This is a genomic window from Mariniflexile aquimaris, from assembly GCF_042676825.1.
Lineage (GTDB): Bacteria > Bacteroidota > Bacteroidia > Flavobacteriales > Flavobacteriaceae > Mariniflexile > Mariniflexile aquimaris.
In genome coordinates, this window is record NZ_JBHTIB010000008.1 from 460,999 (window position 1) to 518,541 (window position 57,543).

At 33.4% G+C, this 57,543-nt stretch carries 59 protein-coding genes (2 of these 59 cut by a window edge); 42 read left to right on the forward strand and 17 right to left on the reverse strand.

The genetic code is table 11. The annotated features are described in order from the left end of the window. The 18 genes from ACFQ0I_RS06985 to ACFQ0I_RS07070 all read left to right on the forward strand — a co-directional run. Window positions 1-51: the 3' portion of a glycosyltransferase family 2 protein gene (locus ACFQ0I_RS06985; protein ID WP_379940703.1), read on the forward strand. It extends 855 nt beyond the left edge of the window; 51 of the gene's 906 nt are visible here — the last part of the coding sequence; its start codon lies beyond the left edge, outside the window; its stop codon occupies window positions 49-51. 27 nt (window positions 52-78) lie between these two features. After that, window positions 79-726, forward strand: a complete 648-nt coding sequence (locus tag ACFQ0I_RS06990; protein ID WP_379940705.1) for a methyltransferase domain-containing protein — start codon at window positions 79-81, stop codon at window positions 724-726. A gap of 27 nt (window positions 727-753) precedes the next feature. Next, complete coding sequence (locus ACFQ0I_RS06995; protein WP_379940707.1) at window positions 754-1,416, forward strand: acylneuraminate cytidylyltransferase family protein; 663 nt, start codon at window positions 754-756, stop codon at window positions 1,414-1,416. A gap of 197 nt (window positions 1,417-1,613) precedes the next feature. Continuing rightward, window positions 1,614-2,657, forward strand: a complete 1,044-nt coding sequence (neuB, locus tag ACFQ0I_RS07000; protein WP_379940709.1) for an N-acetylneuraminate synthase — start codon at window positions 1,614-1,616, stop codon at window positions 2,655-2,657. A gap of 311 nt (window positions 2,658-2,968) precedes the next feature. Then, window positions 2,969-3,364, forward strand: coding sequence for a GIY-YIG nuclease family protein (locus tag ACFQ0I_RS07005; RefSeq protein WP_379940711.1), 396 nt, complete (start codon window positions 2,969-2,971; stop codon window positions 3,362-3,364). A gap of 551 nt (window positions 3,365-3,915) precedes the next feature. Then, complete coding sequence (gene neuC, locus ACFQ0I_RS07010) at window positions 3,916-5,043, forward strand: UDP-N-acetylglucosamine 2-epimerase (RefSeq protein WP_379940712.1); 1,128 nt, start codon at window positions 3,916-3,918, stop codon at window positions 5,041-5,043. Continuing rightward, window positions 5,040-6,425, forward strand: a complete 1,386-nt coding sequence (locus ACFQ0I_RS07015) for a hypothetical protein (RefSeq protein WP_379940714.1) — start codon at window positions 5,040-5,042, stop codon at window positions 6,423-6,425. Before neuC ends, ACFQ0I_RS07015 begins: the two co-directional genes overlap by 4 nt. Then, a complete protein-coding gene (locus ACFQ0I_RS07020; protein ID WP_379940716.1) occupies window positions 6,416-7,507 on the forward strand; it encodes a glycosyltransferase family 4 protein in 1,092 nt (363 codons plus the stop codon). Before ACFQ0I_RS07015 ends, ACFQ0I_RS07020 begins: the two co-directional genes overlap by 10 nt. Further along, entirely contained in the window at window positions 7,507-8,940 is a 1,434-nt protein-coding gene (locus ACFQ0I_RS07025; RefSeq protein ID WP_379940718.1) for an MBOAT family O-acyltransferase, read from the forward strand. The genes ACFQ0I_RS07020 and ACFQ0I_RS07025 overlap by 1 nt, the downstream gene beginning before the upstream one ends. Then, a complete protein-coding gene (locus ACFQ0I_RS07030; RefSeq protein ID WP_379940720.1) occupies window positions 8,941-9,831 on the forward strand; it encodes a hypothetical protein in 891 nt (296 codons plus the stop codon). After that, entirely contained in the window at window positions 9,828-10,970 is a 1,143-nt protein-coding gene (locus ACFQ0I_RS07035; protein ID WP_379940722.1) for a glycosyltransferase family 4 protein, read from the forward strand. The genes ACFQ0I_RS07030 and ACFQ0I_RS07035 overlap by 4 nt, the downstream gene beginning before the upstream one ends. Beyond that, window positions 10,967-12,505, forward strand: coding sequence for a glycosyltransferase family 2 protein (locus ACFQ0I_RS07040; protein ID WP_379940723.1), 1,539 nt, complete (start codon window positions 10,967-10,969; stop codon window positions 12,503-12,505). Before ACFQ0I_RS07035 ends, ACFQ0I_RS07040 begins: the two co-directional genes overlap by 4 nt. Next, window positions 12,505-13,503: a glycosyltransferase family 2 protein gene (locus tag ACFQ0I_RS07045; protein ID WP_379940725.1), complete on the forward strand. Its 999-nt coding sequence runs from the start codon at window positions 12,505-12,507 to the stop codon at window positions 13,501-13,503. The genes ACFQ0I_RS07040 and ACFQ0I_RS07045 overlap by 1 nt, the downstream gene beginning before the upstream one ends. After that, complete coding sequence (locus ACFQ0I_RS07050) at window positions 13,500-14,621, forward strand: glycosyltransferase family 4 protein (RefSeq protein ID WP_379940727.1); 1,122 nt, start codon at window positions 13,500-13,502, stop codon at window positions 14,619-14,621. Before ACFQ0I_RS07045 ends, ACFQ0I_RS07050 begins: the two co-directional genes overlap by 4 nt. Continuing rightward, window positions 14,618-15,694, forward strand: a complete 1,077-nt coding sequence (locus tag ACFQ0I_RS07055) for a glycosyltransferase (protein WP_379940729.1) — start codon at window positions 14,618-14,620, stop codon at window positions 15,692-15,694. The genes ACFQ0I_RS07050 and ACFQ0I_RS07055 overlap by 4 nt, the downstream gene beginning before the upstream one ends. Beyond that, window positions 15,691-17,055: an O-antigen ligase family protein gene (locus ACFQ0I_RS07060; RefSeq protein ID WP_379940731.1), complete on the forward strand. Its 1,365-nt coding sequence runs from the start codon at window positions 15,691-15,693 to the stop codon at window positions 17,053-17,055. Before ACFQ0I_RS07055 ends, ACFQ0I_RS07060 begins: the two co-directional genes overlap by 4 nt. Window positions 17,056-17,090: 35 nt before the next feature. After that, window positions 17,091-18,101 (forward strand): glycosyltransferase family 4 protein, encoded by a 1,011-nt coding sequence (locus tag ACFQ0I_RS07065; protein WP_379940733.1) that lies wholly within the window; start codon window positions 17,091-17,093, stop codon window positions 18,099-18,101. 58 nt (window positions 18,102-18,159) lie between these two features. After that, window positions 18,160-19,551 (forward strand): sugar transferase, encoded by a 1,392-nt coding sequence (locus tag ACFQ0I_RS07070; RefSeq protein ID WP_379940734.1) that lies wholly within the window; start codon window positions 18,160-18,162, stop codon window positions 19,549-19,551. Window positions 19,552-19,590: 39 nt separating this feature from the next. Here the strand turns inward: ACFQ0I_RS07070 and ACFQ0I_RS07075 are convergent, their stop codons facing one another. Together ACFQ0I_RS07075 and ACFQ0I_RS07080 are read right to left on the reverse strand one after the other, a co-directional pair. Next, window positions 19,591-20,757, reverse strand: coding sequence for a lipoprotein N-acyltransferase Lnb domain-containing protein (locus tag ACFQ0I_RS07075; protein WP_379940736.1), 1,167 nt, complete (start codon window positions 20,755-20,757; stop codon window positions 19,591-19,593). A gap of 10 nt (window positions 20,758-20,767) precedes the next feature. Further along, entirely contained in the window at window positions 20,768-21,838 is a 1,071-nt protein-coding gene (locus ACFQ0I_RS07080) for a putative type IX sorting system protein PorV2 (protein ID WP_449288676.1), read from the reverse strand. Window positions 21,839-21,953: 115 nt separating this feature from the next. Here ACFQ0I_RS07080 and ACFQ0I_RS07085 point away from each other — a divergent pair, with 115 nt between their 5' ends. The 3 genes from ACFQ0I_RS07085 to ACFQ0I_RS07095 all read left to right on the forward strand — a co-directional run bounded on the left by ACFQ0I_RS07085 (window position 21,954) and on the right by ACFQ0I_RS07095 (window position 23,993). Then, on the forward strand, window positions 21,954-22,709 hold the full coding sequence (locus ACFQ0I_RS07085) for a CDP-alcohol phosphatidyltransferase family protein (RefSeq protein WP_379940738.1): 756 nt from the start codon (window positions 21,954-21,956) through the stop codon (window positions 22,707-22,709). A gap of 9 nt (window positions 22,710-22,718) precedes the next feature. Continuing rightward, complete coding sequence (locus ACFQ0I_RS07090; protein WP_379940740.1) at window positions 22,719-23,594, forward strand: DUF808 domain-containing protein; 876 nt, start codon at window positions 22,719-22,721, stop codon at window positions 23,592-23,594. 87 nt (window positions 23,595-23,681) lie between these two features. Continuing rightward, entirely contained in the window at window positions 23,682-23,993 is a 312-nt protein-coding gene (locus tag ACFQ0I_RS07095; RefSeq protein ID WP_379940742.1) for a GIY-YIG nuclease family protein, read from the forward strand. A 231-nt stretch (window positions 23,994-24,224) separates the two neighbouring features. On the opposite strand, the gene lptB is transcribed toward ACFQ0I_RS07095, so the two are convergent. The 4 genes from lptB to ACFQ0I_RS07115 all read right to left on the reverse strand — a co-directional run bounded on the left by lptB (window position 24,225) and on the right by ACFQ0I_RS07115 (window position 27,121). Continuing rightward, window positions 24,225-24,965, reverse strand: a complete 741-nt coding sequence (lptB, locus tag ACFQ0I_RS07100; protein ID WP_379940744.1) for an LPS export ABC transporter ATP-binding protein — start codon at window positions 24,963-24,965, stop codon at window positions 24,225-24,227. A gap of 74 nt (window positions 24,966-25,039) precedes the next feature. Beyond that, window positions 25,040-25,387 (reverse strand): carboxymuconolactone decarboxylase family protein, encoded by a 348-nt coding sequence (locus tag ACFQ0I_RS07105; RefSeq protein ID WP_379940745.1) that lies wholly within the window; start codon window positions 25,385-25,387, stop codon window positions 25,040-25,042. Beyond that, entirely contained in the window at window positions 25,380-26,204 is an 825-nt protein-coding gene (gene tatC / locus ACFQ0I_RS07110) for a twin-arginine translocase subunit TatC (RefSeq protein WP_379940747.1), read from the reverse strand. The genes ACFQ0I_RS07105 and tatC overlap by 8 nt, the downstream gene beginning before the upstream one ends. Then, on the reverse strand, window positions 26,204-27,121 hold the full coding sequence (locus tag ACFQ0I_RS07115) for a KpsF/GutQ family sugar-phosphate isomerase (RefSeq protein WP_379941053.1): 918 nt from the start codon (window positions 27,119-27,121) through the stop codon (window positions 26,204-26,206). The genes tatC and ACFQ0I_RS07115 overlap by 1 nt, the downstream gene beginning before the upstream one ends. 250 nt (window positions 27,122-27,371) lie before the next feature. Here ACFQ0I_RS07115 and ACFQ0I_RS07120 point away from each other — a divergent pair, with 250 nt between their 5' ends. From ACFQ0I_RS07120 to ACFQ0I_RS07140, 5 genes are all read left to right on the forward strand, one after another. After that, entirely contained in the window at window positions 27,372-29,576 is a 2,205-nt protein-coding gene (locus tag ACFQ0I_RS07120; RefSeq protein ID WP_379940749.1) for a RecQ family ATP-dependent DNA helicase, read from the forward strand. Between the two features lie 280 nt (window positions 29,577-29,856). After that, window positions 29,857-30,789, forward strand: a complete 933-nt coding sequence (locus ACFQ0I_RS07125) for a peptidylprolyl isomerase (RefSeq protein WP_379940751.1) — start codon at window positions 29,857-29,859, stop codon at window positions 30,787-30,789. A 165-nt stretch (window positions 30,790-30,954) separates the two neighbouring features. Beyond that, on the forward strand, window positions 30,955-31,377 hold the full coding sequence (locus ACFQ0I_RS07130; protein ID WP_379940753.1) for a hypothetical protein: 423 nt from the start codon (window positions 30,955-30,957) through the stop codon (window positions 31,375-31,377). Between the two features lie 21 nt (window positions 31,378-31,398). After that, complete coding sequence (locus tag ACFQ0I_RS07135; RefSeq protein ID WP_379940755.1) at window positions 31,399-31,944, forward strand: YfiT family bacillithiol transferase; 546 nt, start codon at window positions 31,399-31,401, stop codon at window positions 31,942-31,944. Between the two features lie 6 nt (window positions 31,945-31,950). Beyond that, on the forward strand, window positions 31,951-32,433 hold the full coding sequence (locus tag ACFQ0I_RS07140) for a GNAT family N-acetyltransferase (protein ID WP_379940756.1): 483 nt from the start codon (window positions 31,951-31,953) through the stop codon (window positions 32,431-32,433). Here ACFQ0I_RS07140 and ACFQ0I_RS07145 read toward each other — a convergent pair whose 3' ends face one another. After that, a complete protein-coding gene (locus tag ACFQ0I_RS07145; protein WP_379940757.1) occupies window positions 32,434-32,991 on the reverse strand; it encodes a thioredoxin family protein in 558 nt (185 codons plus the stop codon). Window positions 32,992-33,146: 155 nt separating this feature from the next. Here ACFQ0I_RS07145 and ACFQ0I_RS07150 point away from each other — a divergent pair, with 155 nt between their 5' ends. Then, the gene (locus ACFQ0I_RS07150) at window positions 33,147-33,482 is read left to right on the forward strand and encodes a tRNA-binding protein (protein WP_379941055.1); all 336 of its coding nucleotides are present in this window, start codon (window positions 33,147-33,149) and stop codon (window positions 33,480-33,482) included. A 53-nt stretch (window positions 33,483-33,535) separates the two neighbouring features. Here the strand turns inward: ACFQ0I_RS07150 and ACFQ0I_RS07155 are convergent, their stop codons facing one another. Further along, window positions 33,536-33,922 (reverse strand): PUR family DNA/RNA-binding protein, encoded by a 387-nt coding sequence (locus tag ACFQ0I_RS07155; RefSeq protein WP_379940758.1) that lies wholly within the window; start codon window positions 33,920-33,922, stop codon window positions 33,536-33,538. 146 nt (window positions 33,923-34,068) lie between these two features. After that, a complete protein-coding gene (locus ACFQ0I_RS07160; protein ID WP_379940759.1) occupies window positions 34,069-35,841 on the reverse strand; it encodes an ABC transporter ATP-binding protein in 1,773 nt (590 codons plus the stop codon). Window positions 35,842-36,058: 217 nt separating this feature from the next. Here ACFQ0I_RS07160 and nusB point away from each other — a divergent pair, with 217 nt between their 5' ends. The 7 genes from nusB to ACFQ0I_RS07195 all read left to right on the forward strand — a co-directional run bounded on the left by nusB (window position 36,059) and on the right by ACFQ0I_RS07195 (window position 40,853). Then, on the forward strand, window positions 36,059-37,003 hold the full coding sequence (gene nusB, locus ACFQ0I_RS07165) for a transcription antitermination factor NusB (RefSeq protein ID WP_379940761.1): 945 nt from the start codon (window positions 36,059-36,061) through the stop codon (window positions 37,001-37,003). 83 nt (window positions 37,004-37,086) lie between these two features. Next, on the forward strand, window positions 37,087-37,530 hold the full coding sequence (locus ACFQ0I_RS07170) for a DUF1573 domain-containing protein (protein ID WP_379940762.1): 444 nt from the start codon (window positions 37,087-37,089) through the stop codon (window positions 37,528-37,530). 54 nt (window positions 37,531-37,584) lie between these two features. After that, entirely contained in the window at window positions 37,585-37,863 is a 279-nt protein-coding gene (yajC, locus tag ACFQ0I_RS07175; protein WP_379940764.1) for a preprotein translocase subunit YajC, read from the forward strand. A gap of 562 nt (window positions 37,864-38,425) precedes the next feature. Next, complete coding sequence (locus ACFQ0I_RS07180; protein ID WP_379940765.1) at window positions 38,426-38,617, forward strand: hypothetical protein; 192 nt, start codon at window positions 38,426-38,428, stop codon at window positions 38,615-38,617. A gap of 32 nt (window positions 38,618-38,649) precedes the next feature. After that, window positions 38,650-39,456 carry a pyrroline-5-carboxylate reductase gene (gene proC / locus ACFQ0I_RS07185; protein ID WP_379940766.1) on the forward strand — a complete coding sequence of 269 codons (807 nt, stop codon included), beginning with the start codon at window positions 38,650-38,652 and terminating at the stop codon, window positions 39,454-39,456. A gap of 1 nt (window position 39,457) precedes the next feature. Continuing rightward, window positions 39,458-40,228, forward strand: a complete 771-nt coding sequence (gene proB / locus ACFQ0I_RS07190) for a glutamate 5-kinase (protein WP_379940768.1) — start codon at window positions 39,458-39,460, stop codon at window positions 40,226-40,228. A 175-nt stretch (window positions 40,229-40,403) separates the two neighbouring features. Continuing rightward, entirely contained in the window at window positions 40,404-40,853 is a 450-nt protein-coding gene (locus tag ACFQ0I_RS07195) for a hypothetical protein (RefSeq protein ID WP_379940769.1), read from the forward strand. A 47-nt stretch (window positions 40,854-40,900) separates the two neighbouring features. On the opposite strand, the gene ACFQ0I_RS07200 is transcribed toward ACFQ0I_RS07195, so the two are convergent. From ACFQ0I_RS07200 to pepT, 4 genes are all read right to left on the reverse strand, one after another. Then, window positions 40,901-41,497, reverse strand: a complete 597-nt coding sequence (locus ACFQ0I_RS07200; protein WP_379940771.1) for a YdeI/OmpD-associated family protein — start codon at window positions 41,495-41,497, stop codon at window positions 40,901-40,903. Beyond that, complete coding sequence (locus ACFQ0I_RS07205) at window positions 41,494-41,751, reverse strand: hypothetical protein (RefSeq protein WP_379940773.1); 258 nt, start codon at window positions 41,749-41,751, stop codon at window positions 41,494-41,496. Before ACFQ0I_RS07205 ends, ACFQ0I_RS07200 begins: the two co-directional genes overlap by 4 nt. Window positions 41,752-41,956: 205 nt before the next feature. Next, the gene (locus ACFQ0I_RS07210; RefSeq protein WP_379940774.1) at window positions 41,957-42,289 is read right to left on the reverse strand and encodes a cupin domain-containing protein; all 333 of its coding nucleotides are present in this window, start codon (window positions 42,287-42,289) and stop codon (window positions 41,957-41,959) included. 142 nt (window positions 42,290-42,431) lie between these two features. After that, window positions 42,432-43,676 (reverse strand): peptidase T, encoded by a 1,245-nt coding sequence (gene pepT / locus ACFQ0I_RS07215; protein ID WP_379940776.1) that lies wholly within the window; start codon window positions 43,674-43,676, stop codon window positions 42,432-42,434. A gap of 158 nt (window positions 43,677-43,834) precedes the next feature. On the opposite strand from pepT, the gene ACFQ0I_RS07220 reads away from it, so the two are divergent. Then, complete coding sequence (locus ACFQ0I_RS07220; RefSeq protein ID WP_379940778.1) at window positions 43,835-44,866, forward strand: quinone-dependent dihydroorotate dehydrogenase; 1,032 nt, start codon at window positions 43,835-43,837, stop codon at window positions 44,864-44,866. A gap of 4 nt (window positions 44,867-44,870) precedes the next feature. On the opposite strand, the gene ACFQ0I_RS07225 is transcribed toward ACFQ0I_RS07220, so the two are convergent. Both ACFQ0I_RS07225 and ACFQ0I_RS07230 read right to left on the reverse strand, forming a co-directional pair. Next, window positions 44,871-46,796: a T9SS type A sorting domain-containing protein gene (locus ACFQ0I_RS07225; protein WP_379940780.1), complete on the reverse strand. Its 1,926-nt coding sequence runs from the start codon at window positions 46,794-46,796 to the stop codon at window positions 44,871-44,873. Window positions 46,797-46,876: 80 nt separating this feature from the next. Continuing rightward, complete coding sequence (locus ACFQ0I_RS07230) at window positions 46,877-47,806, reverse strand: T9SS type A sorting domain-containing protein (RefSeq protein WP_379940782.1); 930 nt, start codon at window positions 47,804-47,806, stop codon at window positions 46,877-46,879. 136 nt (window positions 47,807-47,942) lie between these two features. Between ACFQ0I_RS07230 and ACFQ0I_RS07235 the strand changes: the two genes are divergently transcribed. The 6 genes from ACFQ0I_RS07235 (at window position 47,943) to guaB (ending at window position 55,866) form a co-directional block, all read left to right on the forward strand. Continuing rightward, a complete protein-coding gene (locus ACFQ0I_RS07235; RefSeq protein ID WP_379940784.1) occupies window positions 47,943-48,806 on the forward strand; it encodes a hydroxymethylglutaryl-CoA lyase in 864 nt (287 codons plus the stop codon). 160 nt (window positions 48,807-48,966) lie between these two features. Beyond that, a complete protein-coding gene (locus ACFQ0I_RS07240; RefSeq protein ID WP_379940786.1) occupies window positions 48,967-50,127 on the forward strand; it encodes a hypothetical protein in 1,161 nt (386 codons plus the stop codon). Window positions 50,128-50,374: 247 nt separating this feature from the next. Next, entirely contained in the window at window positions 50,375-50,902 is a 528-nt protein-coding gene (locus ACFQ0I_RS07245; RefSeq protein ID WP_379940788.1) for an FMN-binding protein, read from the forward strand. After that, complete coding sequence (locus tag ACFQ0I_RS07250; RefSeq protein ID WP_379940790.1) at window positions 50,903-51,394, forward strand: hypothetical protein; 492 nt, start codon at window positions 50,903-50,905, stop codon at window positions 51,392-51,394. It abuts the gene before it with no gap. 108 nt (window positions 51,395-51,502) lie between these two features. Next, window positions 51,503-54,265: an outer membrane beta-barrel protein gene (locus tag ACFQ0I_RS07255; RefSeq protein WP_379940792.1), complete on the forward strand. Its 2,763-nt coding sequence runs from the start codon at window positions 51,503-51,505 to the stop codon at window positions 54,263-54,265. Window positions 54,266-54,393: 128 nt separating this feature from the next. Then, window positions 54,394-55,866 (forward strand): IMP dehydrogenase, encoded by a 1,473-nt coding sequence (gene guaB / locus ACFQ0I_RS07260; RefSeq protein ID WP_379940794.1) that lies wholly within the window; start codon window positions 54,394-54,396, stop codon window positions 55,864-55,866. A gap of 84 nt (window positions 55,867-55,950) precedes the next feature. Here guaB and ACFQ0I_RS07265 read toward each other — a convergent pair whose 3' ends face one another. Both ACFQ0I_RS07265 and ACFQ0I_RS07270 read right to left on the reverse strand, forming a co-directional pair. Further along, window positions 55,951-56,928 (reverse strand): bile acid:sodium symporter family protein, encoded by a 978-nt coding sequence (locus tag ACFQ0I_RS07265; protein WP_379940796.1) that lies wholly within the window; start codon window positions 56,926-56,928, stop codon window positions 55,951-55,953. Between the two features lie 160 nt (window positions 56,929-57,088). Beyond that, on the reverse strand, window positions 57,089-57,325 hold the full coding sequence (locus ACFQ0I_RS07270; RefSeq protein ID WP_379940798.1) for a hypothetical protein: 237 nt from the start codon (window positions 57,323-57,325) through the stop codon (window positions 57,089-57,091). Window positions 57,326-57,469: 144 nt separating this feature from the next. Between ACFQ0I_RS07270 and ACFQ0I_RS07275 the strand changes: the two genes are divergently transcribed. After that, window positions 57,470-57,543: the beginning of a peptidylprolyl isomerase gene (locus ACFQ0I_RS07275; RefSeq protein WP_379940799.1), read on the forward strand. 1,882 nt of this gene lie beyond the right edge of the window; the window shows 74 of its 1,956 coding nt (coding positions 1-74); it begins with the start codon at window positions 57,470-57,472; its stop codon lies beyond the right edge, outside the window.

The window sequence follows — 57,543 nt, forward strand, 5'->3', positions numbered from 1 at the left end:
TATTCAAAACTTCCAGAAACTAAATTATATTGGACACCAAGAGATTTATAAATTTATTTAATATTAAAAAATTATTCATTGAGTATATTTACAGAAACATTTAAAAATCGTGGTGAATTTGCAGACACAATGTTGGATAAATATTTTCCAAATTCGCCGAATGGAATTGTTAGTGATATTGGAGCAGGTTTTGGTCATATGAAAGAAAAAATTGAATCAATTAATGGTTTATGGCAGCCATTTGATTCTGTTAAAAAAATAGACGAAACTATCATATGGAATTTAAATAATCAAGCTCCTCGTGGTGTTAATAATGCAGGAATAGTTGTTTTTTTAGAAGTTTTAGAGCATTTAGACAACCCACTTTTAGGAATTCAAAATGTAGCCAATCATATAGAGAAAGAGGGGTTTTTAATTTTAACAACTCCAAACCCACAATCTAGTAAGAATATCTTAAGTTTGTTTTTGAGAGGTTCTCTATATGCGTTTCAAGAAAAGCATATTGCAGAAAATCATGTATTTACACCTTGGAAACATATTGTTTATGAGTTTTTAAAAAGAAGTGGATTTGAAGTAATAGAATATGCTATAGTTGATATGCAGTATAAAGACAGGAAAACAACATCAATTAAAGACTGGATAAAGTATAAAATAGAAACTTTTATTGAATATCGAAATCCATTAGCTAAAGGCATGAGTTACGGAATAGTTGCTAGAAAAGTATAGTAAATACTTGTTAAAATTTAAAGAAAATTGAAAACCATAGCCATCATACCAGCAAGAGGTAACTCAAAACGTTTACCTAATAAAAACATTAAATTATTGGGAGACGTTCCGTTATTGGTACATAGTATCCATTACGCCAAACAGCAGGATTTTATTGATGCTATTTATGTTTCAACCAATGATGAAGATATAAAACATGTTGCGTTAAATTTTGGAGCTAAGGTTATTGATAGACCAAATGAATTATCGGGCGATTTAGAGCCCACCGTTACCGCTTTAAAACATGTATTAGAATCTTTAGATTACGATGTGGAAAACGTGGTGTTGTTACAGCCTACCAATCCGTTACGTCCTAAAAACTTACTAAAAGAAGCATTTCAATTATTTAACGATACAATGAGCGAAAGCCTATTTACGGTGACAAGAAATCACCAAAAATTTGGCACTGTAGAAAACGCTGTTTTTAAGCCGTTTAATTATTGCACCGGACAGCGAAGTCAGGATTTAGAACCTTTATATTTTGAAAATGGTTTATTATATATTACAAAGGTAGAGCATATTTTAAATAATCAAATCATTACAGAAAAGGCATACCCTTTAATTATCAATCATCCTTTTGCCTCCATCGATATTGATACACAAGAAGATTTTGAGTATGCGGAGTTCTTGTTAAAAAAAGATTCAAGATAAGTTTAGAAGGGGACTTCGACAGGTTCATTCTGCAATGCGAATAATATTAGAAAACATTTGTTTTGCTGAACTTTTCGAAGCGTTAATAAAGTAAAGAGATATATAAGGACTTCGACAGGCTCAGTCTGACAAAAAAGGGAGAATAGTATTAGTTGTCTCACTGAGCTTGTCGAAGCGCAAATAAAAAAAGAAAATAAATGAATAATCCATTCATAGACATAGCAGGCCGTAAAATAGGATTAGATTTCCCACCATTAGTTATTGCAGAAATAGGCATCAATCACGAAGGCTCTCTGCAAGTCGCAAAAGAGATGGTAGATGCAGCTTATCGAGCCGGTGCGGAAGTGGTAAAGCACCAAACCCATATCGTAGAAGACGAAATGAGTGCTGTAGCAAAACAAGTCATTCCCGGAAATGCTACAGTGTCTATTTACGACATTATGGAACGTTGTGCACTGAATGAACCTGATGAATTGGAGTTGAAAAATTACGTAGAAAGTAAAGGCATGATTTTTATATCAACTCCTTTTTCTCGTGCCGCGGCCGAACGTTTAAAGCGTTTTGATATTCCAGCTTATAAAATTGGTTCTGGCGAGTGTAACAATTACCCGTTGTTGGAGCATATTGCCCAATTTAGGAAACCTGTTATTTTAAGCACCGGAATGAATACTATTGAAAGCATCCAAAAAGCAGTCGCCATTTTTGATAAATACAAAGTGCCAGTCGCCTTATTACATACAACGAATCTATATCCCACACCAACTCATTTGGTGCGTTTTGGAGCTATGATGCAAATGCATCAGGCATTTCCAGATAAGGTCTTTGGTTTAAGCGATCATACGCTTAATAATAATGCTTGTTTAGGTGCTGTGGCTTTAGGTGCTTCTATTTTAGAGCGACATTTTACCGACCATATGCAACGGCAGGGGCCCGATATTGTTTGTAGTATGGATGAAAAAGCTTGTAAAGAACTCATTGTGAACAGTAAAGAAATTGCGCTTATGCGAGGAGGTATCAAAGAAGCTGCTAAAGAGGAACAAGTAACCATCGACTTCGCCTTTGCTACCGTATGTAGCATTTCCAAAATAAAAAAAGGGACTGTTTTTACTAAAGAAAATTTATGGGTAAAACGCCCTGGAACAGGAAAGATTTTAGCAGAACATTTTGAAAGTATTTTAGGAAAAAAGGCCGGTCGCGATATAGAAAATGACGAACAATTAACTTGGGAGGACATTCAATAAAATCAGTTGTCATACTGAGCTTGTCGAAGCGATGTTAAGATAAGGTGAGTTAGGACTTCGACAAGCTCAGTCTGACATTGAGAATAGTATTAGAATACGTGGGTCACGCTAAGCTTGTTGAAGCGCAAAAGATTAGTATTGTTAGACTTCGACTGGCTCATTCTGGCAATGTTTGGTATAATTAGAGAATTCGGTTGTTTTAGGCTGAAATTTGGAGTTACAATTATAAATTAAATAACGCTGTCACGTTGAGCCTGTCGAAGCGATGTTAAGATAAGGTGAGTTAGGACTTCGACAAGCTCAGTCTGACAATGAGAATAGTCTTAGAATACGTGTGTCACGCTAAGCTTGTCGAAGCGCTTTTAAAAAAAAATAAAATTGTGAAAAACTATTTTGTTTATATCGTAAAATGCCATGACGATTCCTTTTATACTGGCCTTACAAATAATCTCGAAAGAAGATTATTTGAACATAATGAGGGGATTGACGAATATGCTTATACTTTTCAACGACGTCCTGTAACGTTAGTGTGGGTTGAAATATTTTCAGATCCAAACCAAGCTATTGCTATTGAAAAGAAAATAAAAGGATGGAGTAGGAGGAAAAAACAAGCTTTAATTGATGAGGATTGGGATAAGCTAGTAGCATATTCTAAAAATTATACGCAGTTTGGTAAGAATGACGGGACTTCGACAAGCTCAGTCTGACAATGTTTGATAAGTTAACAGAATTCGGTTGTTTTAGGCTGAAATTTGGAGTTATAATTATCAATTAAATGAAGCTGTCACGCTGAGCTTGTCGAAGCGATGTTAAGATAAGGTGTGTTAGGACTTCGACAAGCTCAGTCTGACATTGAGAATAGTATCTGACATTGAGAATAGTATTAGAATACGTGTGTCACGCTGAGCTTGTCGAAGCGCAAAAGATTAGTATTGTTAGACTTCGACGGGCTCAGTCTGGCAATGTTTGGTATAATTAGAGAATTCGGTTGTTTTAGGCTGAAATTGGGAGTTACAATTATAAATTAAATAACGCTGTCACGTTGAGCCTGTCGAAGCGATGTTAAGATAAGGTGAGTTAGGACTTCGACAAGCTCAGTCTGACAATGAGAATAGTATTAGAATACGTGTGTCACGCTAAGCTTGTCGAAGCGAGAAGAAACGGAGTTATAGACTTCGATAAACTCAGTCTAACAAAACAATAACTCATTTCTGCCTAACAATGATTAAAGTTTTATATTTGTCGGAAGCAGAAAAGTATGCATAAAAAAATAGCATTTTTAACAGGTACCCGTGCCGATTTCGGTAAAATGAAACCCCTAATTCAAGTTCTTGAAAATCATCACGAATTTGATCCTCATATATTTGTTACGGGCATGCATCTGCTCGAAACTTATGGTTACACCCTTATTGAAGTAGAGCGTTGTGGATTTAAGAATATATCAACCTTTAGAAATGATACGCACGAAGCAAGTATGGATTTAACACTCGCAAAAACCATCACTGGTTTTTCTGAATTTGTTAAGGACGTACAACCAGATTTAATTGTGATTCATGGCGATCGCGTCGAAGCACTAGCGGGTGCTATTGTCGGTAGCTTAAACAATATTCTAGTCGCTCATGTTGAAGGCGGTGAATTATCTGGAACAATTGACGAATTATTACGACATGCTACCAGCAAGATGAGCCATATTCATTTTGTAGCGAATCAAAAGGCAAAAATATTGTTAGAGCAAATGGGAGAATTGCCAGAAACAATATATAGTATTGGGTCGCCTGATGTCGATATCATGTTTTCGAATGCATTACCAGAACTGGAAACAGCAAAAACTTATTACGATATTGCATTTGAAGCCTATGCCATAGCGATGTTTCATCCGGTTACCACAGAACACTCACAAATGCAGCAGTATGCCGATAATTTTGTAAAAGCCTTAATTGATAGCAACAAAAACTATGTGGTTATTTTTCCTAATAATGACATGGGAAGTCAAACCATTTTAGATGCTTATCTATTGCTTAAAAACCATCGAAATTTTAGGGTTTTTCCATCGCTTAGATTTGAATATTTTCTAACCTTGCTAAAACATTCTGAATTTATTATCGGTAATAGTAGTGCTGGCGTGCGGGAGGCGCCTTATTATGGAATTCCTACGATAAATATAGGAACACGACAGAATAACAGAGTTTACTCTAAGGCTATTATAAATTCCGATTACACAAAATCGGGTATTTTGAATGGCATTAAAAAGATAAAAACCATCAAATTTCAAAAGGACATTCATGATTTTGGGAGTGGAAACAGTGCCGAAGAATTTATAAAAGTTCTACAATCTGACGTATTTTGGAAAACAAATCATCAAAAACAATTTAGAGCGCTTTCATGAAAAAACTTGGATTGGTAATAACCGATGGCGTTGGCTTTAGAAATTTTATTTTAAGCGATTTTTTGCGTTTTGCTGAAAACACTTTTGATGAGGTTGTAATTTTATCGTGCTTACCGAAAGAAATCTATACAGCGCATACTAATTTAAGAGTTATAGAATTGGATGTTTTTGAAGAAACCTTCAAAACTTGGTTTTTTAGAAAAGCCAAAGAAATTGCGCACCTCAAATTACACCAAAAAGGAAATTTGGGTATACAAGACAATTTAAAAACCAACGATTCAAAGTTGAAAACGAGTCGTGGGTATGCAACACGTTTTATCTACAATTTAACAGCATTATTTCATTCGGAATCCACTATTCAACAATTTCAAAAACTACAAAATAAAACCTTTGCTAATCATAAAATAACGATCGAATATGCTTCTTTTTTAGCGGGCGAAGCATTTAGTTTATTGTTTTTCACACATCAACGTCCGCCGTATATAGCCCCTTTGGTGTATGCTGCACAACAACAAAAATTAAAAACAGCTGCCTTTATTTTTAGTTGGGACAATTTAGCTTCCAAAGGACGCATGGCTTCAAATTTTGACTATTATTTAGTTTGGAGTGATTTAATGAGGCAAGATTTACTTCAATTTTATACTTCCATAGACGTAAATCAGATTAAAGTTGTTGGAACACCACAATTTGTACCCTACACGATGCAAGATTATAAGTCTTCAAAAGAAGAATTTTTATCAGAATTTAAGTTAGAGTCCAATTTAAAAACAATTTGTTTTAGCTGTGGTGATAGTTCCACAAGTAAAAATGATGAGTTATACATCGAAACGATTGCTAATGCTATTCAACAAAAGAGTATCGAACCCGTTAACTTTATTGTTAGAACATCGCCTGCCGAAGATCCTATTCGTTTTAAATTATTGGTTGAAAAGTACCCATTCATTAAGTGGAATTTTCCAAAATGGAAACAAGTCCGGGCTAACCATCAAGAGTCCTGGTCGCAACGTATTCCAACGCTTGAAGATGTGAAACAATTAAGAGCCTTACTGGAGTATTCAGATTTGAATATAAATATGCTTTCAACTATGAGTTTAGATTTTATGTTGTTTGATAAACCTGTTATTAATCCTATTTTTGGAAATGGACTTAACGGGCTTTACGATGACCAGCGATTTTTAGGCTATGCCCATATTCAACATTTAGTTAATAGTAAATCTTCCAAGGTGGTAAAAAATAAGGAAGAACTCATAAACGCCATTTCAGTTTATTTGATGAGTGATGACGATTCAGGAAACCGTAAAAATTTCATTAAACAGCAGGTAGGAGTATCTTTAAATGAAACAAACAAAGCATTAGTGTTAAGTTTAGCGGCATGGGCATAAAAAAGAAACATATCGCCATTATTTGCAACTACGAACTTTTAGATAGCAGAGTAGGCGGTATGGACTATTTTTTCTGGGCTTTTAATAAACAATGTGAAGCCAATCAAATTAAAGTGGATTGGTTTTTTCCTAATACCGCTTCACACGGAAACTATCATGAGTTCCATATTATACCTTCAGGAAATAAATCTATAGAACAGCATTTTATTGATTATTTGGATACTTCCCACATTCAGTACACACATATTATCACCCATTTTGTTGAGTTGTGTACTTCGTTTTTTGCTGAGGTTAAAAAATGTCAAAACGCCAAAGTAATAACAGTCGACCATAACCCACGCCCATTAAAAGGCTATCCACTAAAAAAACGATTAAAAAAACGATTGAAGGGCTGGTTATATGCTAAGCATATCGATGTATTTGTTGGTGTTTCAGAATATACTAGTCAGGCTATTTTAAATGATTTTGGAGATTTTTTAAAACCCAAAACGCAAACTATTTATAATGGGATTTTAATCGATAACATTACGCCAAAAACTACCGAAAGGCAAAAGTTACGCCCCCGATTTTTAGTGGTGTCACATTTAAGAGCATCAAAAGGTATTCAAGACTTAATTGCTGCCGTTAATTTATTACGCGATGCTTTGAAATCGGTATTAAAAATCGATATTTATGGCGACGGTCCGTATAAAAAGGACTTGCTTCAGTTGGTTACCAAATATAAGCTTGGAAGTAATTTTAATTTTAAAGGCAGTCAGTCGAATTTAAATGCGTTGTACCAACATTATGACTATCTCATTCAACCAACACATATGGAGTGTTTTAGCTTATCAATTTTAGAAAGTTTAGCGGCAAACATTCCGGTAATAACAACTCCAGTTGGTGGTAATTTAGAAGTTATTACACCTAATTGCAATGGCTTTATATTTAAAACCAAAGATGTTAAAGGGTTGTCGGAATTACTTGCTGAAATTATGGAAGGGAAACGATATATTTTAGGAAACACGCGAACGCTTATTGAAAACAAATTTTCCATTGATTTGATGGTTGAAAATCATTTAAAATTAATAAATAACGGTTAATGCTTTTTAATTCATTTACTTTCTTTGTCTTTTTTGTAATTGTTTTCTTTGTTTATTGGTTTCCTTTGAAATTATCAACCAAGGGACAAAATATTTTTCTTTTAATATCGAGTTATGTTTTTTATGCTTGGTGGGATTGGAGATTTCTTGGGTTAATTATCCTTAGCACCTTAGTTGATTATTTTGTTGGAATTTTTCTTAGTAACGAATCAAAAGAAAATAAAAGAAAAGTATTACTTGGATTAAGCATTGTTTTTAATTTAGGATTACTATGCTATTTTAAATATTATAATTTTTTTATTGAAAATTGGATTTATGCGTGGCAAAGTGTTGGAATTAAATCTAATATTACGTCACTAAATATCATCTTACCTGTTGGAATTTCCTTTTACACATTCCAAACAATGAGTTATACTATAGATGTTTACAGGAATAAAATTAAAAATTCAAATTCTTTAATAAATTTTGCGACGTTTGTTGCTTTTTTTCCTCAGTTAGTTGCTGGTCCAATAGAGCGAGCATCTCATTTATTACCTCAGTTTAGTATTAAAAGAGTGTTTGACTATAAAAATACAGTATCTGGTATTTATTTAATAGTATGGGGTTTATTAAAAAAAATTGTGATTGCAGACACATGTGCTACTTATGTAAATGTAATTTTTGACGATTACAATAATATGAATACACTAAGTCTATTACTTGGTGCTGTGTATTTTGCGTTTCAGATTTATGGTGACTTTTCAGGATATTCAGATATAGCTATTGGAGTGTCAAGGCTTTTGGGGTTTGATATTATGCAGAATTTTAATAAACCTTATTTTTCCAGAAACATTGGTGAATTTTGGAGACGTTGGCACATCTCTTTATCTACATGGTTTCGAGATTATTTGTATATACCGTTAGGGGGTAGTAAAGGAAAATTTACACTTAAAGTTCGTAATGTATTTGTCATTTTTTTGGTGAGTGGTTTTTGGCATGGAGCAAATTGGACGTTTATTTTTTGGGGATTTTTAAATGCCTTATATTTTTTACCATTATTAATGTTTAACAAAAACCGAAAGTATTTAGATACGGCATCAATTAGCTTTAATAAAACGGGTATTGTTAATTTTTTAAATATTATTGCAACTTTTTCATTAGTTGTTTTTGCTTGGGTCTTTTTTAGATCCAAAACAATTACTATTGCTTTTTCTTATTTAAATAGATTATTTACAGATTTAAATTTTTCATTCCAATATTTATCAATAGAGCGTTATAGTATTGAAATTGTAATTCTTATAATGTTATTTGTTTTAGTAGAATGGTATTCCAAAAGTCAAGAACATCCATTTATAGGTAAATTCAAATCTATATATTTAACTATAACTATTTTTTTAATAATTATATTAGGAGTTTATTCAGACCATTCAGATTTTATATATTTTCAATTCTAAATGAGAAAATTTTTAATAAATAGCATTGTTTTTTTAGTAGGTATTATTATAGCATTATTCCTTTTAGATATTTTATATACATATGTATACAATAATTCTTTTCCAAGGAATAAAACACAGTATATATTAAGTTTAAAAGAAGGAGAAAAGTTGGATTATATTTTCCTTGGAAGTTCGAGAGTCGAAAATTCTATTATAAGTTCAGAAATAGAAAGATTAACAGGAAAAAGAACTATTAATCTAGGTACTCAGGGAGCGAGATTGGATGATATGAATATTTTTTTGAGACTTTTAATTGAAAAGAAAGTAAAGGTAAAAAGACTTTTTATTCAAGTAGATTATATATATAATTATGAGTCAAGTTCAGATATTGTTCGTTCACAAGCCTTGCCTTATATAAGACGTAATAGTGTTATAAAAGATTATTTGAAACGAGTAGATTCCAATTATATTAAAAATTATTATGTTCCTTTTTATAGATATGCCGTAAATGATTATAGATTGGGTTTTAGAGAGTTTTTTGCAAGTTTAGCTAACAAAAAGTCGAAAATAGATTTTAATTATGGTTTTGTGCCATTAAATGGAGTTATGAATAAAAAAGATATTAGAGAGGTAGAGTTGCCAAAATCAATTTCTAAGTCAAATAAAAGTATTACTGAAATAGATTCTATATGTAAAATAAATAAAATCGATGTAACTTATTTCTTTTCACCATATTGTTCTTCTTTAAAAACTAATGGTTATATTAATAAATTAAGGTCTCAGTTATCAAATTTAGAAGACTTTTCAGCTGCTGTTCAAGAAGATTCTTTATTTGAGAATTGTGCTCACTTAAATAAATTGGGAGCTAAAGTTTTTTCAAATGTAATTGTTAAAAGACTTGATTTATGAAAATAGCATTCCTAACCCCAGAATATCCACATCCTAAAACAGGCACTGCTGGAGGCATTGGAACCAGTATTTTCAATTTGTCAAAAGCCCTAAAAAGATTAGAGCATGAGGTTAGTATTCTTGTGTACCAACAAAATAGCGACGATTATTTTATAGAAGACGGTATTCATTTTTATAAAATAAAGAATATTAAACTAAAAGGTTTGTCCCTTATCCTTACCCAGAAAAAAGTGGAGAAATTAATTAACTCTTTATACGATTCTGGTAAAATAGATATCGTGGAAGCACCGGATTGGACCGGGTTTACGGCGTTTATAAAACCAAAATGCCCTTTGGTTATTCGGGAAAATGGTAGTGATACCTATTTTTGTCATTTGGACAATCGAAGGGTGAAGTTTAAAAACAAATTCTTAGAAAAGCGTGCGCTAAAAAATGCCGATGGAATTATTAGTGTGAGTGCTTTTACAGGTCATTTGACTAATGAATTATTTGGGATTCATCGAAATTTTACGGTCATTCCCAATAGTATCGACACCTCTTTGTTCGAACCGAAACAAAGTGAATCTAATACATTAAGTATATTGTATTTTGGTACGATTATTCGAAAAAAAGGGCTTTTAGAATTACCTAAAATATTCAATTTGGTTCATAATTCTAATAAGGAAGTAGAATTAATTCTTGTAGGCAAAGATAGTGGCGATATAAAAACGGGCTCAAATTCTACATGGCAATTAATGCAACCACTTTTTAATGCAGCTGCTTTAAGAAAAGTGACTTATTTGGGAGCTGTGGATTATTCTAAAATTCAGAATTTAATAAAAGATGCGACAATATGTGTATTTCCTACATTTGCCGAAGCTTTACCGGTTTCGTGGTTAGAGGCTATGGCGATGGGGAAGGCTATGGTGGCTTCTAATGTTGGTTGGGCAAATGAGATGATAGACGATGGGAAAGAAGGGTTTTTGGTGCACCCAACTCACCATGAACGCTATGCAAAACGCATTTTAGAATTGTTGGAACATCCTGACAAGCGAACCGCATTTGGTGCGGCAGCCAGAGAAAAAATTAAAGCTAAATTTAGTCATGATGTTGTTGCGAAACAGTCGGTTGAATTTTATAAATCTATTTTAAAACCTTGATTAATTTAAAAGAACATATCACCGCTACGGGCGAGATTTTGTTATATCATGGCAATCCAGACTTGTCATTACTAGATGCGTTGGCTTTAGGTGAAGGCGATATGTGGCACAGTAGTTTAGAACAAGGATATAAAAACGCTTTTCCTGAAATAGTCTATCAAACCGTAGTTTACTTTTGGTATGCAAACGATTTTGATAATTTGGATAAATCTGTAAGCTGGCGGATCAATCCGAACGCCTTTGTTGTACGAAAACAAGTTTGGGACAGCTTTAATGGGTTCGATTTAGATTATGAAAGTTTACAAATGTCGGCTTTAGATTTTGGATTTAATACGCTTCGTTATCAAGGAGTCGTTATTTTAAATGTAAAAGGGTTGTTTGAAGGCCGTATCGAGGAATTTAAGATATCCGCTAAAGACAGATACACATTCTACATTAAAAATTTTAAAAGATCGCATAGTATCTATATGCTATTAAGAAAAGGATTTTGGAAGCCCAAAGAACTTTCAAGTTTTTGGTTTGCTAAAAACAACTTTCAATTTAAACACAAAAATAGGGTATTAAAACCGCGCGAATTACAACCTATTAAGGGAATGCCGAAAGTTAGTTACATCATTCCTACGATGATGCGTCAGGATTTTACTTTAAACCTTTTAAACGATTTAGAACATCAAACGTATAAACCATTTGAAGTCATTGTAGTTGACGCCACACCTGAAGATGTACGCGACGAGTCACTTTACAGTCCAAGCGCCTATTCATTTAAAGTGATTTTTAAATGGCAAACCACCAAGGGAAGTTGCAGAGCCAGAAATGAAGCTATTGAATTATGTACAGGAGATTACATTGTGTTTGGAGATGATGATATACGTATTCAGCCCCAGTTTATCGAAAACCATATCAGATTATTACAAACGTATAACGCCGAAGCGTGCAATGGCTTGGATATTAGGGCAGACCATCAACAACAGGGTTTAAGCGATTTGGATGATAAGTTAAAAAAGTTTGGCGATACCCGTTGGAAAGTTGGTGCAGCACAATCGTTTAGCAATGCAAATTCATGTGTTTCGAAACGTGTTGTAGACCTTTTAGGAGGAAACGATATTAATTATGATGGTGGATACGGTGAAGATAGCGATTTTGGATTGTCGATTACTAAATTAGGTGTTACGGTTTTGCATAACCCGTTTTCGGTAAATTTGCATTTAAAACCACCTGCAGGAGGCTATCGATTTTGGGGGCAACAAGCGGGCATTAAAGGAAAAAAACGTAAGCAGCAACCGTGGGAATTAGACGTCCCTGTTAAATGGATTGTGCCAAAACCAAGCCCAACCATCATGTATCAATTGTTTAAGCATTTTAATGAAAGACAACGAAAAGAATATAAAATCAAGTATTTTGTGTTTTATTTCACAAAAGCGAAGATGATAGAATTACCATTAAGAGTGTTAAATTTTCCGATGCGGATTTTACAATTCAATAAGTCGGTTTTTTACGCAAAAAAATTAATGGACCTAGGAAAACGGATAAAATAATGAGGAGCTTTACTTTAATAGTTTGTACATATATGCGCCCGCAATCGTTGCTGAAGTTACTGCAATCGGTTAAAAATCAAACGTTGTATCCTAACGAGATATTAATCATTGATGGGTCTTTAAATAACGATACTCAAATTATTCTAAAGGACAACAGCTTTCAAAATTTAAAGTATTTTAAAGTTGATGAAACACATAGAGGTTTAACTAAACAACGTAATTTTGGAATAAAACAGGTTTCAGAAGATTCAGAAATAATCTGTTTTTTAGATGATGACATTGTTTTAGAGACTCATTATTTTGAAAATTTAATAAAAACCTATTCAGACAAACCAGATGCCTTGGCCATTGGCGGCTATATAACTAATGAGGTAAAATGGGCGTTGTCCGATCAAACCAATAAATCCTCGAAGTTTTATTACGATGGATGGATGCGTGATGAACCATCCCGATTTAAAATACGACGGCTATTTGGTTTGTTACCAGATGCCGAACCTGGTTTTATGCCTTCGTTTTCGCATGGGCGTTCCATTAGCTTTTTACCACCCTCAGGAAAAACATATCAAGTAGAACAACTTATGGGAGGTGTTTCCAGTTATAGAAAAGAAGTTTTTAAAAACCTAAAGTTTTCAACTTACTTTGAAGGCTATGGCTTATATGAGGATGCCGATTTTTCATTACGTTTAGCCAAAATAGGTAATCTTTACGTCAATACGAATGCGCAACTATCACATTATCACGATGGTTCTGGTCGTCCAAATCTATATCATTACGGTAAAATGGTAATTAGAAATGGTTGGTATGTTTGGAGGGTTAAATACACAAAGCCCTCTTTAAAAGCAAAATTTAAGTGGCATGCAACAGCTATATTATTAACTAAATTAAGACTGTTAAACGTTATTACGACACACCATAAAAAAGAAGCATTTACCGAAAGTTTAGGGCGCTTTGTTGGGTGGTTTACGCTTTTGTTTAATAAGCCAAAAATAGAACGATGAACTTTTTAATTCTATCTCATGCCTTTCATAAAACTAAAGATACTGATTTGTTTAGTTATGCCCCATTCGTGCGTGAAATGAATATTTGGTTAAAATATGTGGACACTGTAGAAATTGTAGCACCATTCGAGACCCAACCTGTTTCTAAGATAGAGATGGCTTACCAGCATGAAAATCTAAGTTTTTTTAAAATTCCTTCCATTGAATTTACATCGGTCACTAAAATATTAGAATCACTATTAAAACTCCCAATAATTTTTTTTAGGATATTTAAAGCTTGTCAAAGGGCAGATCACATTCATCTACGTTGCCCGGGAAATATTGGTTTGTTGGGATGTATTGTTCAAATATTTTTTCCTAAGAAAATAAAAACCGCTAAATATGCAGGTAATTGGGACCCAAGAGCAAAACAACCTGTTAGTTATAAGATTCAGAAATGGATTTTAAGTCATACGTTTTTAACAAGAAATATGCAGGTTTTGGTGTATGGTAATTGGGAACAGCAATCAAAAAACATTAAACCGTTTTTTACGGCCACATATGGTAATTCTGAAATAGAAAAACCTAATAAAAGAAATTATTTAGGCACTTTAAAATTTGTTTACACAGGGAGTTTGGTTGCAGGGAAACGACCATTATTAGCAATTGAAATCGTGGAAGCCTTACACAAACAAGGAAAACCTGTGCATTTAGATGTTTTTGGTGACGGAGTTTTAAAAGAAAAGTTACAGCGCTATATTGATGAACATAAGCTGGAAACTATAATTAGCTTACATGGAAACCAATCCAAAGATCTGATAAAAGAAACTTTGAAAGTGGCCCATTTTTCAATATTGGCATCCAAATCGGAGGGTTGGCCCAAAGCCATTGCCGAAGCGATGTTTTTTGGAACAGTTCCTATTGCCTCCGCGGTGTCGTGTGTGCCTTTTATGTTGGATTATGGAAAAAGAGGAATTTTAATTGACCCAATTTTGACGGAAGCTATAAAGAGTATTTTAAACGCGTTGAAAGCTATTGATGAATTAGAATTGATGTCTGAAAGGGCTGCTAAATGGTCGCAAAACTATACATTAGATGTTTTTGAAAACGAAATTTCTAAATTGATAAATCCATCATGAAAGTATTACAACTTATAGATTCTTTGCATGCTGGAGGTGCCGAACGTTTGGCGGTAAATTATGCGAACGCTTTATCACCACGGATTGAAAAATCATATTTGTGCGCGACAAGGGAAGAAGGATTGCTTAAGGACAGTATCTCAAAGGATGTTGAATATTTGTTTTTAAACAAAAAATCGACATTCGATTTTAAGGCTATAAATAAGCTTTTTTTATTTATAAAAACTAATAGAATAGATATTATTCACGCCCATTCGTCATCATTTTTCTTAGCAACTATTATTAGAATTTTAAATCCAAAAATTGATTTAATTTGGCATGAACACTATGGAAATAGAGCGCAAACTTCAATTTTCAACAAATTTGTTTTAAAATCATGCTCGTATTTTTTTTCATCTATCATTACGGCAAACAATTCATTAAAATCTAGATCTGAAAAGAAATTGGTTGTGAAAAAAGTGTATGTTTTACCAAATTATCCTGTGATTGATGCATCTTTAAAAACAACAAGACTCCATGGCGTATCTAATAAGCGTATTATTTGTTTGGCTAATTTAAGAACGGATAAAGACCATATCAATTTGCTAAATGCTTTTTTTGAAGTTAGGGCACTTAAGTCTGATTGGACATTACACTTGGTTGGACATTATAATGAAGATGATTATTATAAAACTATAAAAAAATTCATTTTGCAACAGCATTTAGAAAACCATGTTTTTATTTACGGAAGTCGTCCCGATGTGTATCATATTTTAAGTCAAAGCGCTATAGGTGTACTAGCTTCAAAATCGGAAGGCTTACCAGTAGCTTTATTAGAATATGGTTTAGCAAAATTACCCGTTGTTGCAACTAATGTAGGCGATTGTAAAAACGTGATTTCAAATAATGCCGAAGGGATTTTAGTTGACGCTCAAAACTCTAAAGAATTAGCTGAAGCATTGCTCGTTTATATTAATGATTTAGATTTGAGAAATAAAGTTGCCGAAAATTTACATTTAAAAGTTATGTCGACATTTTCAGAGACAAACGTGATGAAATCACTACTTAATATTTACAAAAACCACCAAAAATGAAGTTCTCGCTATATTCAAAGCTTCTTATTTTTCATGTGGTTGTTGCTATCATGATTTTTTTGTTTAAACCATTAGCCGTAGGGTATTTTTTATTCATTACTGTTTTTTTTAGTTATAAAATTTTAATGGTTTCTAAAAAGTACAAAACCTTTTATGTGTTAACGGCCTGTGCTTATATGGTTGGTATTGAGGTGTTTTTAAGAATGAATGGCGGTACTATTTCTTATGAAGCCATAAAATACTTGGTGATTATTTTTATACTCATGGGGTTGATTAGTAATAGTTTTTCTAACCAATCTTTAATTTATGTGCTTTATGTTTTGTTGTTAATTCCAGGGATTTTTGTTGCGGTAACCGAAATGGGATTCGAAACCAATATTAGAAAAGCCATTGCCTTTAATCTAAGTGGCCCAATTTGCTTAGGGATAACGGCCATTTTTTGCTATAAACGTACGGTTAGTTTTAATCAAATTAAAATAATATTACTAGCCTTATTATTGCCATTAATTAGTATGACGATTTATTTGTTCTTGTTTACTCCAAATGTACAGGAAGTAGTTACGGGTACGGAATCTAACTTTATGACTTCTGGCGGATTTGGTCCCAATCAAGTGGCCACAGTATTAGGAATAGGCATATTTGTTTTAGCAACCCGATTTTTTATGTCGAAAGAACAATTTCCTTCCAGATTTTTCGATTTATTTTTATTTGGAATTTTAAGTTACCGAGCTTTAATAACTTTTAGTCGTGGTGGAGTACTAACGGCAATCATTATGATTTTGTGTTTTTTAGGAATCTACTATTTAAAAGTGAATCTTAAAACCAAGTTTCGCATAAAATTTTCTCTAATCATTTTTTTAATCATGGTTGTTTCTATTTGGGGATATAGCTCTTTAAAAACAAGTGGGTTTCTTGAAAAGCGTTATGCTAATCAAGATGCCGCGGGACGCGTAAAAGAAGATGTTACAACGGGTCGAACCGATTTAGTTGCCTTTGAATTTAATGAGTTTATTAATAATCCATTTTTAGGCATTGGTGTTGGGAAAGTAAAAGAAGAACGTTTAAACGAAACAGGCGTGGAAGCTGCTTCACATAACGAAATGAGTCGAATTGTCGCCGAACATGGTTTATTGGGGGTATTCGCATTTTTAATATTATTATTAACGCCATTGGTTTTTCGACTTAAAAATAAAACAAACTTGTTTTTCTACTCGTTTTATTTATTTTGGCTGTTAACGATTAATCACTCCGCCATGCGTATTGCGGCACCGGCGTTTATTTACGGACTTTGTTTGCTGAATATTACTTATGACGTGAAAAATTCTAAGAACACCCATGTAGATAAGGTTATTTCAAATTGATTTACATCTAATCATAAAAAAAATAAAATAGGCAGATGAAAAACATTCTGTACATAGGAAACCAGCTCTCTGAAAGTGGTAAAACAGACACCACCATCAAAACTTTGAGTGAAGCGCTTCGACAAGAAGGTTTTACGGTTTACGCAGTTTCAGATATAAAAAACAAAGTATTCCGTTTAGCACATATGTTGTTGGCTATCATAAAATATGCTAAAAAAGTAGATTGCGTTTTAATTGATACTTATAGCACATCAAATTTTTATTTTGCTTATTTGAGCAGTCAATTATGTCGCTTATTCAATTTAAAATACATACCCATTTTACATGGTGGCAATTTGCCAAAACGATTAAAAAACAGCTCCAAACTATCTAAGTTCATATTTAAGAATGCCTATATCAATGTAGCACCTTCGGCTTTTATTCAGCATGAATTTGAAAAATATGGCTTTTCAAATTTAGTTTATATCCCTAATTCTATTCATCTTAAAAATTATCCTTTTAAACAACGAAATCACAACAATATCAATCTGCTTTGGGTGCGTTCTTTTTCAGAGATATATAATCCACTGTTAGCCATGGATATTTTAAAGCAGCTTTTAGACGAAGGGATTAAAACTACACTTTGTATGGTTGGTCCGGATAATGATGGATCACTGTTAAAAGCTAAAGACTATGCCAAAGCATTACAAGTTGAGGTGATTTTTACCGGCAAACTATCAAAAGACGCATGGATTGAGCTGTCTCAAAATTATAATATGTTTATCAACACAACTAATTTTGATAATATGCCAGTTAGCGTGATTGAAGCCATGGCGTTAGGCTTACCAATTGTTTCAACCAATGTGGGTGGTATGCCTTTTTTGGTAGAACACAATCATGAAGGAATTTTAGTTGAACCGAATAATGCAGACGAATTTGTCGAAGCCATAAAAAAAGTATTTTATAACCAAGAGATTGCACGTAATTTGACTTTAAATGCTAGAAAAAAAGTGGAGCATTACGATTGGGAGCTTGTTAAAAAACAATGGCTTAGTCTCTTACAATAAAATGTAGTAGTTTAAATTAAGTTACTATCTTTATAGTCTCTCAAAGAAACTCCCTAAAATGTCCAATAAAGGAATTCATTTCAATATTTCCGAGCGCAAAGTGCTATTGCGCATTTTCGATATTTTATCAATTCTTGGGGTCTTATATTTAGTGAGTAACACATTCGATTTCGATTATTTTACCTTAACCAAAGAAAATTGGAAATGGGCTTTTGTACTTGTTTTATATGTTTCTGTGTTCGGAACAATTTTCGAAATGTACGATTTACAAAAATCTAGTAAGGTCGAAAAAATTTCTACAAGTATTGTCTTTACGGTTTCTGTAACGGTTTTATTTTATTTTTTAACCCCGTTTTTCACGCCTATATTGCCTGATAATCGTTTACAGATAATCTATTTTTATTTTGCCATCCTAGTAGCCTTGTTTATTTGGCGCATTGCCTATTTAAGCTTTATCGTCTCACCACGGTTTTATAAAAAAGTACTTATAGTTGGAGAAACTTCGAATATAGAAACTATTATTGAAGCCTTTAAAGATTCTGATCCTAATTATAAAATCATTGGATATATTAATTGTGAATCGCGAAAATCTGATAAATTAAAATTTAATCACGTAAGGGAATTCAGTCCGAAACAAATCTATCAGGTAATAAAAGATGAAAAAATATCCGAAATTGTTATTGCTAGTTATAATTCACAATCCATAACACCGGAAATTTATAAGGACTTAATTACCCTGTTGGAAGGCGGTTTTCCTATAAAAGAATATACGCAGGTTTACGAAGATATGGTTCAGCGTGTTCCAGTGCAATTTGTTGGAAAAGATTTTTACAGATATTTCCCTTTTAGCAGAAGTAATCACAACAAACTGTATCTTTTTTTTCAACGACTTTTCGATATTATTTTCGCCGTCTTGGGTATTGTTATCGGGATGCTAGTGATTCCATTTATACTCATTGGAAACTGCTTAGGTAACCGAGGTGCCCTTTTTTACACCCAAGAACGCATTGGTAAAAATGGCAATCTTTTCAAAATTATTAAGTTTAGAACCATGGTTAAAAATGCTGAAAATAACGGTGCGGTTTGGGCTGAAAAGAACGATATTAGAATTACACCGTTTGGAAAATTCTTAAGAAACACCCGTATCGATGAAATCCCTCAGTTTATAAATATATTAAAAGGAGAGATGAGTTTAATTGGTCCGAGACCAGAAAGACCGCATTTTGTGAGGCAATTGTCGCAATTGCTTCCTTTTTACGAAACCAGGCATATTGTGAAACCGGGGTTAACGGGTTGGGCACAAGTAAAAACCAGATACGGATCTTCGGTAGACGATAGCTTATTAAAATTACAATACGATTTGTATTATATTAAGCACCGGAGTTTTTTATTAGACGCGAATATTATTCTTAAAACACTAAGCACAATCATTTTCTATCGTGGCCAGTAGTTATATTGCCTAAAGCTTTAAGCTTAAAGCTTACAGCCTTTAACCATAAAACTTTATCAAATATAGATATCTAATAAGTAGTGCCATTAACAACGGTATTAACCCAATGGCAAAAACCTGTACGCCAATTATCCAGTGGAGGGTTAATAAACAGAGCATTATTACTAAGAATTTTAAGTATTTAATAAACCAGATACTTGCTTTTTTTCTCAATAGTTGCCCAATTACAAAAATATTAAGAACAAAGGCCCAAAGTAAATTGTAGTTTTGGTGGGTTCCTTTATGATCTGTGGCAAACCAAAGCAGTAAAATAACGACACCAATAATTCCTGTAATGCCAAATAAGCTTAAATCGAGCCAAGCGGTACGTTTTTGTTTTTTAAAATCGTTGTAGGTAACATATAAAATGAACAAACCAAGAATACCAAAAATAAACAGTGGACTCGTTAAAAAATTACCCGGTTCTGCGGCGTCTATTTTATTATAAAGTACGTTCGTTTCTTTAACTAAAGGTTGGTTTTTGCTTTTAATGGTGGCAACTTCATAGAATTTAAAAATATTTTCGGGTAAAAACATCTGTTCCTCTGGGCTTGCTTTTCTATCAATTACAGAACCTAAGGCGATATCAATTCCTAAACTACCCCACGAATTTTTATTGAGATTGTTATGTATTAAAGTTCTAAAGGTTTGTGATTTGTAATCTTTAGGCTCGGAAAAAACAATCGAATTATTTAAAGCGATTTGAGTGACATCTTTAATTTTTGTAGCACAATTATCAAAAAAGAATTCATATAAATACGCTCTGTTTTCTGGCTTGTAATTATTGAGTAAATAGTTGAATAAGCTTTGTTTTTCGGAAGCCGATAAATTTAAAACCTGTGCTTTAATGGTTCGATTTTGAGCGACATAGCTTTCAAAAAAGTCTTCGTAATAGTTTAAGCCAATTAAATAATTGAGTTTCCCTTGGGCAAATTTTAAATAGAAATTGGGCGTTTCAAAATCGTAAACACCATAATTAAAAACTAAATCGATGCCTTTTATAGGGTCTTTTATTCTAAATGCACTATGGCCAAAAGCATCGTTTAATGAGGTGCCAGGGCCAACGGTAAGTACACTAATTTCTGTTTGCTCAGACAATTTATTTTGCTGAGCAGTTATCATTCCAACAAACAAAAAAAGAAATAAAAAGAGTAGTTTTTTTTGCATATAATTTAGGTTACCTGAAGATACTGAAGTCTAGTTTTAAAGAAAATACATTCGAATATAAAGCCACACTTTGATCGCCAATATCCGTAAATGCGTAATCAATCTGAATGCCGTTGTATTTAAAACCAACACCAAAACTTGGTTGAAAGCTTAGTTGCGTGGTGTTATCTATTTGTAATTCGTTTTGAAAATTCCCCATTCCTGCACGTAAGTAGACCATGTCTATATATCCGAATTCAAACCCCAACGCAGGATTAATACTCACTGCAGATGATGAAATGATATCGTTATTTTCTTCAAACCGAACGTTTAAGTTAACCGCTGTTAAAAGTTTGTAGTCGTAATTAAAGTCTACCAATTTAGAAACTCCAATTTGAAGCTTCGGAATGGTAATTTCTGTGGTTTCAGGAAGTTCTTGGTTTTGTCCAGCAACAGCATCCTGTACTTTTTTAAATTCTTCTTTATTAATCGCCCATGCATTAAAAGTAGTTGTGATATCGCGTGCCATGACACCAAATTTCCAGTTGTTCTCTGTTTCAAATTGCATTCCAAAATCTAAACCAAATCCCCATGAGGATGCAAAATCGCCAATTATACGGCGTATGACTTTGGCATTGGCTCCAAAATTTAATCCTTGAACAGGAAGCGAACGGGCATACGAAAAGGTAAGGCCATAATCGGCGGTCGAAAATAGGCTGATTCTATCATAATTAATGTTGCCTTGTTCGTCGATAAGTTGCGTTGTATTTAAAATATCGTCTACAGCAAAGCGAATTAATGAAATGCCTACCACACTATTTTTATCTAATGGTTTTGCAAAAGCCACATAATCGTAATTAGCAATATTCGCAAAATAACTGGAATGCATTAAAGCCAGTTGATTGTCTTCCAATTTTAATAAACCAGCAGGATTCCAGTATCCAGAATTCACGTCGGATGTATGTGATGTCACCGCACTACTCATACCCAAAGCAGCAGCATCTACACCTATATTCATGAACTCATTAGAGTATTTTCTAACGGTTTGACCTAATAGGGAGCTGGTTATCACAAAAAATAATGCAGTGATGTAATGTTTCAATCGCAATTTTTTTACAAAGATGCACATAATTTATAAACCTATAAACTTGAATTTATACTAGATATTGCTTTAGACTAAAATTGTTTGCTATTTTTACAGCATTAAACTATTAGCTATGAAGCAATATATTCCGAATGCACTCACTCTATTAAACCTATTTTGCGGAAGTATTGCCGTTATTTTTGCAGTCAATAACCATTTTGTTGCAGCGGCCATATTTGTTTTTCTCGGCATATTTTTCGATTTTTTTGATGGTTTTGCAGCCAGAAAATTAAATGTACAAAGTGAACTTGGTGTGCAATTAGATTCCCTTGCCGATATGGTAACCAGTGGCGTAGTGCCAGGGATTATTATGTATAAATTACTTTACTTGACTATCGACTTACCCGAAATGTCGAATGAGTGGAGTGCGGCGAATACCCATTGGTTTGGTTTTAAATTTGCATTACTTCCTCTTATTGGATTATGTGTTACCCTAGCGTCGGCTTATAGGTTAGCGAAATTTAATTTAGACGAAGATCAGCAAAGCTATTTTAAAGGCTTACCAACACCAGCAAATACATTGCTAATCGTATCATTACCCTTAATTATAGAATTTCAAAACAACGATTTTATAAATGCAATTATAATTAATAAGTGGTTTCTAATCATCCTTACCATTTTAAGTTGCTATCTCTTAAATTCAAAAATTAAGCTTTTCGCGTTAAAATTTAAAGCATGGGGTTTTAAAGAGAATGCCACCCGATATGTTTTCTTAGCTTTAAGTATTTTATTCTTAATTGTATTACAATTTGCGGCCATTCCTTTAATTATTGTAATCTATATAGGGATGTCTGTTTTAGATAACCTAAGCGTGAAATTAAAAAAATAACAAGATTTTATGGCATCAGGATTTTTTGCTTTATTAGATGATATTGCAGCACTCATGGATGATGTTGTGGTTATGAGTAAAATTACCACTAAAAAAACCGCGGGTATATTAGGAGATGATTTGGCGGTAAATGCTGAAAAAGCAACCGGGTTTGTGTCGTCTAGAGAGTTGCCTGTATTATGGGCAATTACTAAAGGTTCTTTTATTAATAAGCTCATTATTTTACCCATTGCTTTTTTACTGAGTTCTTTTTTGCCTTGGGCTGTAACTGTAATTTTAGTATTGGGTGGGGTTTATTTAGCCTATGAAGGTGCTGAGAAGATTCTGCATTTTTTAACACCAAATAAACATGAGGTAGTTAAGATTAAAAGCGCGTCGGTATCGAAAGAAGAAGTGTTAGAAATAGAAAAATCGAAAATAAAATCTGCTATTCTTACCGATTTTATTTTATCGGTTGAAATCGTAATTATTGCTTTAGGAACCGTTTTAGGCAGGCCCATTTTATTTCAAGTACTGGTAGTTTCAATTGTTGCCATTATTGCCACTGTTGGTGTTTATGGAATTGTGGCGATGATTGTAAGGATGGACGATTTAGGTTATCGCCTTATTAAAACAAGCAATGGTGAAAATGGAATTTTAAAAGGGCTAGGAAGTTTTTTAGTGCAGGCGCTTCCGTGGGTTATTAAGAGTTTATCTGTAATAGGAACCATTGCCCTTATTCTGGTATCCGGTGGAATTTTTACTCATAATATTGAGTTTTTGCATCATTTTATGGAAGTGATACCAGCATTTGTAAAAGATTTTATTGTTGGGTTATTGGTTGGTTTTTTGGCCGTTTTAATTGTACTGCTTTTTAAAAAAGTATTTAAAGCGAAAAAAAATTAATCTCTAATTTTCTTTTTACGCAACTCAAAATTCTGGCGTTTTGTCATTCCTGCGCAGGCAGGAATCCACTTCTGTAATGATATTTTTATGTACAAAACCGTTCATCAATATTACCTGTATATTTTAACGAATAAAACTTATGGGACACTTTATATTGGCGTTACAAATGATTTAGATCGTAGAATGTTTGAACATAAAAATAAATTGATTGAAGGGTTTACTAAACAATATGGATTGTATAAGTTGGTTTATTTTGAAACATATCAATATATAAATGATGCCATAAAAAGAGAAAAGAATATGAAGAAGTGGAAGCGACAATGGAAAATAGATTTGATAGAAAAAGAAAACTCTAATTGGAAGGATTTATCAAAAGATTGGACTTTTTTACTTGATTAGTGGATTCCTGCTTTTGCAGGAATGACAAACTACGAGGTAATCGTGAAACGGCCGTAGTTTAGTTTAATTTAATTAGAGCAATTTAAAAACTTGAAAACCTTACTTTAAATTAATTTAAGCTAATATGTTGTATGTATGGATTCCTGCCTGCGCAGGAATGACAGACTAACTCATTAAAACAACATTGTTATTGTGTTTAAGAACTATAGGTTGAAGGAATTGTAAAAGTTGTTAATCTCTAATTTTCTTTTTACGCAGCTCAAAATTCTGACCTAAATACACTTTTCTTACCATAGCATCATTCGCTAATTCTTCTGGTTCGCCGGCTTTAAGAATACTGCCTTCAAACATTAGGTAAGTTCTGTCTGTAATGGCTAGGGTTTCTTGTACGTTATGGTCGGTAATTAAAATCCCAATGTTCTTTTTGGTGAGTTGTGCTACAATACGCTGAATATCTTCTACCGCAACAGGGTCAACACCTGCAAAAGGTTCATCTAGTAATATAAAGCTAGGGTCGGTTGCCAAAGCACGTGCAATTTCTGTACGGCGACGCTCGCCACCAGATAATAAATCGCCACGACTTTTACGAATATGTCCTAGGCCAAATTCTTCAATAAGCGATTCCATTTTATAGTGCTGTTCTTTTTTGCTAAGCTTGGTAAGTTGCAACACGCTTAGAATATTATCTTCAATGCTCAATTTTCTAAAAACCGAAGCTTCTTGCGCTAAATACCCAATACCATTTTGTGCACGCTTGTACATAGGATATTGTGTAATTTCAGTTTTATCTAAAAAAATATGACCACCATTTGGTTTAATTAAGCCAACAATCATGTAGAAAGAAGTGGTTTTACCTGCACCATTCGGACCCAGTAAACCAACAATTTCACCTTGTTTTACTTCAAGAGAAACATCTTTTACCACTTTTCGTCCGCTGTAGGACTTCATTAAATTTTCGGCTCTTAAAATCATATTCTATTTACTAAACGCCAAAAATAGTAATTTCAAGTTCACTATTAAGGCAGATTATTGAATTTATATTATGTTTAACTTTGCTGCTCTAAAGCATCCCAAAATTCATAAGCTCTTCGCAAATGCGGAATTACGATGGTACCACCAACCAAAGTAGCAATACTTAAGGCTTCAACAACTTCTTCTTTAGTTAATCCTATTTTATAGCTGGTTTCTAAATGATATTTAACACAATCGTCGCAGCGCAACACCGTTGAAGCTACCAAGCCTAAAAGTTCTTTTGTTTTAACATCTAAAGCGCCTTCGGCATAAGCATTGGTGTCTAGATTAAAAATACGCTTAATAATTTTGTTATTGTCGGCTAAAATTTTGTCGTTCATCTTAGCACGATATGCGTTGAATTCGTTAACAATATCAGACATGTTTTTTCAGTTTTCGGTTTTGATTTCTAACTACAATTTTCGAGATAATAATACTCACTTCATATAAAATAAGAATTGGTATGGCTACTATAACCTGACTAGCAATATCTGGAGGTGTGATGATTGCAGATAAAACAAGCACAAGTATTAACGAATATTTTCTGTATTTTTTCAAGAATTCTGGAGTAACCAATCCAATTTTAGTTAAGAAATAAATAATAATTGGTAGTTCGAATATAATTCCTGAAGCTAACACTGCCGAACGTACAAGCCCGATAAATGAACTTATATCTATTTGATTATCTACTCTAGATGAGATGCTGTAGTTTCCTAAAAAGTTAATAGATAAAGGTGTAATTACAAAATATCCGAAAAGGGCTCCAAGAAAAAATAATAATGAACTTATTACAATAAATCCACGTGAATGTTTGCGCTCGTTATCATGTAACCCTGGGCTTATAAATTTCCATAATTGGTAGATAACATATGGAAATGAAATGATAAAACCAGCCAAAATAGCGGTCCAGATATCCGCCGAAAATTGTCCGGCCATAGTTCTGTTTTGCAATATTATCGGGATGGTTTCACTACAAAAACTGGTGTCTAAGTGCATATAGGTTGCAATGTCGCACAGCCATTTATAGGTTGGAAAACTCATGTCTAATGGCGCAAATATGATATCGTCAAAAATAAATCGACTAAAAATAAATGCTAGCGTCGCCACAATTAATACGGCAAGTGTGATTTTAATTAAATGCCAGCGTAAGTCTTCAAGATGATCTAAAAAAGACATCTCATTTATATTTTTTTTTGCCATTATATGATACCTTCTTTAATTAAATCATGTAAATGAATCACGCCTGCATAATTGCCATTTTCTTCCACTAGCAGTTGCGAAATGCCATTGGCCTCCATCATATCTAAAGCGTCTATAGCCATCGCATCGGCGGTAATACGCTTTGGGTTTATGCTCATGATATCTTTTGCGGTAAGTTTAGAAAAATCATCCACTTTAGTAAGCATTCTACGTAAATCGCCATCGGTAATAATACCAATTATTTTATTGTTTTCAACTACCGCAGTAACTCCTAACATTTTTTCTGTAATTTCTATAATAATCTCTTTAATGCTGGTAGAAGAGGTTACTTTAGGCTTTTGATTCACCGAAGAAATATCGTTTACGCGTAAATACAGTTTTTTACCTAAGGCGCCACCAGGATGGTATTTAGCGAAGTCCGAACTCGAAAACCCACGCAGTTCTAACAGGCAAACAGCTAGAGCATCACCAATTACTAATTGTGCCGTAGTGCTGGTTGTTGGCGCCAGATTATTAGGGCAGGCTTCTTTTTCTACATAGGTATTTAAAATATAATCGGCCTGCAGACCTAAGAAAGAATCTGGGTTGCCTGTAATGGCGATTAACTTATTTTTAGCTCTTTTTATTAATGGAATAAGCACCTTTATTTCTGGGGTGTTGCCACTCTTAGAAATACAGATTACAACGTCGTCATTAAGTATCAAACCTAAATCGCCATGTATAGCATCTGCGGCATGCATGAAGATGGCGGGTGTACCTGTAGAATTAAGCGTAGCTACTATCTTACTTGCTATGATGGCGCTTTTGCCAATCCCTGTAATAATTACCCGACCAGTAGAATTGTAGATGAGTTCTACAGTGTCGGCGAAATCGTTATTTACTAAATTAGATAAATTTAAAATGGCTTTACTTTCCATTTCAATCGTTTGTTTTGCGATATTGATAATTGAACTTCTACTATTCAAAATTTATTATTTTTTTTAGTTGATGCTTATAAAGATTTTGTTATCTTTAATGTTAACGAAAATTATTTTTGTTGTAATTTCGAATTAGGATACAAAACTAACGAAAAAAATAAGAGGGTTCTCTCATTAAACTTTAAAATAGTCAATGGTAATTTGAATATTTTTTGTTTTTAAATAATTATAATAAATTTTAGGATTATTCATGTCAATATCAAAAAGTGATTTGCATTCTTCATTAAAAAAATATTTTGGATTTGGTAAATTCAAAGGGCTTCAGGAAGATGTTGTAGAAAGTATATTATCAGGAAATAATACGTTTGTAATAATGCCAACGGGCGGCGGTAAATCGCTCTGTTATCAATTGCCTGCGTTAATGCAGGAAGGAACTGCAATTGTGGTATCGCCTTTAATTGCCTTAATGAAAAATCAGGTAGATGCGATTCGAGGGATTTCAAATGAAGAAGGCGTAGCACATGTATTAAATTCTTCGTTAAATAAAACTGAAATTAAACGTGTTAAAGAGGATATTCAGAATGGTATTACCAAATTATTGTACGTAGCGCCAGAATCTTTAACGAAAGAGGAAAATGTAGAATTTTTACGATCGGTAAAAGTGTCATTTATGGCCATTGATGAGGCGCATTGTATAAGCGAATGGGGTCATGATTTTAGGCCAGAATATCGTAATTTAAAACATATTATAGGTAGAATTGGCGATAATATTCCAATAATTGGCTTAACGGCTACGGCAACGCCTAAGGTGCAAGAAGATATTATTAAGAATTTAGGAATTGCTGGTGCTAAAACATTTAAAGCATCGTTTAACAGACCTAATTTATATTACGAAGTACGACCTAAAAGTAAAACCGTTGATGCCGACATCATTCGTTTTATAAAGCAAAATCAGGGTAAGTCGGGCATTGTATATTGTTTAAGTAGAAAACGGGTTGAAGAACTTGCGCAAGTACTTCAGGTAAATGGTATAAAAGCAGTTCCGTATCATGCGGGGTTAGATGCAAAATCGAGGTCGCTTTATCAAGATCAATTTCTTATGGAAGATGTCGATGTGGTTGTGGCTACCATTGCTTTTGGTATGGGAATAGATAAGCCAGATGTACGTTTTGTTATTCATCATGATATTCCAAAGAGTATAGAGAGTTATTATCAGGAAACCGGTAGAGCAGGACGCGATGGAGGTGAAGGCCATTGTTTAGCATTTTATGCGTACAAAGACATCGAAAAACTAGAAAAATTTATGTCTGGTAAACCCGTTGCTGAACAAGAAATTGGGCAAGCTTTATTGCAGGAAGTGGTTGCGTTTGCCGAAACTTCTATCTCTCGTAGAAAATTTATATTACACTATTTTGGTGAAGAGTTTGATAATGAAACTGGAGAAGGTGGTAATATGGATGATAATGTGAGGCATCCTAAAAAGAAGCACGAGGCAAAAGACGATGTTAAATTACTTTTAGAAACTATTGAAAGTACAAACGAAAAATATAAGTCTAAAGATCTGGTTCACGTAATAACAGGTAAAGAAAACGCCTTAATTAACTCGCATAAAACAAACGAACAAGCTTTTTTTGGTAAGGGTAAGGAAAAAGATAAAAAATACTGGATGGCTTTATTAAGGCAAGTATTGGTGGCAGGTTTGCTTAAAAAAGATATCGAAACGTATGGCGTTATCAAACTAATGGATGCTGGTAAAGATTTTATCAAAAAACCAGAATCTTTTATGATGACAGAAGACCATATTTTTGATGGCGAACAAGCAGATGGAACTATAATTACCGCTGCAAAAAGCGAAGGTGCTGTGGCCGACCAGTTATTAATGGATTTACTAAAAGATTTACGTAAAAAGAATGCCAAAAAATTAGGTGTGCCACCATTTGTTATTTTTCAAGACCCATCTTTAGAAGATATGGCTTTAAAATATCCAATTACCATGACCGAACTTTCTAATGTTCATGGGGTTGGCGACGGAAAAGCTAAAAAATATGGTAAAGATTTTATAGAATTAATAGCGCAATACGTTGAAGAGCATGATATTATTCGTCCGGACGATTTGGTTGTAAAATCTACCGGTAGTAATTCGGCTAACAAATTGTATATCATTCAAAATATTGATAGGAAACTTCCATTAGATGATATTGCTTCTTCAAAAGGCATGTCTATGGAAGATTTTATTAAAGAAATGGAAGCCATTGTGTATTCGGGCACTAAATTGAATATTAACTACTGGATTGATGAAATTTTAGATGAAGACCAGCAGGAAGAAATTCACGACTACTTTATGGAATCTAAAACCGATAGTATTGATGCAGCCATTAAAGAGTTTGATGGCGATTATGATGATGAAGAACTTCGATTATACCGAATAAAATTTATTAGTGAAGTAGCTAACTAGAGCTACAAAGTTTCAAAGTCAAGAAGTTCCAAAGTTTGAGATGCATACATTTTCAACTTTGGAACTTTTTATGCTTTCATTCTTTTAAATGCAAAAATTCAACTTCTCTGAAACTCTGCCACTTTGAAACTTTTTGACTTTGAAACTTTGAAACTTAGAAGCTCTGTCACTTTGAAGCTTTGAAACTTTGAAACTTTTTAACAAAGTAACTTTGCCACTTCTTCAAATAGAAAATCGTTAATCATTTCATATATTTGCAACCTCATTAAAAAAGAATAGAATGCAAGACGGATTATACGCAAAATTCAATACAACAAAAGGAGAAATACTTGTTGCTTTAGAATTCAAAAAAACACCAGGAACAGTTGGTAACTTTGTAGCTTTAGCGGAAGGCAACTTAGAAAACAAAGTAAAACCACAAGGAACACCGTACTACAACGGATTAAAATTCCATAGAGTTATTCCAGATTTTATGATTCAGGGAGGTTGCCCACAGGGTACAGGTTCTGGAGATCCAGGTTATAAGTTCGATGATGAATTTCATCCAGATTTAAAACATGACGGTCCAGGTGTGTTATCTATGGCTAATGCAGGTCCGGGTACTAATGGCAGTCAGTTTTTCATCACGCATGTTGAAACAGCATGGTTAGACAATAAACATACTGTTTTTGGTAAAGTGGTTGAAGGACAAAGTGTTGTAGATGCTATTGCACAAGGCGATAAATTAGAAACATTAGAAATTATACGAGTTGGTGCTGAGGCAGAAGCTTACAATGCGGTAGAAGCGTTTAGAACTTTTGAAGGTTCTAGAGCGAAACGAATAGCAGAAGCTAAAAAAGCGGCTGAGGCAGAATTAGATAAATTGGCTGCTGGTTTTAGTAAAACGGAAAGCGGTTTACGTTACCAAATTATTCAAAAAGGAAGTGGTGCAAAAGCTGAAAAAGGTAAAAATGTGTCAGTTCATTACAAAGGACAGTTGTCTGATGGAACTGTTTTCGATTCTTCATACAAACGTAACCAGCCAATAGAATTTCCGGTAGGAGTTGGTCAGGTTATCTCAGGATGGGATGAAGGGATTCAATTATTAAAAGTAGGCGATAAAGCACGATTTGTAATTCCGAGTCATTTAGGATATGGTAGCAGAGGTGCAGGTGGCGTAATTCCACCAGATGCGACTTTAATTTTCGACGTTGAATTAATGAATGTAAAGTAACAGTCATTATTATATAAGTTTAAAAAGCACCTGTTTTCAGGTGCTTTTTTGTTGTTTATAGGTAGTTGGTCGCTTAAATATGCTGTGTTTTATTTTATAGCTAATTAAAATCTTGGTTAATCGAGTTTTTTTTAATTATCTATTCGAAGCTTATACTTTAGCCGCATGATTAGCGTAAAAGAAACCTATTTGTATAATGAAGTGCTTAAGGAATTAAATTATCCTTTTGGCAATGTATTTATTTTTGACGGTTATATTATTTCAGAAATAAACCGAGGAATTATTTTTAATTGGGAAGATCATGCTAAAACAATTGTAGAAGATGTGTTTTGCTACCTCGGAACCAATGGTGAAGATTTAATCTATATTTCACATCGTATTAACTCATATTCTGTAGTTCCTTACGATTGGATTCACTTTTTTAAGAGCAATTATCAATTAAAAGGGTATTTTATAGTATCAGAGCATAAGGTGAGAATATTAAATTCGGTATTTGAAAGTCTCTTCTTCAATAATAAAATCAAACGGTTTAACGATCTTCACACCGCAATTAATTCAATTAAAACAGGGGCGATTGAAATTGCATAGCATTTTTCTATCTTTGTTTTTATGACAGAGCAAGAATTACAAAAACTTAAATATCCAATTGGGCAATTCGATTGCCCAAGTAATATATCTTCAGAGCATATTGAAAGCTGGATTTCTATCTTAGAACATTTCCCAAAACGCTTAGAAAACCTTGTATGCCGATTAACAAACGATCAATTAGATACGGTATATAGACCTGATGGATGGACACTTAGGCAAGTGGTGCATCATCTTGCAGACAGTCATCATCATAGCTACGCGCGTTTTAAATGGGCCTTAACCGAAGATAAACCGGTAATAAAAGCGTATTATGAAGATAGATGGGCGATTTTGTTTGATTCTAAAATTGCGCCCATAGAACTATCGCTGCTTCATTTAGAAGCTGTTCATGCAAAACTTGTTTATCTGTTAAAGGGATTATCTAATGCCGAATTGGATAAATGCTTTATTCATCCTGAAACGCAAAGCGAAGTTGTTTTAAAAAAAAACATAGGTGTTTACGCATGGCATGGTAATCATCATTACGCCCATATTGAAAACTTAATGAAAAAGAATAACTGGATTTAATAGCCCATGATTAGAGTAGTAACTACTAAAGATGCCAAACAAATTGTAGATATTTACAATTATTATGTTTTAAATTCCATTGTCACTCTAGATTTAGTGCCATTTTCTGTGCTAGATTTTGAGGAGAAAATACAAACAATTTCAAACGATTTTCCTTTTATTGTTTTTGAAGAAGGAAGTGAAATATTAGGTTATGCCTACGCCAACACTTTTAGAACCAAACCCGCGTACAAAAACACCGTAGAACTCACTATTTATATAAAGCATTCTGAAATTGGAAAACAGATTGGTAAAAAATTGTACAGCGAATTATTAAGACTTCTTAAAAATCTTAATTATCACGTGGTGATTGGTGGACTAACGCTGCCAAATGAAGCAAGCGTAAAACTTCATGAAAATTTCGGATTTGAAAAAGTAGCCCATTTTAAAGAAGTTGGTTATAAATTTGATAAATGGCACGACGTAGGTTTTTGGCAATTAACCTTTTAACTAGCGTTTCCATTTTATACTACAACCAATACTCGGTTTTTGCGTATTAGTATTTACTTTGTTTTCCAATAAACAATCTAGAGCATGACGTAAGTCACTTCCCGTAACAGGTTTGTTGTTTCCGGGTCTCGAATCATCTAATTGTCCTCTGTAAATTAAGCTTAAGTTTTTGTCGAACAAGTAAAAATCTGGTGTGCAAGCTGCATCGTAGGCTTTGGCAACCTCCTGACTTTCATCATACAAATACGGAAATGGGTAGTTTTCCATTTTGGCATGAATCGTCATTTTATCTGGACCATCTTGAGGAAATTTAATGGCATCATTGCTTGAAATAGCTATAAAACCAATTCCTTTTTTAGAATAGCTATTGGCAAGCGCAACTAATGCTTTATTGACATGAATTACAAACGGACAATGGTTACAAATAAACATAATTACGGTGCCTTGTTCACCTTTTAGTGCTTCTAAACTTAATAGCTGCTTACTAGCGGTGTCTAGCAACTCAAAGTGTGGTGCTTTTGTTCCTAACGGAATCATATTAGAAGGAGTATCGGCCATAATGTTGTAGTTTTTTCAAAGTTCGGTATAATTTGTATTTTTAAAAAATGAATGCTCCGATTATTATAACTTGTAATTAAAAAATAGTCACGAATACAGACTTGTTTTTTAAATTTAGGATAATGAGTAGTGGAGAGTTAGCCGTAATAATAAACATGAAAGACATCATAACTTTTGAAGATTTCACGAAAGTAGATTTACGAGTAGGCACCATCATAGAAGTAAATGATTTTCCCGAAGCAAGAAACCCAGCTTATCAACTAACAATTGATTTTGGCTATTTAGGAATTAGAAAATCGTCTGCTCAAATTACTTCATTATATAAAAAAGAAGACTTGTTACAAAAGCAAATAGTTGCCATTGTAAACTTTCCTAAAAAACAAATTGCGAAATTTAGTAGCGAATGTTTGGTGTTGGGTGCTGTTATTGGAAAAGATGTGATACTACTAAATCCTGAAACTAAAGTTAAAAACGGTGCCATAATAAATTAAAAAAACCGCTCTGGAGTGATAGCGGTTTTTTAAATTTATAAGTTTTTCTACGATTAAATATCGTCAAATTCAATATCGGTAAAACTTTCTGTTGAAGTTTTGGTAATATCGTCACCATTTAATTCAACAGTGTCATAGTCTTTTTTAAAGTCTTTTTGATGACGCTCACTTATCACTTCATCGCCTTTTTCATCAATAATATAATCTGTCATTTCAGATAATATTTCTTTAAACTCATTAAAATCTTCTTTATAAATATAGATTTTATGCTTTTTATAATGGAAAGATCCATCGTCGTTAGTAAACTTTTTACTTTCAGTAATTGTTAAATAATAATCGTCTGCCTTTGTAGATCTAACATCAAAAAAATATGTACGTCTTCCTGCTCTTAATACTTTAGAAAAAATCTCCTCTTTCTCCATCATGTCATTATTGTTCATAGTTATATAGAAATTTATTAAGTTATCATTATGTATCAAAAATCCAAAAAAAACCGCAACTAACCAACATTTTATAAGAATACTTTTTCATATCTCTATTTTAATTAAATTAAATGAAATAATGTGGCACACAATTGCATTAGTAATTAGTGGGTTTTGTCTTTAATTGAAGAGGTTTCACTTAATTGTTTTAAGTAAAGATGTTTGTAATAGCCATCTTTGTTAATCAGGGTTTCATGCGTGCCTTCCTGAACAATTTTACCGTTATCTAATACTATTATTTTATCGGCATTTTTAGCAGAAGATACTCTGTGACTTACAATTATAGAAGTTTTGCCTTTTGTAATCTTCATTAAATTGTTTAATATTTTTTCTTCTGTTTCGGTATCTACTGCCGATAAACAATCGTCGAACAATAAAATTTTAGGAGCTTTTATTATAGCTCGGGCAATTGAGACGCGTTGTTTTTGACCACCAGAAAGTGTTATACCACGTTCACCTAAAACCGTGTCGTAACCTTTATTAAACTTAATGATGTTTTTATGTACTTGGGCATTTTTGGCAGCGGCAATAACTTCTTCATCGGTAGCATCGTCTTTACCGTATTTTATATTGTTTTTTATCGTGTCGGAAAATAAAAAGGCATCTTGCGGTACATAGCCAATACTGTTTCTTAATTCGGTTAAATTATGTTGGGTTATGGGTATGTTGTTAATAATAATTGAACCCTCATCAATATCATAAAGGCGTCCAATTAAATCTAAAATGGTCGATTTACCAGAGCCTGTTTTTCCTAAAATCGCTAAGGTTTCACCTTCTTTTATCTGGAAACTCACATCTTTTAAGGCTTGAATATTAGTGTCGTCGTAAGTGAAAGACACCTTATTAAATATAATATCACCCGTAATTTCGGTATGCGACTCAACGGTATTTTTTATTTCTGGTTCTAATTTTAAAAACTCATTTATTCGTTTTTGCGATGCTTCCGCTTGCTGCACGATAGAGGTTACCCAGCCTACAGTGGCAACAGGCCATGTAAGCATATTTACATAAATTATAAATTCGGCAATAGTACCTAAACTTTCAATTTCGCCATTTATGTATTGCATGCCACCAATGTAAATAACTAAAAGGTTGCTAGCGCCAATAAGCAAAATCATCATAGGGAAAAACCAAGCTTGCACTTTAGCTAAATTGATTTGTTTTTCTTTGCTTTCGGCAGCTAATATTTTAAAGTTAGACGCGGTTTGAGGTTCAATACCATAAGCTTTAATTACAGAAATACCACTAAACGACTCTTGAGTAAATGTAGAAAGCTTCGATAAAAATTGTTGAACAATCGTACTTCGTATATGTATTTCTTTGCTTAATTTATAAATAACAATAGAAAGAATTGGTAATGGTAATACCGTATACATAGCCAATTTAGGTGCTTCGTTAAACATGTATAAAAGCGCGATAACAAAAAGGGTGATGGTGTTAATGCTATACATGATGGCAGGACCAGTATACATGCGCACATTGCTAACATCTTCACTTATCCGATTCATTAAATCGCCAGTTCGATTTTTTTTATAAAAGTTTAAGGATAGCTTTTGGTACTGATTGTAAATTTCATTTTTTAAATCGAATTCGATGTAGCGCGACACATTAATAATATACTGTCGCATAAAAAAAGTAAAAATGGCAGCTATAACGGCAGCTCCAATAATGTATACAATAACTTCGGTTAATTCTGCTTTTATAACGCTTTCAGAGACACCTCCTTTTAAATATTTTTCAACAACAACAAAAATTTCACGAACATAGCGTGGGGTAAATAGCAAAAATATTCTCGCAATAATAGTAATGGCTGTACCTATTAAAAGTTGCTTTTTATATTTTAAAAAGTATTTATTTAAATGTTGTAATTCTTTCATTAATAGAGGTAATCTAAAAGATTTTAACACGAAATGTTAAGTAGGCAAATATAAACCATTAAAACTATTAATTAGTTTAAAAGCTATTTTGTAATTGTTAAAAATACTATAAAATCTTAATGAAGAATAAAACAGAAAATATAGAGTAACTTTTTAAAATAATATTACTTTTGCAGCTCGAAACTAAATACTTTTTTAATTAAAGTTCATTGTAATTATGCTAAACAGAAGACATATTCGTGTAAAAGTAATGCAAACCCTATATGCCTTTAAAGGGGGAGAAAGTGACGATTTTAGTAAAGACCAGAAGTTTTTGCTGTTTAGTATCGATAATATGTACAACTTGTACCTATTATTACTTTCCTTATTAATCGAAGTTCAAAAAAGAGCTGAAGACGATCTGCAAAAAAAGCAGAAAAAACATTTAGCAACTAAAGAGGATAAAGACCCTAACCGTAAGTTTGTTAACAACGAATTACTTAAACTTTTAGCAGATAATTTTCAGTTAAAAAACCAGTTAGAAATAAACAATATTACTAATTGGGCTTTAGATGGCGAATATGTAGATGTTATTTTTAAAGCCATCACCACTAGTGATTTGTATAAAAATTACATGGAAACTAGAATCTCCGATTTTAAAGAAGATAAAGATTTTATTGTTGATGTATTTAAAGATATCATTGCTCCTAACGAAAAACTTTACGATTATTTAGAAGATAAAAATTTAACTTGGTTAGACGATTTACCTACCGTTAACACGACCATCTTAAAATTATTGCGAAAAGCAAAACCATCGTCTTCTGATGCATTTTTCACACCTAAATTGTATAAAGATTTAGAAGACAAACAATACGCTATCGAGTTGTTTAAAAAAACACTTTTAAACAGAACAGCCATCAATAAAGAAATAGAACTTAAAACTTTAAATTGGGATTCTGAACGAATAGCGAATGTCGATTATGTTTTACTTCAAATGGCCATTTGCGAACTAAAAAACTTTCCTTCAATACCCGTTAAAGTAACGATGAATGAGTATTTAGAAATCGCAAAAGAATATTCTACGCCTAAAAGCAGCATTTTTATAAATGGTATTTTAGATAAATTGGTGAAAGAATATGAAGAAGCAGGAAGCCTAAAAAAAATAGGTCGCGGCTTGATGTAAAATTGTGTTAAGATGCAATCAAAAATTTTTAATAGATTAAATAATTGCTATTTTTACAGCTTAATTGAAAAAATATATTTCTAATGAAAAAACTAATATTAGGTTTAAGTATTCTAAGTGTTTTTATGTTCGCATCTTGTAAAGAAGATGCTTCGAAAAAAATTGATGAAGCTAATGTAGTTGCAGCAGCAGAAAGAGATGCGAATGCATCAAAATTCCCAGTCTTAACTTTTGATGAAACCGAACACGATTTTGGAGAAATTGAAAATGGGAAATCTGTTGAAACAACCTTTTCGTATAAAAACACAGGGAATGCACCCTTGGTAATAACAGATATTAAAAGCTCTTGCGGTTGCACTGTTCCTGAAGGTTGGAGTAAAGCACCATTGGCACCAGGAGAATCGGGAAGTTTTTCGGTAAAATTTAATGGTAGCGGAACTAATAAAATTACAAAAACTGTTACCGTTACTGCAAATACCGAAAAAGGCTCTGAAGTTGTAAAAATTACAGCTTTTGTAAAATCGTAACAAAAATAAGCTGTGAGTTCAGCAAACTAAATAACTAAAATAATAATTAAAACCATGGGAGAAGGAATCGGGCAATTTTTACCGTTCATATTAATGTTTGTAGTTGTGTATTTCTTTATGATTGCACCACAAATGAAACGTGCCAAAAAAGAAAAAAAATTTAATGCCGAGTTAAAAAAGGGCGATAAAGTAATTACCAAAAGCGGTTTGCATGGTAAAATTTTAGAGTTAAACGATACAGACCAAACGTGTATAATAGAAACTATGGCTGGAAAAGTTAAGTACGAGCGTTCTGCAATTTCTATGGAATTGAGCGCAAAAGCAAACTCTTAATATCCATTAAAGTAGTAAATCATCATAAAAAGAGCTTCCATTTTGGAAGTTTTTTTTGTTTGTGGTATCGTGATAAACAAAGGCTTATCATTATCTTAACAAAGCTAATTTGCTATTAGCAATCGGTTTTCGTAAATTTGCCGCATGAATAAAGGATTTCATGAAAGACAGAACTGCAGAATATACAACTTTAACTTTTTGGTTTTTAAAAACCAATCCGATAAATTTATTCCTCCTCTAACTTAATTTCTTAGAGGTTAAAAATAACACACTTCTACATTATCTAACTATTTTGATATTTATGTGATTGAATACATAAGTATTAAATTTCTATTTCTATTCTTTAAATTTTAGGTTGTTTCCATTGGAAACGATTAAAAATCAAATCTGTAAATGACGATGATAATTTTTGATGCTTATTCAAAGCCATCAATATTTGATATTTTATTACACTTTGATAGAAATTTCACGTGCATTAAGAAACATGGATATAAGTTCGGAAATATGCAAATTGAATAAGTTAGAGAACAATCAATTCAATTAATTAGTAAATAAAAATCACATGAAAATTATAACCGTAAAAAGAAAAACAAAATACGAAAAGCGATACAGTACAAAAATGGGAGAGTTAACCACAAAAGTAACTTATATAAAAAAGCATTTATTTGGTTTACCTGTTAAGACAATTCATAAATACCGAGAAACCTATTATGGCGAAGTGAAAGACTGTAACGAATGTGCGCTTTTCGTTTAATCAAATAATCAATAAATAAAAAACAACATCAAATGAAAGTACTCGTAATAGGCGCAGGCAATATGGGGTTAACCTATGCAGAAGGCATGTCGAAATCTAAATTATTGAAGAAGAAAAACATTATGGTTTTAGACAAGTCTGTAGAAAAACTTGAAGAGCTCGAGCAAATATCACATTTTGATGCTTTTAAAGAATTAGCAGATTGTGTTCCGCAGGCAGATATTATTTTTATCGCCGTAAAACCATATCACGCAGAAAGTGTTTTTAAAGCTATAAAATCGCTTGTGCAACCGCAACAATTATTAGTTTCTATTATGGCGGGGGTTTCAATAGCTTCAATAAAAGAACTAACGGGCTTAAATAAAGTAGTTAGAGCAATGCCAAATTTACCGGCGCAAATAGGTAAGGGCTTAACTTCGTATGTGACATCAGAAGAGGTGTCGAACATAGAAATGTTAACTATTGAAAGTTTATTAGATACCACTGGGAAATCCATTCGTGTTACCAATGAAAATTTTATTGATGCCTCTACAGGTATTTCTGGTAGCGGACCCGCTTATGTATTTTATTTTATGCAAAGTATGATGGAAGCTGCGCTACAAATGGGATTTTCAAAAAACGATTCTACGGTATTGGTAAGTCAGACATTTACAGGAGCCGTAGAATTATTTAATCAATCGAATTTATCACCTAATTCTTGGATGGAAAAAGTAGCTTCAAAAGGCGGAACAACGCGTGCTGCTTTAGATTCTATGCAAGACAATAATGTAGGCGAATTAATAAAAGAAGCAGCATTTGCAGCCTTTAATCGTGCTGTAGAATTAGGGAAAGAATATTAATATGTATAAAGAAATAATAGTTATTAAAGTTGGTACAAACGTAATGACCAACAAAGACAATAGAATTGTTAGACCCGTTTTACGAAATCTTGTTAGGCAAATTGCCGAACTTTACGAACGCGATATTATTACCGTTTTGGTGTCATCCGGATCTGTAATTGCTGGAAAAGAGGTTTTTGGAAAGTCTAAAATTAAAGACAGAACACAGCGCAGGCAAGTGTACTCTGCCATCGGGCAACCTAGAATGATGCGTCTGTATTATAATATTTTTCATGATTTTGGGATGAAATGTGCCCAGGTGTTACCTACTAAACGTGATTTTAGTCCGGGTGTTCACCGACAAAACATGATTAATTGTTGTGAAGGATTGTTGGCTGAAGGTGTTATCCCTATTGCAAATGAAGATGATGCGGTGTCTGTTACCATGTCTATGTTTTCGGATAATGATGAGTTGGCAAGTTTAATTGCACAGCTTTTAAATGCCGATAAGCTAATTATTTTAACCGATACCGAGGGTGTTTATACGGGGCATCCCGAATCGGCAAGCAGTGATTTAATAAAGCATGTTAATCCTAATGAAAATTTAGATAAATACATGAAAGATAGTAATAAAGCAGAGGAAGAAGGACGTGGCGGCATGGGTTCAAAACTGGATTATGCACAACAAGCAGCCGCAAATAATATTCCAACGTTTATAGCGAATGGTAAAAACGAAAACACCATTATTGATATTATTGATGGTAAAGCTATAGGTACAAAAGTTTCGTTATAAAGCATTTAATAAACACTTAAAAAAGCTTCCAAACTGGAAGCTTTTTTTTTGTCTTAGCCGCAATACGGAAGTTCTTTTTTATTAAATAATTAGCTAGAATTAATTGTATAGGTAGGGTAAATATGAAACAAGTTGTCTTAGTAATACAGCATACCTTAACTTAAACTATATGATTATGAATTTATTTTTAATTTGTTTGGTTCTTTTAGCTAATAATAGTATCCTATTATATGCCTATCAACAGAAATGTTTTCTGTTAAACACGTACAATAATTTAATGGCAACATTCAAAATTAAAGATCGAGGTCTAAAGATATTTCTTGATTTAAATGCGGCAAAGAAAGGTGTGTTTTCATTAAAATGGAATTCAATTAAACCAGGTGGGGATTCTTTCGAAATGAATGATTTTAAGCCTTTAGAAGATTTAACTTCAGAAAGAATACACTTAAACACCAATTTAAAAATGCTAGAATTTATTACAACATTTGAAATGTATTTAAATGAAAATAAGGTAGATAGAGCGCGGTTTAGTCAATTTAATGAATTTAGCGAATTAAAACTTTGTACACAAATAAGTGTTTTAGAGTCCACCAGAAAAGTATCAACTTTAAGTTTAGGCAAATAATTTAAATTTTTGAAATTTTTAATTATTGAGCGTAAAACCTATTTAATTTAGCAGTTTTTGTACTTGTCATTTAATCCTAAACCCTTTAAAATCATAGGGGTGATTTTTTCCAATCTACTTTGTTTGGTCATTTCGCGTTTGGCTTCAAAAATGTATTCGCAAAATTCGCGTTGTTTGTAAGGTGTTAAGTTTTCAAAATGAGCTTTTAGATCTTTATTTGTACTAAGATGGTCTTTTAGCTCTGGAGGAATAACCGTTTCTTTTTTCTTTTTATCTGGTTTTATTTCTTTACCTAGTTTTTGATTTTCAATGGCTTCTTTTACATAAGCAAGCACCGCATTTCTATCAATATCATTTATCGAATTAAAACGCATCTGTCTTAAAGCTTTCGTTTTTTCTTGTGCGGTGTAAAGCAGGTTTTTTTCATCTTTTAAAAAATTACCATTAAAAAACCAGATACCAAAATGATGCTTAAAAGCACCAAGACCAACAACTTTTTTGCCCTTAAGCTCATAAACAGGTGCATTCCATTTTATGGTTTCTTCGAGTTCGGTTGCAGTTATAATATCGTGTAGAATTTTTAAGGCATCTCCAAAATGCGCATTTTCTTCAATGTATTCTTCAACAGAGCTTACCTTTTTCATTTATAAAAGTCTATTTTATTGGTTCCAAAAAACATCACATATAAGTTGTATAAAACCGCTTCAATAATTCCTAATAATAAACCACATACGGCAAAAAGTAAAGGCATTCCAATTAACGCCGCAAAAGCAAGTACGGTTCCATAACTTAATCCGGGTGTATCTATGGAAGTAATCAAATCAAGCGACACGAGTGCGTCTATAATCAATCCGCCAAATGAATAAAGAACACCTACAAGTAAACCTAAAAGTGCCATCAGGAAACTTTGAAACTTCGCAAATTTTAAAACTTTAATTTTATTCAATTGAGTCATTATAAAGTGTATTTTAAGTTGGATTAATTAACCATCAACATTCTTTATATTTCTTACAGATTCAATATACGCTTTGCAAGTTAAGTTAATTTTTCTCTTTGTTTTTGACCCTGCAAGTTTTAAAAACGCGATTAGTTGTTAGCTAAACCTATTTACTTTTTAACATGGTAAGCACCATTTTAAATTTTTCGACTGCTTTTAAAGCATGAGGTATGTTGGCAGGCATAATGATGCTGTCGCCACTTTCAAGAATATTGTTAGCGCCATTTATTATTATATTCGCCTTCCCGTCAACTATTAAAACCAATGCATCAAAAGGTGTGGTGTGTTCGCTTAAGCCTTCTCCTTTATCGAATGAAAACAAGCTTATATTCCCTGTTTCTTTTTTAAGTATATGTTTGCTAACAACGGCTTTGTCTGCATATGAAATACTTTTTGCAAACGAGAAAACTTTCCCCTTTTCAAATTCATTATTTTCCATTTGTAAATGTTTTATATTTAGTGTGTTGGTTTATTGCTGTTACTGTAATTTGAGGGTAGCATTTCTACTTTTTGAAATGACTATTTTATTACTAATAGATTTCTGTTTTCAAGACGAATATTACCCCAAAATCAATTTAATTTTAAACTTTATACTTTTTCGCCGTTAACTCTGCTATTTTGCAAATAACCTCGGTTGCTTTTATCATGCTTTCTACAGGCACATATTCGTATCGCCCATGAAAATTATGTCCGCCTGCAAAAATATTCGGGCATGGTAACCCTTTATAACTAAGTTGAGAACCATCCGTTCCACCGCGAATGGCTTTTATAATTGGTGTAATACCAACTTGTTTCATGGCTTCTTCGGCAATATCTACAATGTGCATTACAGGTTCAACTTTTTCTTTCATATTATAGTACTGATCGTTTATTTCAATACTAATAACCTCTCTGCCATACTGCTCGTTTAGTTCCACAGTTAAATTTTCCATAACCGCTTTTCGCGCTTCAAAATGTTTGCGGTCGTGGTCGCGAATAATGTATTCTAAAACCGTTTCTTCAACATTACCTTTCATATTATGTAAATGAAAAAAGCCTTGATACCCTTCAGTATGTTCGGGTGTTTCCATTCTTGGCAGGGAATTAATAAACTCTTGAGCAATGTACATAGAGTTTATCATTTTTCCTTTGGCATAGCCTGGGTGTACAATTTTTCCTTTCACTTTTACAACCGCACCCGCAGCGTTAAAGTTCTCGTACTCTAATTCACCTATCTGGCTTCCATCCATGGTATAGGCCCACTCTGCTCCAAATTTGTCGACATCAAATTTATGAGCACCTCTGCCAATTTCTTCATCGGGGGTAAAACCAACACGAATGGTTCCGTGTTTTATTTCCGGATGCTTTATTAAATATTCCATAGCCGAAACAATCTCGCAAATACCTGCTTTATCATCGGCTCCTAACAATGTGGTGCCGTCTGTAGTTATGAGCGTTTGTCCTTTGTAAAGGTGCAAGTCTTCAAAATAATCGGGCGAGAGAATAATATTTTCACTTGCATTTAAAACAATATCTTTTCCATTGTAGTTATCAATGATTTGTGGACGCACGTTGGCACCAGTAAAATCTGGTGAGGTATCGAAGTGCGAAATAAACCCAATGGTTGGTACATCGTGCGCTACATTGCTTGGTAAAGTGGCCATGATATAGGCGTTTTCGTCGATGCTAACATCGTGCATACCAATGGCTTTTAGTTCATCGGCTAATTTATTTGCTAAATCCCACTGTTTTTTGGTGCTAGGTGTGGTTTTTGAATTTGAATCCGATTCGGTATCAATAACTACGTAACTTACAAATCGTTTAATAATGTTTTCTTTTGAAATCATGTTCAATGGCGTTTTTTAATATATCAAAAGTAAGGAATTTATGCTGTACAGAAGTACAATTTAGTAGGCATTATTGTCTTAAAAGCGTTCCCTAAATATTTTTGCATTAAGAATTGTTAAATTTTTTATTTAGAAGTACTTTTGCATAAATAATACAGATGTACAAAACAATACTTCGCCCTTTATTTTTCTTATTCGATCCCGAAAAGATTCATCATTTCACATTTTCATTAATAAAATTAACCTCTAAAATACCTGGTTGTACTTGGTTATTTAGAAGCTTGTATGTTATTGAAGACAAACAATTAGAACGCCATTTATTCGGATTAACTTTTAAAAACCCGGTAGGATTAGCGGCGGGGTTCGATAAAAATGCTGTTCTGTATAATGAATTGGCAAATTTCGGATTCGGTTTTATCGAAATCGGAACGGTAACACCTAAGGCACAAGAAGGAAATCCTAAAAAAAGATTGTTTCGATTGAAGGCAGACCAAGGCATCATTAACCGAATGGGATTTAATAATGAGGGTTTAGAAGCCGCCATTAAGCAACTAAAAAAGAATAAGGGTAAACTGATTATTGGTGGTAATATTGGTAAAAACACGAATACAACACCTGAGGATTACACCAAAGATTATTTAGAATGTTTTAATGGGTTACACCCTTATGTAGATTATTTTGTGCTTAACGTAAGTTGCCCAAATGTAGGAAGTCATGCTAAATTAACCGATAAAGCTTATTTAGAGGAATTAATTGGAGCAGTGCAAAAAGCAAATAAAACCTTCGAAAAACAAAAACCAATTTTGTTAAAAATTGCACCGGATTTAAATACTATCCAATTAGACGAAATCATAGAACTTGTAAGTTCTACCAACTTAGATGGTGTTATTGCCAGCAATACATCTACCGATAGAACTGGTTTAAAAATGTCTGATCAGCAATTAGAGGCTATAGGAAACGGCGGTTTAAGCGGGCAACCTATTAAAAATAAGAGTACAGAAGTGATTAGATATTTAGCCGAAAAAAGCAAAAAGACGTTCCCTATCATAGGTGTAGGGGGTATTCATTCTGCTGGTGATGCTTTAGAAAAAATTAATGCAGGTGCCGATTTAGTACAGGTATATACCGGGTTTATTTACGAAGGTCCAGGATTAATAAAAGCCATAAACAAAGCAATTCTAAACGCGTAATTACTTATTTAATTATTTTTTTGGTAATTGAAGAACGACTATTAGAAACCGTTAACAAGTACATGCCCGATGACAGATTAGCTATATTTATAGGCTGATTAGTGAGCACTCCAGACATAAATACACTTCCTGTTAAATTAGCAATTTGATACTGTACTGGCTCTAAACCAAGGTCTGTTTTAACATAAAGCAAATTATCTTTTACTGGGTTTGGGTATGCAATCGTGTTTTTATCCGTTATTGGAGTAATAATTGTTTTTATAAAAATATTATCGATGGCTATGTCTCCATCCCAACCGAATCCCCTTATGGCTCTAAATCGAATATTTATAGTTTGATTGGTAAATGCCGATACGTCGATATCTTTTGTTAAAAATGCATCGGATTGTTGATTTTGTTGACTTCCAATAAGTGCGGGAATCACATCATTAATATAGCCATAATCCGTTTTAAGATCTACATGCAATTCACCAATGGATTTTCCATACATATGGTATGCAAATTCAATAACTGAATTTTCATAATTTATGGTTATACAAGGAGATATGAATTCAGCAACATCACCAGGCTTTGCGCCAGTTGCTTCGGCATAAATATAGTTTCCTGAACCCGATTTACTCGAACTATCAGCCAAAGGACCGGTATTGTCTGATGGTGTTGCGCCGGCATACTTTAACCAGTTGTAACCATTTTGTGTTACATCTGTCGCTGTCCATCCCTTATCATTTGTTGTGGTAAAAGAATCAAAATCTTCTTGAAGCCAATTGGACTCTGTACCAACGTTTATAAAATTGGAATAGGTTTTTGTGATGGATTGCGATTTATTGGATACCGTAAGTGTCACATCGTAAATACCAGTTTTAAAAGTATGCGACGGATTTTTAGAGGTATAATCTATCACCCCGTCACTATCCACATCCCAAGCCCAATTGCTAATATTTTTACAATTACTATTAAAATTCACTATTAATTCGTCTTCGCAAGTTTGTGTAACGTCTGCCGTAAAATTGGCACTAAAATCAGGGCAAGCTAAATAACTTTTGGCGGTATGGTAAAAGGCATACATACGTGCGAGTTGCTGATTCGAAAAATGAGATCTGCAACCTTTTAGGGAATACGACATGATGTTTTGCGCATCTGGTGCAAATAGATCGCCATGTGCATCTTTTTCAGTACCTGTATATTCGCAAAAATTGTTGACATTTTTAGACGTCAGTTTTGGGTCCGCGGGCGTATCGCAAATACCATCGCCATCGGTATCGCAATTGCTGCCATCTACAAATTCGGTTGTTAATTTTGTATTGTCTGGTCCGTGCGTATGAATTAATGAGAAAAAATGTCCCATTTCATGCGCTAACGACGAACTGTTTGTTACGCAACTGTTTTTTAAAACAATAACATCATTTCTTCCTGAGTTGTCGGTATAACCACATAAAGTATCGTCAGATTCTCCTAAGATATCATCTGTAAAATAGATATTAATCAGACCGGGAACATTATAGCGTTCAATTAAGTTTGTTTCATCGCCTTTATTTAAATGGCAAAGTTCATCTTCATTAATGTAATTAATACCTTCACATAAAAAAAACGACATAAAAGCATCTGCATAAACAGTGTTTAAATTAGAAAACGCATTGTAAAGATCGGATTCACAAATGCCTCCCGTACCATCAGAAGACCTAATAACGTGAGCTTTAACCGGGATAGAATTAATGAATTTTGCCTGAGATTTGTTTGCTACAGATTTTAATTGCAAAAATGCTTGTTCGAATTTTTTAAGTTCTGGCTTTATGCTATTTAAATAATAAAGCGTTTCAGAATTTGTAACCGTTCCACAAGCTTCCAAATTTTTTTGTGCATTGCCATTGGCGCAAAGTAAAAAAGCACCAGAAAAAAATAAAAGAGGAAGGATGTGTTTAAAAATATTCATTTGGGGGAAACATTTTTTTCAAATGTATGCCTAAACCGAACTTTTAAACAAAAAAAACGTTAAACCGTAAGATTTGTCGACTATTCGACAATTATCTTTCGCGTGAAACTTTTACCTTCAGTGGTATTTAGTTTTAACAGATACATACCGGGGTTTAAATAACTCATATTCACATGTAAGTTTTTATCCCTGTTTGTTGGCTGCATGACTTTAATTAAATTACCTAAAATGTTATAGATTTTAATGGTTTGTAAATCAATCTTTTGAAGATTTGAAATGGTAAAAATGCCATTGGAAGGATTAGGATGTAACGTGATGTTTTCTAATGCATTGACATTTGCATCGCTTAGTGTGGAAGATTTATAAGTAAACGTGATGGTTCCCATTCTATTGCCATTTATTGGCGCCGTAGTTAGTTTGAAAATTGGCACCCGCGGATTACTTACTATGTTTGCAGAACCGTAATCGGTTCCATCATCTGTTCCAGAATCGTAGGCAAAAACATCTAAAGTAAAGGTGTCTTTCCAGCCATTATTTATCGCGGTATTATCAGTTCTTAAGTTAACACTATTTACGGCAATAAACCAGTCGGGACTTGGAGCCACCATCGATACTAAAGTTATCAGCGGAAAGTTTTCATTAACTTCTAAATCATTATAGATAAAAGTTCCAACAGGGTTGCCTAATCCACCCGCATTTATCCACTGGTCTGCCTTGGTTAAAGCAATTGCGGTATTAACTTCATTTCTAAAATTATTAGAATTTCCTAGTTCAGCAATGTCTTTAATGCCATCTGTAGCAGGCGCAACAGCTCCAATTTCAACAAATTCGTTTTCTGTATTATGAGTGGCGCCTACAAGCGCCGACCAATGTGCCCCGGGCGGTACCGAAGTATGATTGGTGGAATTCCAAATAGTTGTTAAAGAAAAATCATAATAAGCGATGCTCTGGCTATAATGTATTTGTGAAACTAGGAGCGCTAATATTATGATATATGTAATTTTTTTCATGATAATTGATTGAAGATTATAATCTTAAGTCGAATATTATTTACAATTCTTACAAAATGAATTCTTTTCACGTCATTTTTTAAACAGTCATTAATAAAAATAATAGTATTTTTATCATCTTATTTTAAGCGAAATCATGTCTGTTGCTATAAAGATTATTGAATGCCCTCGTGATGCCATGCAAGGCATTAAAGACTTTATTCCTACCGATAAAAAAGTACAGTACATTCAATCGTTATTACGTGTAGGATTTGATACTATCGATTTTGGTAGTTTTGTGTCGCCAAAAGCAATTCCACAGATGGCTGATACAGCCGAAGTTTTGTCGAAGTTAGATTTATCGCATACAAAAAGTAAATTGCTTGCCATAATCGCCAATACACGTGGTGCAGTAGATGCTTGTGCCCACAAAGAAATTAATTATTTAGGGTATCCGTTTTCTATATCCGAAAATTTTCAAATGCGTAATACGCATAAAACCATTGCAGAATCTATTATTACGCTATCAGAAATTTTAGAAATTGCCGACAAGGCAAATAAAGAAGTCGTCGTTTATATATCTATGGGTTTTGGAAATCCTTATGGAGATCCGTGGAATGTAGAAATAGTAGGTGAGTGGACAGAAAAACTCAATAGTATGGGCGTTAAAATACTATCCCTTAGTGATACAATAGGAAGCTCAGAACCTGAAAGTATTAAGTATTTGTTTTCTCATTTAATTCCCAAATACCCGCATATAGAATTTGGCGCACATTTGCATACAACGCCTTCTACGTGGTTCGAAAAAGTGGACGCTGCTTTTAAAGCAGGTTGTCATCGTTTTGATGGGGCTATTCAAGGTTTTGGCGGTTGTCCTATGGCAAAAGATGAGCTAACGGGCAATATGCCAACAGAAAAGTTATTATCTTATTTTACCGCTCAGAAACTGAACAATTTAAACGCTTTAAGTTTCGAGAGCGCCCACAACGAAGCATCAAAAATATTTAAAACCTATCATTAAAGGCTTTTTTAAAATGTTGTTTCACAGTATGTTAATAATGTGTTAATTTTTTTATTTAAAATTAATCTAAATAAGTTTTGCCAATATGGTTTTGTGTTTTATTTTTGCCTGTAAAATATGATATTATTTATATTCAGTCTTAATAAAAACAACCAATAGAATGAAAAAATTAACTTTACTTTTAGCAATTTGCATAGTATCAATAGCTTCTGCACAAACTGTGCAAGATTCTATAACTTTCGATCCGCAAAAACAATTAAATGCCGCACAACGTATCTTATCTGGTAACTATGGAAAATCTGTTACCGTGGGTGCTTACGGCGAAATCACTTATAATCAACCAGAAGCAAGCAACGGCGAGCTCGATGTACAACGACTGGTGTTACTTTTTGGATATCAATTTAACGATAAAACACAGTTTGTTACAGAGGTTGAGTTCGAGCATGTGTACGAAGTTTTTATCGAACAAGCATTTATTAACTATGCCATAGCACCAAATGTAAGTTTACGTGGGGGTTTAATGCTAGTACCAATGGGTATTATAAACGAATTCCACGAGCCAACAACATTTAATGGCGTTGAGCGTCCTGAGGTTGATAATGTTATTGTACCAACTACATGGAGAGAAATAGGTATTGGTGTAACAGGTAGGTTTAACGAGCTGTCGTTAGGATATCAAGCTTATGTGTTTAATGGTTTTCAATCTTTAAACGGTACAAAAACCTTAGGAGGAAGTAGCGGTTTACGAAATGGAAGACAAAAGGGAATTCAATCAACCATCAACAAACCAAATTTATCTGCAAAATTTGATTACTATGGTTTACCGGGCTTGCGTTTAGGGTTATCCGGTTATTTTGGTCGTACGCAGGCTTTAGATGCTGTAGATATGATTGATGGTTCAGATGTAGGAATTTCTATGATAGGTTTAGATGCGCGTTATGCATACCAACGTTTTACGGCACGTGGTCAGTTCATTCATGCCAACATCAGCGATTCAGAAGCGTATAATACCATAAACAATGCTACCTTAGGAAGCGAATTACAAGGTTGGTATGTAGAAGCAGCATACAATCTTTTACCACAAGAAAAACAGCAACGTTTATTTGCATTTGCAAGATACGAGCAGTACGATACACATGCTGCTACAGAAGGTACTTTAGTTCGTAACGATGCGTATAACAGAAACGATTTAACAACTGGCTTAAGCTATCATATCGCACCTGGAGTGGTTTTAAAAGGCGATTATCAATTTAGAGATAATGCCCAAGCTGGTGCAGATGTGGCTAACAGACTAAACTTCGGAATAGGCGTTTGGTTCTAAACAATAAATGTTGTTATTCCCGCTAATAAAGGAATCTCAACTAATTTGGGCGTTACCGCAAGGGTCGGGCTTTCCGCTATATCTTTTTGCGAAGTAGTCCCGAATTCATTTCGGGACTGCTTCGCAAAAAGGATGCCGCTGCAATCCCTAACGCAAAACTACCAAATAGCTAATGCATAAAACAATGTGCATTAGCTATTTGGTATATTATTTGTTTAATAGAAGAAATAAATTAATATTTTTACGCATGGAATTTAAACTTGTAACTTTCGTAGTAATTACTTTTTTAATGCAATCTTTTGGGATACCTAGTGGTATTCAAAAAAAGGTAGATAAAGAAATTAAAGATAGTTTTAATATAGAAACATTTAATATTACAAGTGTTACTATTGCGTCCGATATTAAAAAAAGTTTACCGTCTAAATTTGAAGAAGATAATCTGTTCAAAATAGAAAAAGATAAAAAACTATTGGGATATGTGTATCTTTCTGAAGCGCCAAGCAAAACCGCACAATTCGATTATTTAGTACTTTTAGATAAAGATTTAATTGTTTTAAAAACCAAAGTCTTAATGTACAGAGAAGAATATGGTGGCGAAATTGGAAGTAAACGTTGGTTAAGACAATTTGAAGGAAAAAAGAGTGGCGACGAGTTACATTATGGCGATAATATTATGGCCATTTCGGGTGCGACAATTTCGGTACGTTCTATGACTAATGCCATGAACAACTTATTACAATCATTAAAAATACTTCACTCAAAAAAAGTTCTGTAAATGAAACTAAACGGATTAATATTAACCCTTCCTAACGAATTAAAAGTATTAATCGGAGCATTTGTTATCGTTTTAAGTATTGGTTTTTACACAGGTTTATTGTTTGTTGGAGAGACATCCTCTGCAAATCCAAACGGTATAGAGGAGCAATATTTAGGTAATGAAAATGATGAGGATGCCGAAGTAATGCACTTTAAAAAAAGCGATCAGGAAATGCTTACCTTGGTGCATAATCACATTCTTTCAATGTCTATCATTTTCTTCTTACTGGGCATTTTAGTAGCTATCACCAAGCTTAATAAAAAACTTAAACTGTTTTTAATGATAGAGCCTTTTTTATCAGTGCTACTTACATTTGGAGGTCTCTATTTACTTTGGTGTGGTCACCTATGGATGAAATATATTGTTATGATTTCCGGAATTTTAATGACACTTACTTTTACACTTTCAGCCTTTATTGTTCTTAAACAACTGCTTCAAAATAACAAATAGGTTAACAGCTTCTTACTTTGTAGTATTTTTTATTACGTTTTTTCACAGATTATCATTAAACCTTTATTTGGTTAAAGAGTCATACAACAGACCTAACAACCATTTGCAGTGAAAAAACTTCTATTATTACCAGTTATTTTATTTTTTTCAACCACCTTATTTGCGCAGAAATTCACATTAGAAGGTGTTGTTAAAGATCAGTCTAATAATCTTTTAGAAGGTGCTACGGTGTATATCCAAAGTATAAAAGATAGCATTCCGCTGTCTTATGGTATTACAAATAACAGCGGTGAGTTTTCATTACAGGTAAATACCGAAACCGACTCCAAAGCCATTTTTAATATTGCGTATTTAGGCTACAAACCTTATCGAAGAGATATTACGGTGCCAAACGGTAAGCAATTAAATATGGGCGATGTTACCTTAGAAGACCAAATAGAACAGCTCAATGTGGTTTCAATTATAGGAAAAGCGCCTCCTATTTTAATTAAAAGAGATACGATTGAATATAATGCCGATAGTTTTAAAACATTACCTAACGATAAAGCTGAAGATTTACTTAAAAAGTTACCCGGTATTGAAATAGATGTTGACGGAAATATTACCATGAATGGGATAGAAGTCGAGGCCATTAATGTAGATGGTATGCAATTTTTTGGTGAAAAAAAGGGCGACATCGCATTAAAAAATCTTCCGAGTAATGTTATCAGTAAAGTTCAGGTAACAGATTATAAAACCAATATGCAAAAGTTTACAGGCGAAGAATCTGATTCCGGTACTAAAGAAATAAATTTAACTATTAAAAAAGGAAAAAATAGAGCCACTTTTGGCGATATTAAAGTCGGTTACGGAACCGATGAAAAATACCAAGCCAATGCCAATGTTTTTCAGTTGGTAGATGGGAAACAGTATGGGCTTATTTCTGGTACCAATAATATAAACATGTTTAGAGGTTTTAATGCTTTGCCCGATACCGATACCAGTAATGGCTACATAGAATCTGATTTTATAGGTGCTAATTTTACAAAAGGTAAATGGAACGAAACACGCGTTAATGGAAATTACAGATATAGTGCCCAAAGTACCGATAGAGAACAAAAAAGTATTGCAGAGAATTTTTTGCCAGATTTAAATTACATTACGGATTCTGAGAGTAGAAGTTTTAGCGATTCTGATAGCCACAAAGCAGGCGGTGATTTAAAATTTATTATAAAATCAAAAAATAAACAATCTAAGAATAGGGTTCAAATATCTAATGAGATTGACGTAAATGTAGAGAATTCAGAATCAGGAGCTATTACCAACAAAAGATCTGAATATACTAATGGCGATTTAGTAAGTGATTATTACTCTAAAAACGAATCGGTATCCGAGAGTTACGATATTAACAATGAGTTTAGTGTTACATCCATTACAGGACGCCGAGATTATTTAAATATTCGATTAAATACAGATTTTACTAAGGGGAATTCAGATAGTAAAAAATATTCTGAAAATTTTATTGATAGGCTGAATAACACAGTGATTCAAAATCAAATAAACAATTTAAATAACTACAGTAGCAATATTAGGTTGAGTGCTTTTTGGAGTAAGGAGCTATTCACGAATTTTAGAATCATGCCCAGATATACCGCCAGTATAAATTCTCAGAATAATGAAAATTTAATCTATGATTTTGACGATACTACCGGTGATTATGATGACTTTAATGATGTTTTAAGTTCAGATAGTAAATATTCTACAACGACCATTAGGCCCGCTTTAAGGTTGCGATACGAGTACCGCGATTTCCGTTTTGAAATCGAAGGAGGATACACAAACACCTATAGAAACTATAGCGATAAATTAATAGTTGCACGAGATTTTAAAACAGATTTTGAGTACGCTACCTATTCTGCAAGAATACGCTACCGCGATAAAAATGGTTATAAAAACATAAATCTAAACTATAACCAAAGTGTAGATTTGCCTTCTGTAAATCAATTACAGCCCGTTGAAGATGTTAGTAATATTACCCATATCCGTATTGGGAATCCTTTTTTAGAACCTGAAATTAATCACGACATAAGGTTTGAATATCAAAATAATTTAGCTTTCAATAATATAAATATCACCGGGAATGTGAGAGCTCAATTTGTTCAGGATAAAATAATAAGCTCCACAATTACCAATGAAGATTTAATTAAAAATACAACCTACGCAAACATTAATGGAGATTATTCATATTCAGGTAACGCAGCCATTTCAAAATCATACTACAGTAAAAAAACGAATATTAATTTAAATGCAAGGTTCAATGGTTCGTATAAAAATTCCTTATCTATTCAAAACGCTATAAAATTTACAGCGAAAACAACCAATATAAAGCCGACCTTTTCCTTCAAGTATTCTTATGATAGTAAGTTAGATTTAAGTACTACATACAGTTACTCAAAAACAACGAGTGTATACGATACCGATGCGTTTAACGATAACAATTACTTTGTTCAAAATTTAGATTTCGAATCGTCTGTTTTCTTTATCAAAAATGTGTTCTTATCTAATAAAGTTTCTTATCGTTATAATAGTCGGGTTGGTGATGATTTTGATGGCGATGCGGTTTTCTGGAATGCAGGATTAGGCATTGAACTATGGGATAATAAAGCTACCTTAACCTTAGTAGGTTACGATGTGCTTGGGAAAAATAACGGTTATAGAAGAGTGGTGACAGAAACCTCCATTGAAGACATTGAAAGCAATATTCTAGAACAGTATTTCATGCTAAATTTCACTTATAAATTTGGCAGTTTTGCTGGACAAAAAATGAATATTGGTGGCGGACGTGATTCACGACGTGGCGGTGGTTTTGGAGGAGGTTCAAGAGGTAGATGAGGTAATGAGAAGTGTTAAAACCAAACCTGAATGGAGTGGTTTCTAGTTACATACTTTATTAAACCAGATATTTACTGTTCAAACAAAAAAAATTGTATATTTGCACGCAATTATAAAGTAATTGCACAATGATCTCACATTCCAATAAAATAGTAGGAGAAGGTTTAGCTTACGACGACGTTCTACTTGTTCCAGCATATTCAGAAGTACTTCCACGCGAAGTCAACATTCAATCCAAATTCACACGTAATATTACTATCAATGTGCCTATTGTTTCGGCCGCTATGGATACGGTTACCGAAAGTAAAATGGCAATTGCCATGGCGCAAGAAGGCGGTATAGGTGTGTTGCATAAAAACATGACTATTGAGGCGCAGGCTGTAAAAGTAAGAAAGGTTAAACGTGCCGAAAGCGGTATGATTATAGATCCTGTTACGTTGCCTTTAACTGCTGTTGTTCTAGATGCTAAACAATGTATGGCAGAATACGGTATTGGTGGAATTCCTATTGTAGCCGAAGATGGAACTTTAAAGGGAATTGTTACCAATCGTGATTTACGCTTCGAACACGATAAAAAAAGACCGATTGTTGAGGTGATGACAAGTGAAAATTTGGTAACCGCCGCCGTTGGAACATCGTTAAAAGATGCCGAAATTATTCTTCAACAGCATAAAATTGAAAAACTACTTATTGTTGATGACAATTATAAACTTTCAGGGTTAATTACCTTTAGAGATATTACCAAATTAAGTCAAAAACCAATGGCAAATAAAGATGCCTATGGTCGTTTGCGTGTGGCTGCAGCTATTGGTGTTACCGGTGATGCAGTTGTTAGAGCAGAAGCATTGGTGAATGCCGGTGTTGATGCTGTGGTAATAGATACGGCACATGGTCATACTAAAGGTGTGGTTAATGTTTTAAAAGAAATAAAGGCGAAATTTCCAACGTTAGAAGTTATTGTTGGTAACATCGCAACAGGTGCTGCAGCAAAATATTTAGTTGAAGCGGGTGCCGATGCTGTAAAAGTAGGTATTGGTCCGGGGTCAATTTGTACCACGCGTGTTGTTGCTGGTGTTGGATTTCCTCAATTTTCAGCAGTTTTAGAAGTAGCAGCGGCCATAAAAGGTAGCGGTGTTCCTGTGATTGCCGATGGCGGAATTCGTTACACTGGCGATATTCCAAAAGCCATTGCGGCGGGTGCAGATACTGTAATGCTCGGATCGTTGTTAGCAGGAACCAAAGAATCTCCAGGGGAAACGATTATTTACGAAGGAAGGAAATTTAAATCGTACCGCGGAATGGGTTCTGTGGAAGCTATGAAAGAAGGCAGTAAAGACCGTTATTTTCAAGATGTAGAAGACGATATTAAAAAATTAGTACCCGAAGGTATTGTAGGTCGCGTACCTTATAAAGGTGATTTATTTGAAAGTATTCATCAGTTTATTGGTGGATTACGTGCCGGAATGGGCTATTGCGGTGCTAAAGATATAGCGACTTTACAAAATACAGGACAGTTTGTAAAAATTACAGCCAGTGGTATTAATGAAAGTCATCCGCATGATGTCACTATTACTAACGAATCTCCTAATTATTCAAGATAGAATTTAAGAATTTATAAAGCATAAAAAAGACTTTAATGTAATTATTAAAGTCTTTTTTTTATTTAGTTTTAAATCGAATGAAAGTTAACTTTCGCTGAGTGACACTTGTTTTTCTAGTTTAGATGCTAAAATGCTAATTATAAATATTTGAATAAAGTGAAACAGCATAAGCGGCAACAAAATGATACCAACAGATGCCGAATTTTTAAAGAGTATTTTAGAAAAAACAGTACCATGTACTAACGATTTTTTCGTGCCACAAAATTTAGCCGTTATGCGGTCTTCTAAACTAAAACCTAATCGGATGGCTATTTGTTTAATAATAAAATAAACAACGGTAAACAACACGATTACAGCCAATAAAATCATCAATAAATCTCTAAAGTTTACAGCACTAAAAACGTTTTCTTCAAACGATTCCGAAAAGCTTTTATAAATAATTAATAGAATTATAGATTTATCAAAAAGCGTGAGGTATCTAAGATGTTTTCTAACATAATAGCCTAAAAAGCGTTGCAGGCTAATTCCAAAAATAACGGGCAATAAAATTTCTGTTATTAGTTTCAAGTAAATAATGCCTAAATCAAAATCGGTTGTAGTTTGAGATAAAAACAAGCTCATCCAAAGTGGGGTAATTACAATGCCAATAAGCCCCGAAATACTGGCGTTAAAAATAGCAGCAGGAATGTTTCCTTTAGCCATAGATACCATCACTACCGATGAGGATACCGTAGAAGGTAATGCTGCCAAAAACATAAAACCTAGCCAGATTGTAAAACTACTTTCAGAATCTATAAAAGGGTAAATCGCGATGATAATTATAGGAAATAAAATAAAACTTGACGCTTGCACTAATAAGTGCAATTTCCAGTTTTTTAAACCAGATTTAATTTTGTCAGGACTTAATTTTAATCCGTAAAAGAAGAAAATTAACGATACGCCAATACTTCCAATAAGGCTTAATGGTATCGGACTATTTTTGCTTCCCCAATACGGAAAAACATATGCAAAAATTACAACAGCTATAATAGCAAGTATAAATCCGTCAATTTTTGGTTTCATGCTGGGTTTTTTAATTTGGATTTTAGCAAAGAGATTGGTTAGGGTGCTAAAAATTTTAACGATTGCAAAATTAGTTATTTAGTTGAGATATTCAGCAGTATTAACTTGTATTATAATGGTGTAAAAACATTCATAATTTTTACAATCATTAATAAATTTTTTATTCGGTGTAAACTTGTCCGCGATGCGGTTTTAAAGCATCGCGAACGGGTATCATCGCATCCTCGTCAACCACTAAATACGCAATGGCATGAGCGTTGGTTAACACTTCAAATCCCGTAATTGTTATATTTAATTTTTCGAGTTCAATATATTCCTTTAAATGAATCTCGTGATGCTCGGCAATTTTACTGGCGTCTGGCCCGCGGAAATCCCAAATCAGTTTTAATTTTCGCATTATTACACTAAATAATTTAAGGAGCGAAAGGTAAATATTTATATTTAAAAGCCCTATACGATTCCAAGTTTTTAAACGTTTGTTAAACAACTTGTATTCTAGGTTTATATTAGTATTTTTGCTTTTTAATGTAATTTTTTTTAAATGAATCTGAAGTATTTATTTTTAATTTTCCTCGCAATTTCTATTACTCATGTTAATGGACAATCTTCTAAAAA

Excerpts from the sequence above, each read along its gene's own strand:
- ACFQ0I_RS07220 (WP_379940778.1), top strand. The coding sequence starts at position 43,835 with ATGTACAAAACAATACTTCGCCCTTTATTTTTCTTATTCGATCCCGAA.
- ACFQ0I_RS07060 (WP_379940731.1), top strand. The coding sequence starts at position 15,691 with ATGAAGTTCTCGCTATATTCAAAGCTTCTTATTTTTCATGTGGTTGTT.
- ACFQ0I_RS07265 (WP_379940796.1), bottom strand. The coding sequence starts at position 56,928 with ATGAAACCAAAAATTGACGGATTTATACTTGCTATTATAGCTGTTGTA.
- ACFQ0I_RS07140 (WP_379940756.1), top strand. The coding sequence starts at position 31,951 with ATGATTAGAGTAGTAACTACTAAAGATGCCAAACAAATTGTAGATATT.
- ACFQ0I_RS07205 (WP_379940773.1), bottom strand. The coding sequence starts at position 41,751 with ATGGCACTTTTAGGTTTACTTGTAGGTGTTCTTTATTCATTTGGCGGA.
- neuC (WP_379940712.1), top strand. The coding sequence starts at position 3,916 with ATGCATAAAAAAATAGCATTTTTAACAGGTACCCGTGCCGATTTCGGT.
- ACFQ0I_RS07055 (WP_379940729.1), top strand. The coding sequence starts at position 14,618 with ATGAAAGTATTACAACTTATAGATTCTTTGCATGCTGGAGGTGCCGAA.
- ACFQ0I_RS07250 (WP_379940790.1), top strand. The coding sequence starts at position 50,903 with ATGAAACTAAACGGATTAATATTAACCCTTCCTAACGAATTAAAAGTA.
- ACFQ0I_RS07025 (WP_379940718.1), top strand. The coding sequence starts at position 7,507 with ATGCTTTTTAATTCATTTACTTTCTTTGTCTTTTTTGTAATTGTTTTC.
- ACFQ0I_RS07160 (WP_379940759.1), bottom strand. The coding sequence starts at position 35,841 with ATGAAAGAATTACAACATTTAAATAAATACTTTTTAAAATATAAAAAG.
- proB (WP_379940768.1), top strand. The coding sequence starts at position 39,458 with ATGTATAAAGAAATAATAGTTATTAAAGTTGGTACAAACGTAATGACC.
- ACFQ0I_RS07130 (WP_379940753.1), top strand. The coding sequence starts at position 30,955 with ATGATTAGCGTAAAAGAAACCTATTTGTATAATGAAGTGCTTAAGGAA.
- ACFQ0I_RS07230 (WP_379940782.1), bottom strand. The coding sequence starts at position 47,806 with ATGAAAAAAATTACATATATCATAATATTAGCGCTCCTAGTTTCACAA.
- ACFQ0I_RS07200 (WP_379940771.1), bottom strand. The coding sequence starts at position 41,497 with ATGAAAAAGGTAAGCTCTGTTGAAGAATACATTGAAGAAAATGCGCAT.
- ACFQ0I_RS07155 (WP_379940758.1), bottom strand. The coding sequence starts at position 33,922 with ATGAACAATAATGACATGATGGAGAAAGAGGAGATTTTTTCTAAAGTA.
- ACFQ0I_RS07065 (WP_379940733.1), top strand. The coding sequence starts at position 17,091 with ATGAAAAACATTCTGTACATAGGAAACCAGCTCTCTGAAAGTGGTAAA.
- ACFQ0I_RS07145 (WP_379940757.1), bottom strand. The coding sequence starts at position 32,991 with ATGGCCGATACTCCTTCTAATATGATTCCGTTAGGAACAAAAGCACCA.
- nusB (WP_379940761.1), top strand. The coding sequence starts at position 36,059 with ATGCTAAACAGAAGACATATTCGTGTAAAAGTAATGCAAACCCTATAT.
- ACFQ0I_RS07125 (WP_379940751.1), top strand. The coding sequence starts at position 29,857 with ATGCAAGACGGATTATACGCAAAATTCAATACAACAAAAGGAGAAATA.
- ACFQ0I_RS07020 (WP_379940716.1), top strand. The coding sequence starts at position 6,416 with ATGGGCATAAAAAAGAAACATATCGCCATTATTTGCAACTACGAACTT.
- ACFQ0I_RS07270 (WP_379940798.1), bottom strand. The coding sequence starts at position 57,325 with ATGCGAAAATTAAAACTGATTTGGGATTTCCGCGGGCCAGACGCCAGT.
- pepT (WP_379940776.1), bottom strand. The coding sequence starts at position 43,676 with ATGATTTCAAAAGAAAACATTATTAAACGATTTGTAAGTTACGTAGTT.
- ACFQ0I_RS07070 (WP_379940734.1), top strand. The coding sequence starts at position 18,160 with ATGTCCAATAAAGGAATTCATTTCAATATTTCCGAGCGCAAAGTGCTA.
- ACFQ0I_RS07075 (WP_379940736.1), bottom strand. The coding sequence starts at position 20,757 with ATGCAAAAAAAACTACTCTTTTTATTTCTTTTTTTGTTTGTTGGAATG.
- ACFQ0I_RS07210 (WP_379940774.1), bottom strand. The coding sequence starts at position 42,289 with ATGGAAAATAATGAATTTGAAAAGGGGAAAGTTTTCTCGTTTGCAAAA.
- ACFQ0I_RS07120 (WP_379940749.1), top strand. The coding sequence starts at position 27,372 with ATGTCAATATCAAAAAGTGATTTGCATTCTTCATTAAAAAAATATTTT.
- lptB (WP_379940744.1), bottom strand. The coding sequence starts at position 24,965 with ATGATTTTAAGAGCCGAAAATTTAATGAAGTCCTACAGCGGACGAAAA.
- guaB (WP_379940794.1), top strand. The coding sequence starts at position 54,394 with ATGATCTCACATTCCAATAAAATAGTAGGAGAAGGTTTAGCTTACGAC.
- ACFQ0I_RS07180 (WP_379940765.1), top strand. The coding sequence starts at position 38,426 with ATGAAAATTATAACCGTAAAAAGAAAAACAAAATACGAAAAGCGATAC.
- ACFQ0I_RS07245 (WP_379940788.1), top strand. The coding sequence starts at position 50,375 with ATGGAATTTAAACTTGTAACTTTCGTAGTAATTACTTTTTTAATGCAA.
- ACFQ0I_RS07015 (WP_379940714.1), top strand. The coding sequence starts at position 5,040 with ATGAAAAAACTTGGATTGGTAATAACCGATGGCGTTGGCTTTAGAAAT.
- ACFQ0I_RS07240 (WP_379940786.1), top strand. The coding sequence starts at position 48,967 with ATGAAAAAATTAACTTTACTTTTAGCAATTTGCATAGTATCAATAGCT.
- ACFQ0I_RS07090 (WP_379940740.1), top strand. The coding sequence starts at position 22,719 with ATGGCATCAGGATTTTTTGCTTTATTAGATGATATTGCAGCACTCATG.
- ACFQ0I_RS07030 (WP_379940720.1), top strand. The coding sequence starts at position 8,941 with ATGAGAAAATTTTTAATAAATAGCATTGTTTTTTTAGTAGGTATTATT.
- ACFQ0I_RS07035 (WP_379940722.1), top strand. The coding sequence starts at position 9,828 with ATGAAAATAGCATTCCTAACCCCAGAATATCCACATCCTAAAACAGGC.
- yajC (WP_379940764.1), top strand. The coding sequence starts at position 37,585 with ATGGGAGAAGGAATCGGGCAATTTTTACCGTTCATATTAATGTTTGTA.
- ACFQ0I_RS07235 (WP_379940784.1), top strand. The coding sequence starts at position 47,943 with ATGTCTGTTGCTATAAAGATTATTGAATGCCCTCGTGATGCCATGCAA.
- ACFQ0I_RS07135 (WP_379940755.1), top strand. The coding sequence starts at position 31,399 with ATGACAGAGCAAGAATTACAAAAACTTAAATATCCAATTGGGCAATTC.
- ACFQ0I_RS07225 (WP_379940780.1), bottom strand. The coding sequence starts at position 46,796 with ATGAATATTTTTAAACACATCCTTCCTCTTTTATTTTTTTCTGGTGCT.
- ACFQ0I_RS07045 (WP_379940725.1), top strand. The coding sequence starts at position 12,505 with ATGAGGAGCTTTACTTTAATAGTTTGTACATATATGCGCCCGCAATCG.
- tatC (WP_379940747.1), bottom strand. The coding sequence starts at position 26,204 with ATGGCAAAAAAAAATATAAATGAGATGTCTTTTTTAGATCATCTTGAA.
- ACFQ0I_RS07170 (WP_379940762.1), top strand. The coding sequence starts at position 37,087 with ATGAAAAAACTAATATTAGGTTTAAGTATTCTAAGTGTTTTTATGTTC.
- neuB (WP_379940709.1), top strand. The coding sequence starts at position 1,614 with ATGAATAATCCATTCATAGACATAGCAGGCCGTAAAATAGGATTAGAT.
- ACFQ0I_RS07050 (WP_379940727.1), top strand. The coding sequence starts at position 13,500 with ATGAACTTTTTAATTCTATCTCATGCCTTTCATAAAACTAAAGATACT.
- ACFQ0I_RS07095 (WP_379940742.1), top strand. The coding sequence starts at position 23,682 with ATGTACAAAACCGTTCATCAATATTACCTGTATATTTTAACGAATAAA.
- ACFQ0I_RS07005 (WP_379940711.1), top strand. The coding sequence starts at position 2,969 with ATGAGAATAGTCTTAGAATACGTGTGTCACGCTAAGCTTGTCGAAGCG.
- ACFQ0I_RS07195 (WP_379940769.1), top strand. The coding sequence starts at position 40,404 with ATGAATTTATTTTTAATTTGTTTGGTTCTTTTAGCTAATAATAGTATC.
- ACFQ0I_RS07150 (WP_379941055.1), top strand. The coding sequence starts at position 33,147 with ATGAAAGACATCATAACTTTTGAAGATTTCACGAAAGTAGATTTACGA.
- ACFQ0I_RS07115 (WP_379941053.1), bottom strand. The coding sequence starts at position 27,121 with ATGGAAAGTAAAGCCATTTTAAATTTATCTAATTTAGTAAATAACGAT.
- ACFQ0I_RS07105 (WP_379940745.1), bottom strand. The coding sequence starts at position 25,387 with ATGTCTGATATTGTTAACGAATTCAACGCATATCGTGCTAAGATGAAC.
- proC (WP_379940766.1), top strand. The coding sequence starts at position 38,650 with ATGAAAGTACTCGTAATAGGCGCAGGCAATATGGGGTTAACCTATGCA.
- ACFQ0I_RS07085 (WP_379940738.1), top strand. The coding sequence starts at position 21,954 with ATGAAGCAATATATTCCGAATGCACTCACTCTATTAAACCTATTTTGC.